48 protein-coding genes (1 of these 48 running past the window's edge) are annotated in these 57671 nt (G+C 45.8%); 28 read left to right on the top strand and 20 right to left on the bottom strand.

Going from position 1 to position 57671, the window contains the following annotated elements; genetic code table 11:
* The first annotated feature begins 495 nt into the window (after positions 1 to 495).
* Positions 496 to 684: a hypothetical protein gene (locus AAE250_RS17610; protein ID WP_294599677.1), complete on the top strand. Its 189-nt coding sequence runs from the start codon at positions 496 to 498 to the stop codon at positions 682 to 684.
* The gene (locus tag AAE250_RS17615; protein ID WP_294599674.1) at positions 668 to 1270 is read left to right on the top strand and encodes a GNAT family N-acetyltransferase; all 603 of its coding nucleotides are present in this window, start codon (positions 668 to 670) and stop codon (positions 1268 to 1270) included. The genes AAE250_RS17610 and AAE250_RS17615 overlap by 17 nt, the downstream gene beginning before the upstream one ends.
* Positions 1271 to 1304: 34 nt before the next feature.
* On the opposite strand, the gene AAE250_RS17620 is transcribed toward AAE250_RS17615, so the two are convergent.
* Positions 1305 to 3896, bottom strand: a complete 2592-nt coding sequence (locus AAE250_RS17620) for a carboxypeptidase-like regulatory domain-containing protein (protein WP_294599671.1) — start codon at positions 3894 to 3896, stop codon at positions 1305 to 1307.
* 7 nt (positions 3897 to 3903) lie between these two features.
* A complete protein-coding gene (locus AAE250_RS17625; RefSeq protein ID WP_294599668.1) occupies positions 3904 to 4773 on the bottom strand; it encodes a GLPGLI family protein in 870 nt (289 codons plus the stop codon).
* A 174-nt stretch (positions 4774 to 4947) separates the two neighbouring features.
* On the opposite strand from AAE250_RS17625, the gene AAE250_RS17630 reads away from it, so the two are divergent.
* Together AAE250_RS17630 and AAE250_RS17635 are read left to right on the top strand one after the other, a co-directional pair.
* A complete protein-coding gene (locus tag AAE250_RS17630; protein WP_294599665.1) occupies positions 4948 to 6438 on the top strand; it encodes a sensor histidine kinase in 1491 nt (496 codons plus the stop codon).
* Positions 6439 to 6469: 31 nt separating this feature from the next.
* Complete coding sequence (locus AAE250_RS17635; RefSeq protein WP_294599662.1) at positions 6470 to 7150, top strand: response regulator transcription factor; 681 nt, start codon at positions 6470 to 6472, stop codon at positions 7148 to 7150.
* 7 nt (positions 7151 to 7157) lie between these two features.
* Here AAE250_RS17635 and AAE250_RS17640 read toward each other — a convergent pair whose 3' ends face one another.
* Entirely contained in the window at positions 7158 to 8672 is a 1515-nt protein-coding gene (locus tag AAE250_RS17640; protein WP_294599659.1) for a S41 family peptidase, read from the bottom strand.
* A gap of 184 nt (positions 8673 to 8856) precedes the next feature.
* Between AAE250_RS17640 and AAE250_RS17645 the strand changes: the two genes are divergently transcribed.
* Positions 8857 to 10026: a mechanosensitive ion channel family protein gene (locus AAE250_RS17645; protein ID WP_294599656.1), complete on the top strand. Its 1170-nt coding sequence runs from the start codon at positions 8857 to 8859 to the stop codon at positions 10024 to 10026.
* 15 nt (positions 10027 to 10041) lie between these two features.
* On the opposite strand, the gene AAE250_RS17650 is transcribed toward AAE250_RS17645, so the two are convergent.
* Complete coding sequence (locus tag AAE250_RS17650) at positions 10042 to 11112, bottom strand: endonuclease/exonuclease/phosphatase family protein (protein ID WP_294599654.1); 1071 nt, start codon at positions 11110 to 11112, stop codon at positions 10042 to 10044.
* Between the two features lie 24 nt (positions 11113 to 11136).
* A complete protein-coding gene (locus AAE250_RS17655) occupies positions 11137 to 12603 on the bottom strand; it encodes an aminoacyl-histidine dipeptidase (protein WP_294599651.1) in 1467 nt (488 codons plus the stop codon).
* 184 nt (positions 12604 to 12787) lie between these two features.
* On the opposite strand from AAE250_RS17655, the gene AAE250_RS17660 reads away from it, so the two are divergent.
* Both AAE250_RS17660 and AAE250_RS17665 read left to right on the top strand, forming a co-directional pair.
* Complete coding sequence (locus AAE250_RS17660) at positions 12788 to 13021, top strand: hypothetical protein (protein WP_294599649.1); 234 nt, start codon at positions 12788 to 12790, stop codon at positions 13019 to 13021.
* 25 nt (positions 13022 to 13046) lie between these two features.
* A complete protein-coding gene (locus AAE250_RS17665) occupies positions 13047 to 13649 on the top strand; it encodes an OmpH family outer membrane protein (RefSeq protein ID WP_294599647.1) in 603 nt (200 codons plus the stop codon).
* A gap of 105 nt (positions 13650 to 13754) precedes the next feature.
* Here AAE250_RS17665 and AAE250_RS17670 read toward each other — a convergent pair whose 3' ends face one another.
* From AAE250_RS17670 to AAE250_RS17685, 4 genes are all read right to left on the bottom strand, one after another.
* On the bottom strand, positions 13755 to 14237 hold the full coding sequence (locus tag AAE250_RS17670; RefSeq protein WP_294599644.1) for a copper resistance protein NlpE N-terminal domain-containing protein: 483 nt from the start codon (positions 14235 to 14237) through the stop codon (positions 13755 to 13757).
* A gap of 39 nt (positions 14238 to 14276) precedes the next feature.
* Entirely contained in the window at positions 14277 to 15572 is a 1296-nt protein-coding gene (locus tag AAE250_RS17675) for a hemolysin family protein (protein WP_294599641.1), read from the bottom strand.
* 110 nt (positions 15573 to 15682) lie between these two features.
* On the bottom strand, positions 15683 to 16564 hold the full coding sequence (locus AAE250_RS17680) for a DUF4595 domain-containing protein (protein ID WP_294599639.1): 882 nt from the start codon (positions 16562 to 16564) through the stop codon (positions 15683 to 15685).
* A gap of 19 nt (positions 16565 to 16583) precedes the next feature.
* Positions 16584 to 17957, bottom strand: a complete 1374-nt coding sequence (locus AAE250_RS17685) for a S41 family peptidase (RefSeq protein ID WP_294599636.1) — start codon at positions 17955 to 17957, stop codon at positions 16584 to 16586.
* Positions 17958 to 18278: 321 nt separating this feature from the next.
* Between AAE250_RS17685 and mnmA the strand changes: the two genes are divergently transcribed.
* Positions 18279 to 19343: a tRNA 2-thiouridine(34) synthase MnmA gene (mnmA, locus tag AAE250_RS17690; RefSeq protein ID WP_294599871.1), complete on the top strand. Its 1065-nt coding sequence runs from the start codon at positions 18279 to 18281 to the stop codon at positions 19341 to 19343.
* Here the strand turns inward: mnmA and AAE250_RS17695 are convergent.
* From AAE250_RS17695 to AAE250_RS17705, 3 genes are all read right to left on the bottom strand, one after another.
* On the bottom strand, positions 19334 to 19996 hold the full coding sequence (locus AAE250_RS17695) for a response regulator transcription factor (protein WP_294599633.1): 663 nt from the start codon (positions 19994 to 19996) through the stop codon (positions 19334 to 19336). The genes mnmA and AAE250_RS17695 overlap by 10 nt on opposite strands.
* A gap of 87 nt (positions 19997 to 20083) precedes the next feature.
* Positions 20084 to 20674, bottom strand: a complete 591-nt coding sequence (locus AAE250_RS17700) for a DUF4251 domain-containing protein (RefSeq protein ID WP_294599632.1) — start codon at positions 20672 to 20674, stop codon at positions 20084 to 20086.
* Positions 20675 to 20741: 67 nt separating this feature from the next.
* Positions 20742 to 20945, bottom strand: coding sequence for a hypothetical protein (locus AAE250_RS17705; protein ID WP_294599884.1), 204 nt, complete (start codon positions 20943 to 20945; stop codon positions 20742 to 20744).
* A gap of 115 nt (positions 20946 to 21060) precedes the next feature.
* Here AAE250_RS17705 and AAE250_RS17710 point away from each other — a divergent pair, with 115 nt between their 5' ends.
* Complete coding sequence (locus AAE250_RS17710; RefSeq protein ID WP_294599629.1) at positions 21061 to 22107, top strand: sugar kinase; 1047 nt, start codon at positions 21061 to 21063, stop codon at positions 22105 to 22107.
* Between the two features lie 16 nt (positions 22108 to 22123).
* Here AAE250_RS17710 and AAE250_RS17715 read toward each other — a convergent pair whose 3' ends face one another.
* Positions 22124 to 23299: an MFS transporter gene (locus AAE250_RS17715; protein WP_294599626.1), complete on the bottom strand. Its 1176-nt coding sequence runs from the start codon at positions 23297 to 23299 to the stop codon at positions 22124 to 22126.
* Positions 23300 to 23715: 416 nt separating this feature from the next.
* On the opposite strand from AAE250_RS17715, the gene AAE250_RS17720 reads away from it, so the two are divergent.
* Entirely contained in the window at positions 23716 to 25245 is a 1530-nt protein-coding gene (locus AAE250_RS17720) for a response regulator transcription factor (RefSeq protein WP_294599624.1), read from the top strand.
* A 243-nt stretch (positions 25246 to 25488) separates the two neighbouring features.
* Positions 25489 to 28212 (top strand): hybrid sensor histidine kinase/response regulator, encoded by a 2724-nt coding sequence (locus AAE250_RS17725; RefSeq protein WP_294599622.1) that lies wholly within the window; start codon positions 25489 to 25491, stop codon positions 28210 to 28212.
* Positions 28213 to 28286: 74 nt separating this feature from the next.
* Here the strand turns inward: AAE250_RS17725 and AAE250_RS17730 are convergent, their stop codons facing one another.
* From AAE250_RS17730 to AAE250_RS17740, 3 genes are all read right to left on the bottom strand, one after another.
* Positions 28287 to 29297: a GGGtGRT protein gene (locus AAE250_RS17730; RefSeq protein WP_342289190.1), complete on the bottom strand. Its 1011-nt coding sequence runs from the start codon at positions 29295 to 29297 to the stop codon at positions 28287 to 28289.
* Positions 29298 to 29315: 18 nt separating this feature from the next.
* Positions 29316 to 30017 (bottom strand): iron-sulfur cluster assembly scaffold protein, encoded by a 702-nt coding sequence (locus AAE250_RS17735; RefSeq protein WP_101545204.1) that lies wholly within the window; start codon positions 30015 to 30017, stop codon positions 29316 to 29318.
* A gap of 168 nt (positions 30018 to 30185) precedes the next feature.
* Complete coding sequence (locus AAE250_RS17740; RefSeq protein ID WP_294602743.1) at positions 30186 to 31244, bottom strand: pectate lyase family protein; 1059 nt, start codon at positions 31242 to 31244, stop codon at positions 30186 to 30188.
* Between the two features lie 133 nt (positions 31245 to 31377).
* Here AAE250_RS17740 and AAE250_RS17745 point away from each other — a divergent pair, with 133 nt between their 5' ends.
* From AAE250_RS17745 to metH, 5 genes are all read left to right on the top strand, one after another.
* Positions 31378 to 31875 (top strand): DMP19 family protein, encoded by a 498-nt coding sequence (locus AAE250_RS17745; protein ID WP_294602745.1) that lies wholly within the window; start codon positions 31378 to 31380, stop codon positions 31873 to 31875.
* A 550-nt stretch (positions 31876 to 32425) separates the two neighbouring features.
* On the top strand, positions 32426 to 33271 hold the full coding sequence (locus AAE250_RS17750) for a hypothetical protein (RefSeq protein WP_294602747.1): 846 nt from the start codon (positions 32426 to 32428) through the stop codon (positions 33269 to 33271).
* Positions 33272 to 33276: 5 nt separating this feature from the next.
* Entirely contained in the window at positions 33277 to 33849 is a 573-nt protein-coding gene (locus AAE250_RS17755; protein ID WP_294602749.1) for a Yip1 family protein, read from the top strand.
* Positions 33850 to 33857: 8 nt separating this feature from the next.
* Positions 33858 to 34310, top strand: a complete 453-nt coding sequence (gene smpB, locus AAE250_RS17760) for an SsrA-binding protein (protein ID WP_294602751.1) — start codon at positions 33858 to 33860, stop codon at positions 34308 to 34310.
* A gap of 7 nt (positions 34311 to 34317) precedes the next feature.
* Positions 34318 to 37086: a methionine synthase gene (metH, locus tag AAE250_RS17765; protein WP_294602754.1), complete on the top strand. Its 2769-nt coding sequence runs from the start codon at positions 34318 to 34320 to the stop codon at positions 37084 to 37086.
* A 25-nt stretch (positions 37087 to 37111) separates the two neighbouring features.
* Here the strand turns inward: metH and AAE250_RS17770 are convergent, their stop codons facing one another.
* Positions 37112 to 38500, bottom strand: a complete 1389-nt coding sequence (locus tag AAE250_RS17770; RefSeq protein WP_294602757.1) for a transglycosylase SLT domain-containing protein — start codon at positions 38498 to 38500, stop codon at positions 37112 to 37114.
* Between the two features lie 13 nt (positions 38501 to 38513).
* Entirely contained in the window at positions 38514 to 39125 is a 612-nt protein-coding gene (gene udk / locus AAE250_RS17775; RefSeq protein ID WP_294602760.1) for a uridine kinase, read from the bottom strand.
* A gap of 103 nt (positions 39126 to 39228) precedes the next feature.
* Between udk and AAE250_RS17780 the strand changes: the two genes are divergently transcribed.
* The 4 genes from AAE250_RS17780 to AAE250_RS17795 are packed head-to-tail and all read left to right on the top strand — an operon-like array spanning position 39229 to position 43587.
* A complete protein-coding gene (locus AAE250_RS17780) occupies positions 39229 to 39528 on the top strand; it encodes a Dabb family protein (protein ID WP_294602762.1) in 300 nt (99 codons plus the stop codon).
* A gap of 30 nt (positions 39529 to 39558) precedes the next feature.
* Complete coding sequence (locus AAE250_RS17785) at positions 39559 to 41580, top strand: protein-disulfide reductase DsbD family protein (RefSeq protein ID WP_294602764.1); 2022 nt, start codon at positions 39559 to 39561, stop codon at positions 41578 to 41580.
* Positions 41581 to 41635: 55 nt separating this feature from the next.
* Positions 41636 to 42295, top strand: coding sequence for a CatA-like O-acetyltransferase (locus AAE250_RS17790; RefSeq protein ID WP_294602767.1), 660 nt, complete (start codon positions 41636 to 41638; stop codon positions 42293 to 42295).
* A gap of 20 nt (positions 42296 to 42315) precedes the next feature.
* Positions 42316 to 43587, top strand: a complete 1272-nt coding sequence (locus AAE250_RS17795) for a histidine phosphatase family protein (RefSeq protein ID WP_294602770.1) — start codon at positions 42316 to 42318, stop codon at positions 43585 to 43587.
* Positions 43588 to 43712: 125 nt separating this feature from the next.
* On the opposite strand, the gene AAE250_RS17800 is transcribed toward AAE250_RS17795, so the two are convergent.
* Positions 43713 to 45683: an LruC domain-containing protein gene (locus tag AAE250_RS17800; protein WP_294602773.1), complete on the bottom strand. Its 1971-nt coding sequence runs from the start codon at positions 45681 to 45683 to the stop codon at positions 43713 to 43715.
* Positions 45684 to 45926: 243 nt separating this feature from the next.
* Between AAE250_RS17800 and AAE250_RS17805 the strand changes: the two genes are divergently transcribed.
* From AAE250_RS17805 to AAE250_RS17840, 8 genes are all read left to right on the top strand, one after another.
* Complete coding sequence (locus AAE250_RS17805; protein ID WP_294602776.1) at positions 45927 to 46529, top strand: RNA polymerase sigma-70 factor; 603 nt, start codon at positions 45927 to 45929, stop codon at positions 46527 to 46529.
* A 241-nt stretch (positions 46530 to 46770) separates the two neighbouring features.
* A complete protein-coding gene (locus AAE250_RS17810) occupies positions 46771 to 47751 on the top strand; it encodes a FecR family protein (protein WP_294602779.1) in 981 nt (326 codons plus the stop codon).
* A gap of 575 nt (positions 47752 to 48326) precedes the next feature.
* Positions 48327 to 51374, top strand: coding sequence for a SusC/RagA family TonB-linked outer membrane protein (locus AAE250_RS17815; RefSeq protein ID WP_294602782.1), 3048 nt, complete (start codon positions 48327 to 48329; stop codon positions 51372 to 51374).
* Between the two features lie 17 nt (positions 51375 to 51391).
* Positions 51392 to 52933 (top strand): SusD/RagB family nutrient-binding outer membrane lipoprotein, encoded by a 1542-nt coding sequence (locus AAE250_RS17820; protein WP_294602785.1) that lies wholly within the window; start codon positions 51392 to 51394, stop codon positions 52931 to 52933.
* Positions 52934 to 52984: 51 nt separating this feature from the next.
* Complete coding sequence (locus tag AAE250_RS17825) at positions 52985 to 53848, top strand: glycerophosphodiester phosphodiesterase family protein (RefSeq protein WP_294602788.1); 864 nt, start codon at positions 52985 to 52987, stop codon at positions 53846 to 53848.
* A gap of 11 nt (positions 53849 to 53859) precedes the next feature.
* On the top strand, positions 53860 to 54756 hold the full coding sequence (locus AAE250_RS17830) for a glycerophosphodiester phosphodiesterase family protein (RefSeq protein ID WP_294602790.1): 897 nt from the start codon (positions 53860 to 53862) through the stop codon (positions 54754 to 54756).
* A 78-nt stretch (positions 54757 to 54834) separates the two neighbouring features.
* Positions 54835 to 56340, top strand: a complete 1506-nt coding sequence (locus AAE250_RS17835; protein WP_294602793.1) for a sulfatase — start codon at positions 54835 to 54837, stop codon at positions 56338 to 56340.
* A 112-nt stretch (positions 56341 to 56452) separates the two neighbouring features.
* Positions 56453 to 57115: a DUF2490 domain-containing protein gene (locus AAE250_RS17840; RefSeq protein WP_294602803.1), complete on the top strand. Its 663-nt coding sequence runs from the start codon at positions 56453 to 56455 to the stop codon at positions 57113 to 57115.
* Between the two features lie 7 nt (positions 57116 to 57122).
* On the opposite strand, the gene AAE250_RS17845 is transcribed toward AAE250_RS17840, so the two are convergent.
* A protein-coding gene (locus tag AAE250_RS17845) for a DUF4421 domain-containing protein (RefSeq protein WP_294602805.1) crosses the window boundary here: on the bottom strand, positions 57123 to 57671 show its 3' portion. 558 nt of this gene lie beyond the right edge of the window; only the last 549 of its 1107 coding nucleotides appear in the window; its start codon lies off the right edge, out of view — the gene reads right to left on this strand; its stop codon occupies positions 57123 to 57125.

A 57671-nucleotide genomic window follows, 5' to 3' on the forward strand; every position in this document is an offset into this window, starting at 1 on the left:
TTTCATCGCCTATTAAAGTTAGTTTATAAAAAATAGGGATTGACTATATATTTAAATAATTAGTACTTCGTATTATTTTATATGAATGTAAAATGTTGATCTTTAAAATATTGAATCCTTGTTGCAAACAATTTTATTAAATTTTTCCTTGCTTATATTTGCTAATGTCTGCACTAATTAATACCTTTGTCAGTGCTTTGTGCTGTCTCTTATATAGAGACGTTACTAATTCTTTTGCAGAATCTGCTGCAATTACTTCAATTATAAAAGGGAAAAAGGACAATATTTTTCTTACCTTGCCTAGGATTAGAAATACTGAAAGTAAAAGAAATAGGCACGTAACAGTCAACACTCATAGTAGACCTTTAAAAAAGGTTAAGGATATAGGCTAATCAACCACCAATTAGAGATTTGACTTGTATATTCGTTATCTTTGTGCCATGATAATGCTGTTGATGTGTAAGTATTAAGTATATAGTATAAAAAAAGATAGATATGGCTCGACCGATTCAAAATACCCCTACTCTTAAAGGCGAAGATGCAAAGAGATTCAGAAAGAATCTTGTGGAATCTTTGACTAAGAAACTTACACCTGAAGAAGAGGAAGATAAGAAAAGAGAAATTAAGGAAATGGAGGAAAGCTACAATCTATTAGCATCAATATCAGGTGGAACATTCTATTAATTTTTGGGAGTTGCTTGAATTAGGAAAAATAAAAGTGACTCTACTAAATAAGGATTATACTTTTAAGTCGTTTGATTGTGGCAATGCTGATTTGAACGACTTTTTGATTAGTGATTCAAAAGTTTATCTAAAATATCTCCGATATACTACTACTCTGATAGAAACAGACAGTCAAATCATAGCATATTATAGTCTTGCAAATGATTTATTAAGTATTTCAGATCGTCAAGATTTTGCAGATGAAATGGAAGATAGCAAAAGCAAAATAGATTTTGAGTTTTGGGAGAAATTCCTAAATCAAAAAATGTATCCTGCTGCTAAGATAGGAAGGTTAGCAGTTGATAAGAATTTCCAAGATCAGGGAATTGGCACATTCCTTATAAGATCATTGGTTCAAAGTTTTATAAAAAGAAATAAGACTGGATGTCAATTCATCACAGTGGATGCTATCAATGACAATTCTCAAAGAACTATAAGATTCTATGAGAAGAATGGATTTAAGCTGCTAACAATGAATGATGTATGTAAAGAATCAAGGCAAATGTATAAGTCACTGCTAGAATATATAGATCTTGAAAACGTTTAAAAACCTACTTTATTTAATTATCATATCCCTATTCTCAAAACTGATATCCTACCTTTACCATTCCCTCCCTCGGACGTATATTCAACCATGAAGTGCTGCTTTGTGTGGCAGAGTAGAGTGTGTAGGCATACTCCTTCTTGTTGAACAGATTGTTGAAGCTGGCTTCCAGCCGCCACTTCTTTGTTTTATAGACGAGCGATGCATCTGCAAATAAGGTGTTGAGGTGTGTATCGTTACTCAGGTCGTTCCGGTAATGCTCTCCGGAGAGGCGGATGTCGACGTGTCCGATGCTGAAGGTGAGGTGCAGGCGCTGAACGATGTCCAGCAACGGAGTGAGGTGCGTGTCGGTACCTATCTTACTGCCGCCATAACCGATGGTAGCGTGATATTCGGCTTCAAAGCTGCCGGCGGGTGACCAGATAAGTTTCGGTTCTGCTTTCAGATAATCGTAGCGGTACTTTTGCAGCAGGCTTGTACCGGAAATCTGCGTTAGCTGTTGCCCCGTACTGCGGCTCAATTGCAGGTTGAGCGATGTTTTCAGGTTCCAGTCGTAGAAACCTTTGGAAATGGTGCTGAGCAACGACCAGTTTTCGGTATGGTTGGCGTGTTCACGACGGGTGTAGATGATGGTGTTTTCCGATATGCTTTGCTCGTTCAGCGTATTGTAGTGCGTGCGCTGATAGGCCAGTGTGGCGGTGACGAAGAATTCTTGTACGGTATTCTTGTATTCGCCGTAAAGATTGTAGAGCTGGCGGGTGCTGACGGGGAAGAGACCACTCGCATTCCTCCACGTACGGTAATCCGTCTGATAACTGAAAGGGCACAGATCGGTGACGTCTCCTGCGGAGCGGTTCAGGCTGCCGTAAAGGGAGAAGCGCCAATGATAATCGAGTTGGTAGCGCAGGTAGAGCGATGGGTTGAAGAATAAGAAAGAGCGTTGCTGTGCAAAATATCGTTTGAAGTTGAGGGGCAGGGTGATGCTTCCCAGCCATTTATCCCGTTCCAGTTGAAAGTAAGGGGAGAGGTAGAAGGATAGGTTGGAGGCATTGAATGTCTCCTCCGATAGGGGATGATGCTCTTCGTTCGCAGGAGAATGGTATTTCACTGTAGCCCACTCGCCTTGCATGCCGGCAGTGTATTGGCGGGTAAAACCGTTGCGCTTTTTCAGGTAACTGGCTTTGTTGTCGCTGTAGAGGTTCTGTTGCCGGAACTTGCTTTTCCCGTCGGACAAGGACAGTGAAGAAGGTACATACGCGTATTGTGTTGCAGAGTTGAATTCCCAGGTTGCCTTTTCTTCGTTGCGAATGAGATTGAAGAAGTTCTTTGCTGTCAGTTGTGAGGTGCGGACGGTTTGTTGCAACTCGCGGGAGGTGCCCCGGTTTATTTCACTCTCCACGAGGAAGCGGTTGGCCAGGTAGTGGCGGGTGTTGTTGTCTTCGTAGTGTGCCTCTGCATGACCGGCGTCGCTCAGCAGACGATAGTGGTAGGATTCTTCCATGCTTATGGTGTCGTCCGGCTGATAATAGGTCAGTGTGTTTCCGCGTTGCTGGCTGATTTGATCGTGGGTATATCCGGCTTGCAGGCGCAGCGAGCGTTCATCGTTCCATTTGTACATGCGGTTGGCGTTCAGTGTATGCGTCTTGTTGAAAAGCAGACGTTCTTTGTCGAGCGGAGCGGTGATGCCCGGCTGCGTCAGGAATTTGTGAAGGGGGATATCCTGTGAGGCATTGTTTATCAGTACGCTTTGTTCGCGGCTGAGGTCTTTGCCGTTGTTGTTTGTCTTGTAGTTGTAGACGCTTTGGTTACCTTTTCCCAGTTGCAGGGCATTGGCAGCGCCCTCCCAAAGGAACTCGCCTGTGCTGTTGTTGTCGCTGCCCTGTCCGTTGTGCGTTTCCGGTGTTCCGTCGCTCCAACCGACTCCCAGTGTACTGTTTACTATCCATTGGTCGTGGGCTTTTGGGTCGAGCTTCAGGTTCAGTGCCACTTCATCGGAACTGATTTTACCTTTCAGTGCCTTTACCGACTGGTAGTTCTCCATGATCTCTGCCGACTTCACTGCCTTGGCACTGAGGTTGTTGTTGATTTGATTGTATCGTCCGCCCGTAACATCCATGCCTTCTACAAAATAATGGTCGATGGCTTTACCTTTGTACTTTACTTGCCCGTTTTCTTCTACATCCACTCCCGGCAGTCGCTTCAGCACGTCCTTGATATGTACGTCCTTGGACGATGCAAACTGTGCCAGGTCGTATCTGACGGTATCTTTTCGTGTACTGATGCGCCCCGGACGTATCACGACCTCCTTCAGTGCGATGGCTTCGGGTTGCAACGCGAAGTCCAACCGACGGCCCTGGCGGACGTCGCACGCCTCCCGCCGATAGCCCAACAGGGAGGCGGAGACTTGCAACGTGCCGCTGTACTTCCAAGATAGCGAGTACTGGCCTTTGGAGTCGGTTAACGTATAATCTATTGTTATGTTTCCGCGTGTCACGCTGATCATAACCCCCTCCAGCGGTTGATGACTTTCAGAATCGGTCACTGTTCCACTCAGGGTTTGTGCTTGCAACTGGATGGTGATTGCTGCCAGTAAGCCTATCAGGTGTAATGCAATCATTCTCTTTTCCATAAAATATTTATTTCTCCCGTTCCAATGGGTTATAAGGCATATTCTTAGGATTCTTTGTCTTATTTCCCTGGTCGTCGCTGACCGTCACACTGACATTGGGCATACTTCCCGTGATGAATCCTATGGGATCAGCATAGTACCGTTCGTGGATTTTATTGTATGCCTTGCGGTTTACCGGTTCGTAATCCTTGCCGTTGAAGAGTAGGGGGCGATAGGAGTGGCATTGCTCTATGCCGGTGCAGGTAAAAGAATAATGTCCTTCACTGTCTTCCGCCTTCAATATCAATCCGGGCAGTCCGAACAGCTTCCACGGTCCTTCACTGGACGGAACGTCGGGAGTGAACCAAGCCGTCCAGTTTCTTCCTTTGAACCGGCATTCTGCTTTGGTGCAGAGATACGAAAGAATGGTTGCAGTGTCTGTGGTCAGCGTCCACACCGGGCGTTCTTCCGTTTCTTCGCAGCGCAGGCGGTTGATGTCTCCTGCTATCTCGTCGAGGGTGGTTACCCGGCCTGCCGGATATCTTTTGTAGGTCTGCTCGCTCAGCCTGCTTTGTCCGAACTGCTTGCTATGCTCTATCATTACCTCGCGCGAAACGTTGTTGGCAATGTCGGCAGCCAGTACCGAGTCGCCTACATACTTGGTGTAGCTGTAGAATCGGGAACATTTCTTGCCTACTTCCAGCATCATTGTTTCCTGGAAGCGTTCCTTTTTCAGCGTGTCCGTGCAGCCGTCCACTTCGTACTGCATTCTGTATACCACCTGGTCGATGGTATCTTTCCTGAAGACCTTCCCGGTGCCGATGCTGATGTTCATTTGTGCTTGCATTGCCAGCGCTGTGAATGCCAGCAATGCGGTGAGTGCGGTTCTTTTTTTCATCTTCTTTTCGTTTTAGGGTTTATGTTTCTCTGCTGCAAATCTATGCGGAAACCCGGTTTGACGGGTACGAAAGTTATTACTGAAATATTACTCTGTCTGAAATATCCGCCTCGCGCGTACTGCTGATTCCCGGAAAGGGCTACCTTTGTGCTGTACAAAACGAATGCGAGGAAAATGGAACGAAGAATTAAGATAGTATGGGCGTTGTCGCTGATATCCATGCTGCTGATAATAGCGGGGCAGGGGTATTGGCTGTGGAACCAGTATCAGTATAAGAACGAAGAATATGCCGGAGAGATACGTCAGCGGGTGATGGAAGCTGTTGCACTGAATGATTCTATCCGGCAGGAACAGCCCAAGAAGGTATTCGGAAAGTCGAATAATCCCTTTTTCAGATCCAGTGTCAATATAGAGATGAGTAAGCAGGACTCGGTGTCCCAGCCTGAGGAACACTGTACGCGCGTTTATATCGTCGGTTCCGTGACTGACGATGCCACCGACAAACTGCAGGAAGCCGTCAAGGCCGGCATTTCCCTTCCTGGGGTGGGAAAGGACAGCGTTGCCTATCTGGATACAATCGTGATACGTGATGAAAGTGGTTTTCTGTTGGATATGAGTTTCAGTCATGCAATGGCTGCCTACCTGTTGCAGGTCGACGTTCCTTTCACCTTGCAGCGCTTCGACTCCGTGCTTGCCACAAGGCTCGACGGCATGACCTTCCGTACCGAACTGATTTTGCCGAAGGACACGCTCTATCAATGGGTAGAAACGGTAGAAAAGATTGGCAGCCGCCTGTATCCTACCGTCCGCGTAGTTTATCCTTATAACCCCATGAAGCGCCAGTTGGTACAGATAGATGTGCAGGTAATGCCCCATACCCTTCTGCTGCGCATGGGTTGGCAGCTCCTTGGCAGTTTGTTTATGATACTCTTGCTGGCAGTCTGCCTTTGGTTCCAGATTAAGACCATCTTGAAACAACGCCGCATTGACGAACTGCGCAAAAGTTTTGTAAACACCATGATACACGAACTGAAACGCCCCGTGCAAGCCTTGAAGATGTGCGTCTCTTTCCTTAACGATAAGGCCATGCGCATCGACGAACAGGCGATGGACGAAGTGGTGCGTGACTCCATTTCCGAACTCGATAACCTCTCGGCCTATCTGCAGAAGTTGCGCGACATGACCCGCGCCGATGATGAACAGACTCAACTTTCCCTGAGCACCTTCGATCTGAAACCGGTAGTAGAGAAACTGATACGTCTGCAACATGCTCCCGAAGGTAAACAAGTGACTTTTGAAACGCAACTTGCAGATCCTCTCCTCGTCACCGCCGACCCGGTGCACATTGCCAATATTATCAGCAATCTGATAGAGAATGCCGTAAAATACTCCGGCTCTTCTGTCCATATCCTGATAAGTTGTGTCCTGCACGACCATCAGCTGACCCTTAAAGTTGCGGACAATGGTATCGGCATCCCCGCCTCCGAGCAAGCCCGCGTATTCGATAAGTTCTATCGTAGCAGCAACCTGCCCGACCGATCGCTACCCGGTATCGGCCTGGGCCTGAGCTACGTCAAACTGCTTGTAGAAGCCCATCGCGGCACAATCTCCTTGACGAGCCAGGTTGATAAAGGTACCACCCTCGAAATCCATATCCCCCAATAACCCCCAACTTTTCACTTTTAATTTTTAATTAATGAAAATTCTTTTTGCCGACGATGACCTGAAGTACTCCATGCTTCTGAAGCGCTTTCTCGAAAAAGAAGGCTATGAGGTGGTTTATGCCGGTAACGGTACGATCGCTCTCGAACAATTCCCCCTCGTCAAGCCCGACCTTGTTCTGCTTGATATCAATATGCCCGGCCTTAACGGCTTCGAAGTAGCCGAACGAATCCGTGAAGCGGACCGACACGTACTCATCTTCTTCCTTTCCGACCGCAGCGACAAAGCCGATCGCCTTCAAGGCTTTCAGCTTCGCGCCAACGACTACCTTGCCAAGCCTTTCTATCCCGAGGAACTGATTGCCCGCATCCGCGAACGCTTCGCCTCGCAACTGTCCGAGGTGGTGGAAGAGGAGACCTATTCCTTCGGCAATTCCGTATTCAACTACAGCACCAATGAAATCCGTACCGGAAACAGTAAAGTTCTGATAACCTCCCGCCAGGCGGATATTCTTCGTCTGCTTGCGTTGAACAAGAATGTCTCCGTTGCCCGCGACCGCTTGCTGGAAACTGTGTGGGGAAGTAGCTCTTATTCCAATTCGCTTGCTCTGAATGTTCAGATTACTTATCTGAGGAAGGCATTAAAAAACGACCCAACCGTAAAGATTGAGTCGTTGATGAAAAAAGGATATGTGCTTATGGCCGATGCAGATTGAGCTACGGCTATTTCCTGATTTTCTCCAAGATACTGTTGTCAATACGTTTGCCGAACAGTGGACTGGTAGGAATAAACTTCGTATCATATCTGAGGCCGCTGATACTACGAGTTGTCGGCGGGATGTCTGTCTTTCCGGCTCTGAGGAGAGCTTCTCTCAGCATTGTTTCCTGCTCATCTCCCAATTGATATCCATCCATCGGATCATCTTGTATCTCATTGCCCAGGGGAGGAGTCAGGCCGTCGGGCATGCACGGGTTCTCCCCATTCTTGTCCGCATAGCGGTTGATCATGACGTAAATTCCCCAATTCTTGATTTCCTTGGGAGATACATCCTTCCCGTTTTTGTCTACATATACATCTTTGGGAGCGAGCGTCATCCCTGTACAATATTTGCCATGTGAATTCGTTCCGATGAGTTCTATGTCCATATAAGGCATTAAACCTATCAGAATCGATTCGGAGGCTGATGCCGTGCCGCTGCTTATCAAGGCATAGATCTTCTTTAATCCGATATTATACCCTTTTGTATCGATACTTATGAGATTGCCACCGGTGTCACGAATTGCAAAGGCAGTGCCAAAATAAGTATTTAAGTCCTCCCCCTGCGATTTGAAATAAGCCATATAGTCATCATTCCAGATCTCGGTTTCGTAAATGTCTTTGTTGTCCACATTTGCCTGGGGTGCCAGCATAGATGCCAACGCCAGTTCTGTAAAGACGTAGCCACCTCCATTATAGCGGAGGTCAAGGATTAGTTCGGTAACTCCTGCTTCTTTGAACTCACCGCATATTTCTTTTAATTTGAATACGGATTCTATGTCAAAGCCACTGTATGCAAGATAACCTACCTTTTTGCCGGCACAATCAAAGATTTTAGTGGCAAGTATCGGGTTTTCGTACATCCTGATGGAGGTAAGGGACATGTTTTCGCCCTTAGCAATGCCTTTGTCTGTTTGAACTCCCATGCCGAGTGTGATACTGGAACTGTATAAGGCGTCCAGATAGTTAGCTTCCGTGATATCTTGTCCGTTCAGGGAAATAATAATATCGCCACGCTTCATACCTGCTTTTGCTGCCGGACTGTTTTCATAAACATAGCTCACAATGAAAAAGTATGTACCGGTGTTTGAAAACTTTCCGAGCATTAAATCATAGCCATAGGTAGTTGCAACACCTTGCATACCGCTTGTCAGGCCCTCATAGTCATTCGTCAGCATTGTCCACCTGTCTACCTCCTTCCCATTTTCTTTGTAGCGGATATCATTGACGGTTTTGATAGGATCTTCATTCGTATCCGGATCCAGCAGCTTAATGCCTGCACTGATCTCCCGTTTCCATAAATATACATCCGATAATATATCGTCGGCAAACTGGTTGGCATAGTAGATTTCGTCCGTAGTGACACGTTCGTCCGGAGTTTCTTTTCCTCCGCCTCCATTGTTCTCATCATTATCTTTGGAACAGCTGCTCATAAGGCTGAGCAAGAACAGAGCTGTGAAAATAAAGTGGTTCCTTTTCATGCAAATGTGTTTTTAGAAGTTTTTATGATTGCGAAGTAAGTCAATTTAAAATAAATTCTATTATGTTTTGATAAAAAACACGCTGCTCTCTTGTATTTTTATTGATAAGTGCTTCTGGAAGGGTTACTAAAACATCTTTATCTCTGATTTGTTATATAAATAAAGAACTGCAAAAAGAAACTTTATGATGAGCTTAGGAGGATGGATGAACAAGATCCTGATAGGGTGGGGAGTAGACCCGAAGTTTGCTGACATGTTTGATGAAACGATTATTGCATTGTTGATGGTAGGACTGTCGATAGGCTTGGACTATCTGTGCCAGGCAATATTCGTAGGAGGCATGAAGCATTATACCAAACGGTCTCCTCACCGCTGGAATACCTTACTTATGCAACGGAAAGTGGTGCATCACCTGATCCATATCCTGCCGGGAATCCTGATTTACTTTCTGCTTCCTTTTGCCTTTGTGCGGGGAAAGGAGATGCTGGACTTCTCGCAGAAGGTATGCATCGTTTATATCATTGCGGCAGTGCTGTTTACTATCAACGGCCTGTTGCTGGTGATATTCGATGTGTATAATTCGAAGGGGAAGCAGAAGAACCGGCCGATGAAGGGATTTGTCCAGGTGCTTCAGGTGATACTGTTTTTTGTAGGCGGTATTGTTATTATTTCCGTGCTGATGAATAAGTCTCCTATGACTCTGTTTGCCGGACTGGGTGCTTCGGCGGCGGTGCTGATGTTGGTTTTTAAGGATAGTATTCTGGGATTTGTGGCAGGCGTACAGCTTTCTGCCAATGACATGCTGCGTATCGGAGACTGGATAGCGTTGCCCAACGGCGTCGCTAACGGTACGGTGGAGGAAATAACGCTGAATACGGTGAAAATACGTAACTGGGATGAAACTATCTCTACCGTACCACCTTATACACTTGTGAACAACTCTTTCCAGAACTGGCGCGGCATGCAGGAGAGCGGTGGGCGCCGGGTGAATAAGAATATCTACCTGGATATGACAACACTGAAGTTCTGCACGCCGGAGATGCTGGACACAATCCGCAAAGAGGTTCCTCTAATGGCCGATTATCAGCCGGCAGAGGGAGAGGTACCCACCAATGCACAACTCTATCGTATCTATATCGAACGCTACTTATGCAGCCTCCCGGTGGTGAACCAAGATATGGATTTGATTATCAGTCAGAAGGAACCGACGACTTACGGTGTACCTATTCAGGTCTACTTCTTTTCACGCAATAAAGTTTGGAAGGAGTACGAACGCATTCAGTCTGATATATTCGACCACTTGCTGGTGATGGTGCAGAAGTTTGATTTGAAGCTGTATCAGTATTCCAATTAATCTACCCGACCTGCGTTAATAGAGCAATCGGAACTCTGCATATACAGGCAGATGATCGCTATATCCGGCCTGGTACTTCATTCCGTAGTAAGTGCGGAAGGGTTGCTTTCCGCCATACTTCGCATCTTTGGTCAGGAGGAAAGGCGGGCGGAATACCTCTGCTTGTGTTTCATCGGTATAGAGTGGAGAGGTTTCTTGCAGCAGATTGCCCGATACGATAATATGGTCCAGCAGTCCCCATTCTCCCTGGTATTTATAGCTGCCGAAATGCTTGCGGGTAGCTGCTTTTCCTGCCAGGAGGTGGTAGAGTTTTTGTGTGTGGAGGGATTCCGGTGAAGCGGGAGGTGCTTCAGCCGCCAGGACTTGCCGTACGGATTTGTTGTCTGGATAGTCGTTGAAGTCTCCTAAAAGTATGATTTGTGGATGCTGACGCACTGTGAAGAGGCTGTCTGCTGCACTCTTCATCTTCTTTGCCGCCAGCAGCCGATAGGGTTCGGATTCTTTGGCACCTCCCGAACGGGAAGGGAAATGAGCCACGAATACATCCAGTGTGTCCCCGTTCATCATCAACCCGCTGACGTGAAGAATATCGCGTGTAGGGCGACTGCTCTTATGGGGCTTATCCACCGGGAGACTCTGGTAAGAAAGCAGTTTGAAGACACTCCGCTGATAGAGCAATGCCACATCGATGCCGCGTTCGTCGGGCGATTGGGTCATGACATAGCGATAGCCGGCTTCCCGCAGGGCGGAGTAGCGGGTGAGGTCGCGCATTACGCTGTCATTCTCCACTTCGCACAGGGCAACAAGTGCGGGAGGCATCCAGCCACCAACGGCAGTAATGACACGGGCAATGTTATCCAGTTTCTTCTTGTACTTGGAGTAGTTCCAGTGCCGCACTGCATCGGGCAGGAATTCATAATCATTTTTTAGTGTATCGTGCCGGGAGTCAAAGAGATTCTCTACATTGTAGCTTACCACCCGGAAAGTAAGCGTATCTTTCTTCTCTTGCCCGTACAGATGGAAGTACGGGCAGAGAAAAAAGAATAATAGGACGCAAATGCTATTGCGTATCAGTAGTTTATACATGCTGAGGGGAAACTGTACCCGGCATTATGCCTGTTTCTTCTCCGGAATATGTTTCAGGATATCCAGCAAGTGTTTCCAGAATTTATCGACGGTAGGAATCAGCATCCGTTCGTCGGGAGAGTGTACGCCTTGCAGGGTAGGACCGAAGGAAATCATATCCAGCGTAGGATACTTGTCGAGGAACAGACCGCATTCCAAACCCGCATGAATGGCTTTTACCTTGGCATCCACGCCAAACAGACGCTTGTATGATTCGGTAGCTACTTCCAGAATCTCTGAATGCGGATTGGGCTTCCATCCGGGATAGCCGTCACTGAAGGTTACTTTAGCTCCACCCATCTCGAATACGGTACGTACCATATTGGCAATATCCCGTTTGGACGATTCGGTAGAACTGCGTTGGCTGGTTTCGATGCGGATGATATGGTTGGGTTTCATCTTTATGGAAGCCAGGTTAGTGGAGGTCTCCACCAGGCCGGGAATGTCCTGGCTCATGGCATATACACCGTGTGGAGTGGCATAAATGCTTTGCAACAAGCGCTTGGTGGTATCTTTATCAATGGCTTTCGTACGGGCAGGCTCCGATTCGAGTACGAACTGCAAGTCCGGCTCTACTACGGCATATTCAGCCTCTGCTTCGGCGGCAAATACATTGAGGTCGGTACGCAAGGCATGTTTGTCGGCATCGGGGATGGCGATTACGGCGTGGGCTTCGCGTGCAATGGCGTTGCGCAGGTTGCCGCCGTCTATCTCGCAGAGATACATATCATATTTCTTGAATGTCTGGCTGAGGAAACGGTTTAACAATTTGTTGGCATTACCGCGTCCCAGGTGTATGTCACCGCCGGAGTGTCCGCCTTTCAAACCTTTTACCAGAACATTGCAGCAGAAGTAGCCGGCAGGTACATCTACCTCCCTATAGCTGAATTCAGCCACAGAGTCTACACCGCCTGCACAACCGATGAAAAGTTCGCCTTCATCTTCGGAGTCGAGGTTCAGCAGAATGTCTCCGTTCATAAAGCCTTCTTTCAAGGCAAAGGCGCCGGTCAGTCCCGTCTCTTCGTCTACGGTGAACAAGCATTCGATGGGACCGTGCTCAATGCTGTCGTCGGTAAGGATAGCCAGTTCGGTGGCAACGCCGATACCATTGTCTGCTCCCAGCGTAGTTCCTTTGGCTTTCAGCCATTCGCCGTCTATCTCTGTTTCGATGGGGTCGGTGAGGAAGTCGTGCTTCACATCGTTGTTCTTCTCGCACACCATATCGACGTGCGATTGCAACACTACTGTTTTACGGTTTTCCATGCCCGGGGTGGCAGGTTTCTTTATCAGAACGTTTCCGGCTTCATCCACCTTTGTTTCCAACTTATGCTTTTCTCCGAATGCTTTTAAGTAAGCGATAATCTTTTCTTCCTTTTTGGAAGGGCGTGGCACTTGGCAGATTTCTTCAAAATAATGAAATACACCGGCCGGTTTTAAGTCTTTCTTTTCCATATTAAATTCTTTATGAATGTTCGTATTTAACCTCTTACTGCTAAATATGGTTAAATTGATTGGCTATTTTATTTCCCTTTCTCTTTTTTTAGAGTAAAAAAGGTGAGTTAGTCCAACCAAAGCCCTATATTTGCACCCACAAAAATAGTGAGAACACTGTTTTCGCGTAACAAAATTAATGGAAATGCTCGATACAATATTGATAACTTTGTTAATAGTTGCTATTTGCATTGTTTTATTAGGTGTAAAGGTCTTTTTTGTGAAAGGCGGCAAGTTTCCTAATGGACACGTCAGCGGTAGCAAAGCAATGCGGGATAGAGGTATCGGCTGCGTACAGTCGCAAGACCGGGAAGCACAACGCAAATCCCGTTTCTCCATTGATGAACTGGAAAAAGCCTTAAACGATAGTATGAACTAATTTTAAAAACAATATTTATCAAATTATGAAGAGATTAAACTACCTCATGAACGGTTTGGCAGCTCTTGCACTGATCGTTTTATTTGCTCAATGTGCCGGCAATACTGATAAACAGACAACAAACGCTCCTGCACAAGCCGGCGGATTATCTGAAATGAAAATAGCTTATGTTGAGATAGATACGCTTCTGGCAAAATATAACTATTGCATCGATTTGAATGAAGCTATGGTGAAGAAGAGTGAGAATGTTCGCCTGACGCTGAACCAGAAAGCCAACGAGTTGGACAAGCAGAAGCAGGAATTCCAGACCAAGTATCAGAACAACGCCTATCTTTCTCAGGAAAGAGCACAGCAGGAGTATAACCGCATCGCCAAGCTGGAACAAGACTTGCAGAACCTGAGTAACAAATTGCAGTCTGAGTTGATGAGCGAAAACGAAAAGAACAGCCTGCAGTTGCGCGATTCTATCAATGCTTTCCTGAAAGAGTATAATAAGACGAAGGGTTACAGTATGATTATCAGCAATACCGGTTTCGACAACCTGCTGTATGCTGACAGTGTTTACAACATCACCCGTGAGATTCTGGAAGGCTTGAATGCAAGATATTCTTCTCCGGTAAAGAAATAAAAGATACTGATTTCGTTAACATAGAATTAATATTGATATGAAACAGCCGGAATCGTTCTGTAGAGAATGATTCCGGCTGATTTGTTTTTATAGGTAAGGTGGTGGTTATTTCACTTGAATGATGTCATAGTTCAAGTCGCTTACTGCCTCCTGCAGGCTGTCGTTGACCAGGCGCAGGGTGGTGTCGTTGACAACTACAAAGTAGACAGGAGTGTCTCCGTCGTTCGGAGTCAGCTTGATGGCTGTCTTTTTCTTGTTATTGACGTCTTTCTGGATAACCTGTTTCTTCCCTTTGGAAGTAAAGCTCTTGTTCTTTCCGGGACCGTCGGCATCCAGGTAAGTGGTTACCAGGGTGTAGCCGCTTTCTCCGTCGGGACCTACACTGTCTACGCTCAATACATACTGGATGCCCGGACCGTCGGCTGCAGGAAGGATACCTTCGTATACGGCTACGGCAGACGAGTCATTGCCGGCAACGGTCATTACACCTTCGTCCATGTCTGCGGCGGTGTTGTTGTTCTGAGTTCCTTTTGATTGGCAGGATACCAATGCAGCGGCGATAGCTGCAATCATCATTACTTTTTTCATTGCTTTAATGGTTTAAGTTAATATAAAGACGCAATAGCGTTATTTATCATCTTCTTCTCTTTTGATGACGAGCAGTTTGTCCACTCTTCCACGGTCCATATCCACCACCTCGAAGTCCAGATTCTTGTAGCTGAACAAGTCTCCGGCTTTCGGCACGCGGCCGATGAGGAACATGGCAAGACCGCTCAGGGTGGTAAAGTCCTCTTCCTTCAGGTCATCATAGTTCAAAATGCCCATCGTCTCCATAAAGTCGTCCAGATTCATGGAGGCTTCTACCAGCATGGAGCCGTCCTGACGTACTACAATCTCTTCTTCTTCCATTTCGTTCTCTTCGAGGATGTCTCCGAAGATGCTTTCCGTCAGGTCGTGCAGGGTGATGATACCCTCTGTATTTCCATACTCGTCTACAACAACTCCGAACTTGTTTTTGTTCTTCTTAAAGAGCTCTAAAACCTTTTTTGCATACAAACTTTCGGGAATGAACAGGGCGGGACGGGCAATATTGCGCAGATCGAACGGCTGCTCGCCGCCCATCATCAGAATGATATCTTTCACGGAAACTACGCCTATAATCTCATCTTTCCCTCTTTCTACCAGCAGGTATTTGCTGAAATGCTGTTCGTGAATGGTGCGCAGCACCTCTTCCCGCGTATCTGTGGGATGAAGCACTACGATGTCGCGGCGGTAAGTCATCAGGTCGTTGGCGCGCTTGTCCGAGAAGCGGAATACGTCACGCAGCATTTCTGTTTCTTCCTTGTCGATGACGCCTTGTTCCGAACTTTGGTGCAGAATCATTTTCAGCTCGTCTTGTGTCATGGGACGTTCTTCGTCGCTGTTCAGTCCGATGAACTTGTTCACCAGTTTGGTGGAAGCGCTCAGCAGGCAGACAAAAGGATAAGAAACTTTGGTAAGTACAATCATGAAGGGGCTGAGCATCGTTGCCCATCTTTCGGGATTGCTCAAGGCGATGGATTTGGGTACCAGCTCGCCTATGATGAGCGACAGATAGGTGATGATGGCTACCACTGTAATCATGGCGAGGGTTTTGGCATAGGCTGCCGCTCCCGGAATCAGGAGGAACAGTGGTTCTACGTCATCGGAAATGGTGGCACCACCATAGGCACCGGACACGATACCGATCAGAGTGATACCGATTTGAATGGTAGAAAGGAATTTCTCCGGTTCTTCCAACTGTTTCAGTACTCCTTTGGCTCTTTTGTTTCCTTTTCCAACAAGGGTTTCAAGACGTGCTTTACTCGACGATACCAGAGCGATTTCATACATGGCAAAGATACCGTTCAAAATAAGTAACAATAGAATAATAATGAATTCCATAAATAGGATTGCGAATAGTTATGCCGCAAAGATAATATTTTCTGAGAATCTACTGTTAATATTGGCTTTTGTTAGAAATAATAAACAATAAAAAGATAAAACAGGGGGAATTACTCGATGGTATAGTTCACTGTACGTCTGTAGTCTACGCCATAACTGTTAGTAACTTCCCGGCAGGAGGTAACAATCCCCCGGTCGTCGAGCGTGTACGTATAGGTCGTAATTTCTTTGCTTTCTTCGTTATTGTCCGGGCTGAGTTGAGTAATCAGGTAGTCGAAGGGTTCGCCCAGCAGCTTTCCATATATGGCAACGGTATGCATCGAAAGCGGGTGCTGGTCTGCAAGGTAGGGGTAAGGAATTTCGGAGACGTTTGCTATTTCATCGCCCGGCGAAGTGATGGCGGTGCCGGCATGCTCAAAATCTCCTACTTTCTGCTTGATGTGTATGCTTCGGAAGCCGCTGAATTCAATATCGACAGAGGAGTAAACTGCTCCGTCGCCCAGTTTCTCCGTAATGTTCGTCAGGTAATGTTTGTCTTCGGTGTTGACGAGGTACGAGAAAGTATAGGTACGGAGATTTGCTCCGGGTTCCTGACGGGTGCAATTTACGGCGTAGCCTTTATCATTCAGCGTATAGGTAGACACAGTGCCGGTATCATCAGTAACTACGGCTTGATGGTCGCTGTATTCTACGCTGCTGCCTCCTTCTATTTCAAAGGTTTCTCCTCCGGCATTGAAATTTTGCAGGTAAGTGTAGCTGTACAGCCTTCCCGACTTGTCGTAAAGATAGGTTTGGGTAACGATGACCGGTTCTGCGTCACTCTCTACGACCTCTTTCAACTGGATTTTGGAGAAAGAGGTGACAGGGTGTACAGCCGGTTCCGGTTCCTCTTTGCCATTGTTATCATCATCACTACAGGCTGCCAGTCCGCCGATGAGTAGCAGGCTGAATAGTATTCTTGAAAATGCGGTAGTTAACTTGTTTAGTTTCATCTTGCCTATGTTTTATTTATTATTTTATGCGGACGGAGTTGCTTGCTCTGCGGTCGATGGAACTGGCAATGGTAGTAACTTTTAAAGAACCGGTTTCCTCTTCCGTAGGTGGCTTTATGCTTCCATTGATGGCGCCGAGTGCAGTGGCCAGCAATGCCTCATCCGGGTTGCCGAAGGGCAGGAAGCGTGCCATATCACTGGTCTCGCTGACTGTATATTCCGAATATTCGGGGCTGAATCCTGCTTCGTAGTCCGATTCTCCTTTTGAATTATAAATCTTGCAGACGATGGGATTCATTGTGATCATCAGTTCCGGGCTGGCAAAGTTTCTGGAACCTACATTCTTTCCTACGGTAGTTCCACCGATGACAACCACATCCATATAAGGCTTGAGGCAGTTGATAACCATCTCCGAAGCAGAGGCAGTCTGGCTACTGGTAAGTACGTAGAGTCTTTGTAAATTCAGGTTTGCCCCGTTCCCGATAAGCGCTGCATTGAAAGTAAACGGAACTTCCTGCGGATTGAAACGATTGTTGAATTCCAGGTGTCCCATGCTTTGCCCCAGAGCGGAAGAGGGAGCCAGCATGACGCACATCAGTTCGGCACAACTCAGAAGTCCTCCGTTGTTATAGCGTAAATCAAGAATAAACTCATTCACCTGTTGGGAAGAGAAGTACTGGAATGCACTGCGCAGGTCATTGTCGTACTCGTTGCTGTTATCCGTAGGGCCGGAACTGAAATGGTTGTAGACCAGGTAGCCGATGCGTTTGTTTCCTTCCGTATATACATTCTTATAATACACGGGATTATCGTTGACCTTGCGTGCCGAAGCTATTTTTCTTGGCTCGTCGTAGGCAACGACGGTGGCGGTTTCGGCATCATAGTAACCTACTGTGAGTTCCATGGCGGCGCTTCCGTACAACAGTTTTGCATTGTCCTTGGTGATGGGCTCTCCGTTCATTTCCATAATCCAGTCGCCGCGTTTCAGTCCGATGGCGGATGCCGGGCTGTCATCGGCAACGTAGAGCACGTGTGCATAGAGACCTTCGTCGCTGCCTAACTGGTCGGTGGTAAACTGAAAACCATAGCTATAGTCCGTATACGGGATGCTGCGGGTAGCAGAGATACTGACCAGGCTGTCGATGGAAGAGAACTTGTCTTCCTTTAAAAGGAGCGATGCATAGAACTTGAACGGCGCTTCGAAGTAATTCAACTTGTCGGTATGGGGAATCGCATCCACCCAATAATACCACACCCGCATGGTGTCGTCAATCCAGCGGTCGGTCTGCGTTTGGCCGGCATATTCTTTCCAGCGGTCCACTCCGCAGGAACTGAAATAGAGGGGGAGAATCAGTGCTCCCAATATGAGTATCAGTGTATTTCTTGCTTTCATAGCCGCAAAATTAGGAAATAGTTTGCTTATCCTACCACAAATATGGTATAAAATTCCCTATTGTATGTCATTGTCCCCTCCGGCTTACCCTCTTATCTTTGCAACATCTATTGCCGGAGACCTGAACCTAAGGCTCTTTTCAACTGTTACATTACTTGCTGTCGTATGAAACACTATTGCCCTTCATGCACAAGATGGCATCTTATGTAGCACAAGATGGCATCTTATACAACACAAGATGGCATCTTGTGCATGAAAGGAATAAGGGATGAAGATGAAAGGCAGTAATGATGTATCTGATAAGAATATATGTTTATGCCGATGAATACTGCTGTACTATTATCGGGAGGCGTGGATAGCTCTGTGGTTGTGCACCTTCTCTGCGAACAAGGCCACCGTCCTTCCCTGTTTTACATTAAGATAGGTAGGGACGATGCCGAGTATATGGACTGTTCTGCCGAGGAAGATTTGGAAATAGCCTCCGCCATTGCCCGCCGCTATGGTCTGCCCCTGGAAGTGGTGGACCTGCACCGTGAATATTGGGACAACGTTGCCGCCTATGCCATCGATAAGATTCGTCGCGGGCTGACTCCCAATCCGGACGTGATGTGCAACAAGCTCATCAAGTTCGGCTGTTTTGAGCAACGCGTAGGAAAGGAGTTCGATTTTACGGCAACGGGGCATTATGCCACCACCGTGCTGCAAGAGGGCAAGACCTGGCTGGGCACTGCCGTCGATCCCGTGAAAGACCAAACCGATTTCCTTGCCCAGATAGACGCCCTGCAAGTCTCCAAACTGATGTTCCCCCTGGGCGGACTGATGAAGCATGAAGTACGCGAGATAGCCCGGCGTGCCTCCCTGCCCAGTGCCCGCCGGCGCGACAGTCAGGGCATCTGCTTCTTGGGGAAGATTAATTATAACGACTTTGTCCGCCGCTTCCTGGGCGAGCAGGAGGGGGACATCGTGGAACTGGAAACGGGAAAGAAGTTGGGAAAACATCGCGGCTATTGGTTTCATACCATCGGCCAGCGCAAGGGGCTGGGGCTGAGTGGCGGACCGTGGTTCGTTGTCCGTAAGGACATTGCGGAGAATGTGGTTTACGTCTCGCGCGGTTATGATACGGAGCGGCAGTATGGAAATGAATTCCGTATGCACGACTTCCATTTCATTACGGACAATCCCTGGAAAGAACAACAGAAAGAGGTGGATATTACTTTCAAGATACGGCATACGCCCGAATTCATCCGGGGGAGGTTGTTGCACGAGGACGGAGGTTATCGCGTCATCTCGGAAGAGAAGTTGCAAGGCATTGCTCCGGGGCAGTTCGGGGTGGTTTACGATGAGGCTTCCCGGCTGTGCATCGGCAGCGGGGAGATTTATATATAATACTCCACTAAGTCTACGATGCCTGCTTTCATGGCATACTTGGTGGCTTCGTGCACATTGTTTACGCCCAGTTTCCGGAAGATGTTCTTCCGGTGACTGTTCACGGTATGAAAACTCAGGTTCCGCTCGGCGGCTATTTCCTTGGTTGTTTTTCCAAGGGCTATTTCTTTCAGAATACTCCGCTCGGCGGTAGTCAGCAAGTCGTCTTTGATGGCGGGATGGGCGGGAGAGGATGCGCCGCCGCCCGAAAGCAGCAGGTTGCTGACGTGGTTGCAGATGAAGCGCTCCTTGCGCGATGTACATTGCAGGGCGGTCCATATCTCTTCTTTGGAACTGTCTTTCAGCACAACTCCGAATGCCATGCTGCTGAACAATACTTGCCGCAGGAAGGGCATGCTCAACTCGTCCGAGAACAACAGCCAGTCGCATTCCTTGAAACGCTCGTGCAGTACAATCAGTTCGTCGGCACCGGAAAAGTCGAAAAGCGTGTAGTCCAGAATGACGACTGCCGCAGGATGCAGGCGCAACTGCTGTATCAGTTCTGCCTTGTTGCCGGCTTCCAGCAGGAGGGAGGTTTCTTTCTGCTTGCTTAGCAGAAACATCATTCCGGCTTTGGTGATGTCCTGGTTGTCTGCGATGATAAATTCTCTCATGACGTTCGTAAATAAAAAACTCCGCTGCAAATGTACACTTTTTATGTGATTTGCAGCGGAGTGAGATTATATATATTTAAAAGGGTTTTACCAGGAACGTCCCTTGAAGATATTGGATTGTTCCAGCGGAACGAGGTTTCCACTCAGGGTCATGGTGTTGGAATTGAAGTTCGGGCTGATGGTTACAGTGGCATTGTTGCCTCCATTGGTCAGCGTAAGGAATATTTGGGCAGAGATGCCGATACCCTGGATGCTGAAGTTGCAGTTTACGTTGCCTCTCTTGTCGGTAGTCATCTGGATGTCCGAAACGGTTCCGTCCACGGTTACACCGCCGATGCCGTTAGGACCGGGATAGACGGTATTGAAGGCCACCTGCACGGTGCCGCGTCCCTGGTTTACCAATACAAAGTTGGTGTTGGAGTTTACAAATGCAGTCTGTCCGCTGCGGAACATTACCTGGTCGGCTTCCATTACAAACTGATGTGCCTGCAAGGCGGCTACGGCGTCGTCATAGGATATGACGTCCTGTACTTGTTGTTCTGCTTTCAGCCGGGCACGCTCTGCGTCTCTCTGGGCTTTGCGGTCTGCGCGCTTTTCGGCTCTACTCTCTTGTGCATACATGGTGGTTGTGGCCATGCTTACCAATACTAATGCTGCTAATGCAATAAACTTTTTCATAATCGAATCTTTTTTGTTTAGGTTTAATAAATTGTTCGTTATAAGTTTATTGCAAGAACAATGCCTATCAGAGATTGTTCACCGGCTTTTTGATTATTTTATATCCGATAGCAGCAATAAAGATACTCATCAGCGGACTGACCAGGTTGAAAAAGCAGTAGGGGAGGTACGTCAGCGTGGGTACGCTCAAGATGGTGGCCATACCTACAAGAAAGGCGATGGGGAGGAGAGATACAAGAGGAGAGGGGATTTTATTATTGGTAGAGCTCATTGTAGTGTATTGGTTTATGAACGGTGCGAAGATAAGATAAATCAGGAGAAAGTTTCTGTTTATAGAGACATTTAGTATCTTTGTATCGCTCAATAATAAATAATAGTAAGGGCTAATGAAAGTAGTAACTTTTGGCGAAGTAATGCTTCGCCTCACCACTCCGGGTTTTCGCCGTTTCTCGCAAACCAATGAATTTATAGCAACTTATGGCGGTAGTGAAGCCAATGTCGCCGTGTCACTGGCACACTTTGGCATACCGACCGAGTTTGTCACCCGCTTGCCGGATAATGCCGTGGCTCGTGCCTGTATTGCATCTCTTCGCGCCAGCGGCTTGGGTACGGAGGGCATTGTTTGGGGAGGCAAGCGCTTGGGACTTTATTATCTGGAATGCGGTGCCGCTTTCCGTAATTCGAATGTAGTGTACGATCGCGAAGGCTCCTCCTTCGCCACACTCCGTCCCGGCATGATAGATTGGGAAAAGATATTTGCCGATGCCGGCTGGTTCCACTGGTCGGGTATTGCGGCTGCCCTTTCGCAAGACGGCGCCGATGCCTGCCGGGAAGCGCTCGAAGTAGCCCATCGCATGGGACTGACTATCTCCTGCGACCTTAACTTCCGTAAGAAACTTTGGAACTATGGCCGTACGGCTGCCGAAGTGATGCAGCCTTTAGTGCAATACAGCGATGTCATCTTCGGTGCAGAACCTGAATATCAGGAAATTCTTGGCGTACAGCCTGTCGGATTCAAAGCCGTTACTGCCGCCGATACCTCTTTCGAGTCCAATCTTCCGGCTTTTGAAGCCTTTGGGCAGAAAGTCTCTGCACTTGTGCCCCGTTGCCGGAAGGTGTTCCTTGAACTGCGCAATTCCATTACTTCGAATCACAATCTGCTTGCCGCTGTCCTTTACTCCGACGGCATCTTAAAGCATACCGGCATCTACGACATTGAGCATGAAGTGGACCGTGTCGGTGCAGGCGATGCTTTCGTCGGTGGCATGATATACGGTTTGATAACTTATCCGCATGATGACCAAAAGGCATTGGAGTATGCCCTTGCAGCTTCTGCACTGAAGAATACCGTTTTTGGCGATTTCAATCTTGTGACGGTAGAAGAGGTGGAGAGCCTGATGAACGGAAATACTTCGGGACGTGTATCGAGATAAGTGTATTTCTTTTTCTTCATTTCTTGGTACAAAGTGTGATGGTAAGTGATATTATTGTCAGCATTGCACCTATACCGGCTACACCGGCCCATCCCCATGCTTGCCAGCAACTGCCGGCAAGGAAGGTTCCCAGTGAACCGCCGATGAAATAGGTCGTCATAAAGATGGTATTTACCCGGTTGGAGGCCGAAGGGCAGATGTCGAAGATGCTTGTCTGGTTACTGAGTTGAATGCACTGCATACCTATATCAATGATTATGATACCGGCAATAATGCCTGCATAGCTGTTGCCGCAGAAATAAAGTAATGCCCACGCTAATATATTCAGTGTACAGCCTATGAAATTGAAGTTACGTATTCCTACAGTTTTTACATACTTACCCACAAAAGAGGCGGTAAGAGCCCCCGCTATGCCACATAAACCCAGTATCCCGATGACGTCGCTGCTTGCATAAAAAGGAGCTTCTCCCATTTTGAAGGCAAGGCACGACCACATGGCAAGAAATGAACCGAACACCAACCCGGAACGTACCGAATAAATACGTAGCGCCGGATAATCTCTCACCAACAAGAAGAGAGATTTCATTAAATCGGCATACTTTCCCTGAAATGTGGGGCGTATATCCGGCAGTACTTTCAGTACCACAATGGCGCAAACCAGCATCATGCCTGCTGCAATGAAGTACATTTCGCGCCATCCCAAAACCTCGCCTACAAACCCGCTGACAACACGCGATGCCAGTATTCCCGTCAACAATCCGGAGATGACGACACCTACATTCCGACCCTTGTTTTCGGGACGGGAGAACTGCGATGCTATCGGGACAAAGATTTGCGGTATCATGGAACAGATGCCCGTGATGAGCGATGCCGCCCAGATAATATAAATATTGGGCGCTACGGCAATACCCAGTAAGGAGAATATGAGCAAGAAGAAATTTATCAATATTATCTTTTTGCGCTGATAGAGGTCGCCCAACGGAACAATGAACAGCAATCCCAGGGCATAGCCCACTTGTGTAATCATGGCAATCAAGTTGGTTTTGAACTCAGAGACTCCAAGCTCATGGCGCATTATGTTCAGTAATGGCTGGTTATAGTACAGGTTTGCCACGGATATGCCTGCTACGATGGCAAGCGTCCAAAGTATATGTGGCGGCAATCCGCCGTTTTCTTTCAATTCTGGTTTCATACTGCAAAGATAGCTTCTTTCGATTGTATGAACAAGAGCCACATCTTTTTGCAGTTCTGGTTGTTATACTATTATTTTTTTTCTTTAGAAAACATCTGTAAGAGAACGAGATATGAATATGAAGGACAAATACAACAAAGTACCTCGCATAAGATCGCCTTCTGGTGATACTTTGGGTAATCTTACAGTTGTTTTGTCTGAGCTTCAGGTTAGAGAGTGAATTAAAAGAATGTGACTTAAATGTATATAGTATGAAGCATGTATTAATAATAGTAGTGTCGTTATTTATTTTTTTTGTATCGGTGGGATTATATCGATGTTTTCCGGGTTCTGTTTTGCCGGTTATGTTTGGTGGAATGTGTTTGCTGTGCTGGCTTTTGTTTCATTTGGCTTATGTCAGTGAAGAAAGGGATCTGTTGAAGGAAGGAAATCAATATTTCATTGATACGTTCCGGGATATCCGTAATCCTATCTCGTTGATAAAAACTCCGTTGGGCGTTGCATGCGACGGGGCCTGTCCGGAGTCGATTAAGAAAGAACTGACCGTTGCAATTCACAATATAGATGGTCTTGAACAACATCTGGTGAGGCTGATGGAATTGAAGCATCTTTTCATCCATTCCAGAAACCTGACTGTGGCAGAGCATGAGATCGGGGCATTCATGAAGAAGAAAGTATATCCTTTGCAAAGTTATGCTGCCGGATTGCGGATGAATCTGGAACTTGTGCCCGATTTTGATTATGCCAGTGCCTGGTTTGACCAGGGCAAAATATCTCCGGTCATTGATAAGTTTATATTGAGTGCCATCGAGTGCTCCCTTCCCAAGGCACACCTTGTGATGACGATTTCTTTGAAGGGTGATTTCTGGGCCATTAAGATAAAGACTGCCGAAAACGAGCAGTTTTTGAGACGTTGCAAGTGCTACGCCTCGCGACTGCCTATCTCCAGAGTCTGGTATCACGGTCAGCATGCCATAGGTGGAGCCTTATTTGATAAATTGCTGGAGTTATGTAACGGAAAAATATTGATTCAGGAAAGTGAAGTCTTACTTCGGTTTCCTATCAAATGTCCCTGCATGCATGGAGTGGAATATGGAACTAAGAAGGTATTGGAAACTCTTATTGAAGATGAGACAGGAGCGCTTTTTCGTAATTCCTGTAGAAAAAAGGATATAGACAGACCCTTGGTTATTCTTGCAGATAATGATGAGAAATTCAGGTGCTATTTAGAGGACCGTTTAGCGGAGTATTTCATCGTGAAAAGTTTCAGTGACGGTGAGGAAGCTTTGAAGGCCATACGTGAGGAATATCCTGATCTGGTGATTTGCGATATCATGTTGCACCGTATGGGTGGTGAGGAACTTTCTTCGAAATTGAAGACATCCAGAGAAACTTCTTTTATTCCGGTGATATTGCTAGGCTCGCATATTGACTTGGAACGACGTGAAAAGAGGCACTTGTCTTTGGCGGATGTCTTTATTTGTAAACCGTTTAATTTAGAAGATTTAAAAATAGAAATATTCGTATTGATAAACAACAGCCGTGTACTCAGGAAGTCATTCTTGGAGAAGGTATTTGGCGATGGTTTCCTGGCAAAGAAACTGGATGGGGCTTCGCGGGATATTAACCTGGACTTTCTGAAAGAAGTGAGGGGGTATATTCTGGAAAATCTGGATAAGGAAGATCTGACGATTGATGATATTGCTTCGAGGATGTGCATGAGCCGTACTACCTTCTATAACAAATGGAAGGCCCTGACGGGCGAAGCTCCCAAATATCTGATTTCGCGGATACGTATGGAAAAAGCGCGTGAGTTGTTGGAAAGCGGAAAATATTCTGTAACCATCGTTGCGGAAATGGTAGGCTTGAGAAATCTGAAGAATTTCAGAGGCAGGTATAAGGAATATTTTGGAAGGACACCTAAAGAATTTATCAAAAGGACTTAATGCCCTGAACGAGGGACTGATCTTGTGTCAGTCTCTCGTTTTCTGCTTTCTGTGCTTCTGTAAGTATGCTTTTTCTGCTTTTCTACTTGTTTTATCTGGTTGTGGATGTGTTTTATTCTTTTAAATTTCAGATTGTGATTTTTTAATTATACATTTGCAACGCAAGCCCTATGTCAAAGCTGTAATAATTTGGCGTAGAACCTCTTAAAACAACAAACATGTCTGTAAAAAACTGAGAGATAAATGGAACAAAATGAAACCGTTTCCCACGACAATGAGGTGATGTCTTCCGGGGAGAAGCCGGAATTAGTTCAAGAAGAGCTTTTATTAGCAGAGAGCTTGTATGCCCGTTTGCCGATAAGTATTGAAATCTATGATGTGGATGGAGTCTTGCGTAGTATAAACGACCATGCCTTGCTTATGTATGGTGTTGAAGACCGGACAAAGGTGGTGAATACGGTCAATCTCTTCAATAGCCCGTATATGGACGATGAACTTAAAAAGAAAATACGGGTAGGCGACGACGTCTCTTTAGAATTTGAGTTCGATTTTGATCGGATCAATGATGATGCTTATTTCGTAAGCAATAACCAGAAATCCATAATTTACGAAGCCAAGATCGTTCCTTTGCGTAATGATGCGGGGACGATTATCGGTCATATATTGCTGTCCAATGATGTGACTGCCGCAAAGGAAGCCGATTTCCGCACGGAAGAAAGCAAGAAGAATCTGGAAATGGCGATGGACGCCGCTAAAATGTCTTCATGGGTATACGATGTACATAAAAAGACTTTTAGCCCTTTGTATGGTGAACCTATTATAAAGACTACAGTAGGATGGGAGAATATGCTGAGCAGGTTGCATCCTCAAGACCGTATGCCTTTGCAGCAGATTTTTTCGCAATTGGTGGACAGGAAAATCCAGCACGGACATATCACGTTGCGTTGTTATGATGAAGAAAAAAAGCAGTATCGGTTCTATGAAAGTCGGATGCGCCTGTCTTCCGAACACCGGGGAAAGTTGCTGATTATCGGTACGCAACTGGAGGTGACGGAAAAAGTGCTGATGACCAAGAAGACCGAAGAGCTGATTGCGAAGCGGGAATTGGCTATGCAGGTCAGCAATATTGTTCATTGGGATTTTGATGTGCGGACCCAAAAGATGGAATCTTATAACGATCCCATTAATGACTATGCCAGTGACAAGCAAATCACAATTCCGGAACTTCGGGAGGTGACGCATCCGGAGGATTATTCTGTATTCAATGATGCCATACAGTCCATGATTTCAGGTAAGAATATGACTCTTGATCTGACTTGCAGAATTAAGACAAAATATGATGATGCCTGGCAATATTGCAACGTGATAGGTGTTCCTTTCGAGCAAGATGAAAACGGGAATATTATGAGATATACCGGATTCCGGCAGAATATCTCCAAACTGCACCAGTTGGATGAGGAGCTCAAGGAAAGAAATTATAAAATGGAGCTTACTTTCAAGACGGTCGGTATGTCTTATTGGGACTTCGATGTGCGGAGCAGGCTATTCAAAGCATTCAATGACCCGGTGAACGATTATGATCCGGAGCGACCTATCGCTCCGGAAGATTATCAGAATTTTGCACATCCCGATGATGTGGAACGCTTTCTTGAAACGATGAACCTCATGTTGCAGGGAACGGATACCGATTTTACCTTAAAGTACCGTTCCAAAACCAAGTGGGATCAGGAATGGCAGAGTCTGGTGGTTACCGGTATTCAGTCAGAGAAGAATAAAGCGGGAAAAGTAATCCGGTACACCGGTATCTGCTTTAATAATACGGAATGGGAAAAGGTGACCCAGGAACTGAAGGAATTGAAAGAAAAGGCTGAACTGTCCGACAAACTCAAATCGGCATTCCTGGCCAATATGAGTCATGAAATACGTACGCCTCTTAATGCCATTGTAGGCTTTTCCGAGCTTATGGCATATTGTGAAGACCCTGCCGAGAAAGAAGAATATGTAGAAATTATACATTCCAACAATGAACTGTTGTTGCGCCTGATTGATGATATTCTTGATCTTTCCAAGATCGAGTCGGGCATTCTCGAACGCAAAAGGGAAACATTCAATCTGGCAAAACTGCGTAGTGAGTTGTATACAATGATTCTGCCGAAGGTGACGAATCCTGATGTTGAATTCCTCCTGGATAGTTCGGGTGCGGAGTGTAATATCTTCCTGGACAGAAACCGCTTGAAACAAGTATGGTTGAACTTCCTTTCCAATGCTGTGAAGTGTACCCATTCGGGACATATCAAGATGGGATATTCTATCGAACGGGGAGGTATCCGGATTTATGTTGAAGATACAGGGGTCGGTATTCCTCTGGATTTGCAGGACCGGGTATTCGGACGGTTTCAGAAACTCAATGAGTTTGCACAGGGAACGGGACTCGGACTGGCCATTTCACGGGCTATCATTGAAGGAGCGGGAGGTGAAATAGGATTTGTCTCTACTCCGGATGTCGGAACAACCTTTTGGGCATGGACGCCTTGTGAAATCACTTATCTGGAGGAGGAAGAGGATAATATCTTGCAACCGGTAGAGCAAAAACTGCATCTGAAAAGGGCAAACAAGCAAGATCTGAGGATTTTGATTGCCGAGGATAATGACAGTAATTATTCGCTGGTACAGCATATTCTTAAAGATTACAATACGACCCGTGCCGTAAATGGTGCCGATGCTGTTCAGAAGGTTCGTGAAGAGCATTTTGATTTTGTTCTGATGGATATGAAGATGCCTATCATGGGAGGTCTGGAAGCGGTTCGGAGAATTAGGGAATTCAATCAGGATATTCTGATTATTGCACTTACTGCCAATGCTTTCGAGTCTGACAGAATTGCTGCCTTGGAGGCCGGATGTAATGTCTTCATAGCCAAACCGCTGAAACAGCAAGAATTGTTTTCACTCTTCTCTACGGAAGAATAAGAAGAGTGACATTTAATAAAAAACTCCTGCAACCGTTGAGATTGCAGGAGTTTATTTATATAAAGTAATTGGAATTACTTACCCAAAGCCTGAGCAACGTCAACCGCACAAGCCACTGTACAACCTACCATCGGGTTGTTACCAATACCCAGGAATCCCATCATTTCTACGTGAGCAGGAACTGATGAAGAACCGGCGAACTGAGCGTCTGAGTGCATACGGCCCATAGTATCTGTCATTCCGTAAGAAGCCGGGCCGGCTGCCATGTTGTCCGGGTGAAGAGTACGGCCAGTACCACCACCGGAAGCTACTGAGAAGTAGGGCTTACCGGCAAGAACGCGTTCTTTCTTGTAAGTACCTGCAACCGGGTGTTGGAAACGAGTCGGGTTTGTAGAGTTACCAGTGATGGATACATCTACGCCCTCTTTCCACATGATGGCTACGCCTTCGCGAACGTCATCGGCACCGTAGCATTTCACTTTGGCACGAGGACCGTCGCTGTAAGCGATTTCCTGAACAACTTTCAACTCACCGGTATAATAATCGAACTGAGTCTGAACGTATGTAAAGCCATTGATACGTGAGATGATCTGTGCAGCGTCCTTACCCAAACCGTTCAGGATGCAACGCAGCGGTTCTTTACGTACTTTGTCGGCCTTAGCAGCAATCTTGATGGCGCCTTCGGCAGCAGCAAATGACTCGTGACCAGCCAGGAAAGCAAAGCACTTAGTCTCTTCGCGCAGCAACATAGCTGCCAGGTTACCATGACCGATACCAACCTTACGGTCGTCGGCTACAGAACCCGGGATGCAGAATGCCTGCAGACCGATACCGATAGCTTCGGCAGCTTCGGCAGCGTTTTTGCAGCCCTTCTTGATAGCGATGGCACAACCTACAACATAAGCCCATTTTGCATTTTCAAAGCAGATAGGCTGAGTTTCTTCGCACGTCATATAAGGATCAAGTCCATGAGCTTCGCAGATAGCGTTAGCTTCTTCGATGTCTTTGATGCCGTTTTCGTTCAAGGCAGCGATGATCTGCTTGATACGACGGTCTTGACTTTCAAATTTCACTTCTCTAATCATATTCTTTTCCTCCTTATATTATTCGTGACGTGGGTCAATGTGTTTAACTGCTCCTTGTTCTGCTGTTACGCGTCCGTAAGTACCGGTTACTTTCTTCAAAGCTTCGTTTGCGTCAGTTCCCTTCTTGATCTCATCCATGAACTTGCCCAGGTGAACAAATTCGTATCCGCAGATTTGGTCGTCTTTGTCCAAGAAGATGTTCTTGATGTAACCTTCTGCCATCTCGAGGTAACGGGGACCTTTGGCCAATGTACCGTACAGAGTACCTACCTGGCTGCGCAGACCTTTACCCAAGTCTTCCAGTCCGGCACCGATAATCAAACCGCCTTCTGAGAAAGCAGACTGAGTACGACCGTAAACGATTTGCAGGAAGAGTTCGCGCATAGCTGTATTGATAGCGTCGCAAACGAGGTCAGTGTTCAATGCTTCGAGAATAGTCTTTCCCGGGAGGATTTCTGATGCCATGGCAGCAGAGTGAGTCATACCGGAGCAACCGATAGTCTCAACCAGAGCTTCCTGGATGACGCCTTCCTTTACATTGAGGGTTAATTTACATGCACCTTGCTGAGGAGCACACCAGCCAATACCGTGTGTCAGACCAGAGATGTCAACAATTTCTTTAGCTTTTACCCATTTACCTTCTTCGGGAATAGGAGCCGGTCCGTGGTTAGGACCTTTCTTCACAACACACATGTGTTCCACTTCGTGTGAATAAGTCATAATTAGCTCTTTTTTAAGTGATATAATTAAAAAACGTAGTCTACTTTTATTAGTCGAGCGCAAAGTTACTCCTTTTCTTGGTTTATGCAAACCGTTCAATTTGACTTTTTTATTAAAAATAAGTAATAGTAAGTTAGATTTCTGTGGAATGTAAAGTGGAGTTTGCAGTTAGTTGGCTTCTTTAATATCGAGGGTTGCTCCGGCTTGGTTCCTGACCAGACTTTCCACTTCATTCACCGGAACGGTCTTCAGAATGTATTCGGGGGTGAAGGAGGTTTTGGTGCCTTCGTCCACGGTGGAATTGCGGAATTCGCAGCCGTCAAAGCGTAATTGACCGCTTTCATCGTATACCTTATGGGCTTTCTTTATACCTATGAAAACAGACTTCTCTACGTACACATCTGCTTCACGGCCTACACCGATGCAACCGCTGGTGACGCTGCTGCTGTAGAGGCAGTTGGCAATGTGTATCTTGCCGAAACGTACTCGCGGCATACGGTCTCGGCATCCTTCATCCCACCAGCAGTATTGGAAGGTGGTGTTCAGACGACCGCGGTCTTCGGTATGGCTGTCGCTGTTTCCCCATAAGTTGGAGAAACGGTGGTCGTTGCTGCCGCCTGAACCTCCGGCCAGGGGTTCTATCAGATAACGAAAGCGGCACCAGGTGACGGCGATGTGGTCCGATGCGCTTTTGCAGTCGAAGTTTCCGTCTACCCCGTCTTGGAAGTCGCAATGATCCACCCAAATATTGGTGGTGCCGTCGATGCAGAGGTTGTCCCGCCCGTCCGTATCATAGGCTCCGGCACTTTTGAAGGTGAGGTTGCGCAGTATCAGGTTGTCGGAGCCGGACTTGAAGTAGAGGATGCCCGAAGTGTCTTGAGTGCGGTTAGGATTAGTAAGCACTGAACCGGGAAGTCCCAACAGGGTTTTGTTTGTGGCTTTCACGGAGATTACATTATCAACGCTGACTATACCTTTTATATATATAACGAGTTTTTCCGTTCTCTTCAGTGCGCCGGTCAGTTCGGTGGCATTGGTCACTGTTACGGATTTGCCGCCTTCTCCTCCGGTGGGGGTGATGCCGGTAGTGGCAAAGCCTACGGGCTGTCCGGGCAGGGTTTGTGTTTGTTCGGGAGTTTCTTCTTCGTCGGGGAGTTGTGCCTGGAGATTTTCGGATGAGCAGCTGCATAGCAGGAGGGCAAACAAATAGATGAATTTTCTTTTCATGGCTTTATCTTTTATATTATGCTTGCAAAAGTAGCCGATTTCGAGGACGTTTTTGTAGATATTCTGTCTTTCTGTGTGTAACTATTGATGCAAAGTCCTAACTTTGTGGCATAATTAAATTAAGATACGAGCTATGATAGAAGTGACAGATGCTGCTTTGCGCCAAGCTTCCGGCGAAGGGATGGATGCATTTATCCAAGTATTTACTGATGCTTATAAGAAAGTGACAGGCGGGGAACTGACTGCCGAAACGATGCCCCTGCTCACCGGTGAGCAGCATTCATTGCTGGCTTATCAGATATTCCGTGACGAAGTGATGGAAGGAGGCTTTTGCCAACTGATACAGAACGGTTATGGCGGCTATATCTTTGCCAACCCGTTTGCCAAGGTGATGCGTTTGTGGGGTGTGGGCGATTTAAGCAAGTTGGTTTATGCTGCCAAGAAGATATACGATGCTCACCGCGAGGATTTGGAATGCGAGCGCACGGATGATGAATTCATGGCGATGTACGAGCAGTACGAGGCTTTCGATGAACTGGAAGATGAGTTTCTGGAGAAGGAGGAAGGGTATACAGCTTTGGTTGCCGGCTATGTGGACGAGCATTTGGAGCAGTTTGCTAAGATTGTATAGTGCAAATTCAGGCTCTCTCAAATAAAAGTTGCAAAGCATTTTACCCTCATACCCTCATAAAAGCTCTGTATCCCTTTATTCATGGGCGTTTGAGCTATGAGAGTAACCCTGGTGGTAACTATGAGGGTAAGCGTTTGCTCTCATAGTTGTTTTTTGTACCATATTTCTATTGTTATATTATTGATATATAGTTGTTTGTAGTTTCCTATGGGTAGGGAACTGCCGTTCCCTTACGTGGAAACGATCGTTCCCTATGGTAAGAAACTGCAGTTTCTGCAGATGGGAACGCTCGTTCCCTATAATGGAAACTGCCGTTTCCTCTTATGGGAACTGTCGTTTCTGCTTATGGAAACGGTGCTCGCTCCTCATGTGACTGTCTTTGAAATAATATAGCATCGCCCGATAGTGAATAATCGTTAAATGCGGATTGGCAAATGCAGTATTTAGATTAATCTTTCATTTAATCTTAAAAACAATGAAAAAACGATGAGAGTACTCTATTACTCGATTCTTTTATCTAAATTTGCACACTCTAATATTTATAAGAAAAATGAAACAATTAAAATTCTTAGCAGTTGCCTTTACGTTATTGATGGGCATTTCTTTAACTTCGTGTCTGAACTCGGATAGTGATCCTTATAGCTACGGCGGGGGGATGGTGAAGGTTAATAATTATATGGGTATGTATACCTTTACTGGTGCCAATGGCGTGACAATAACTCCGACTTCAGCTTCTATTAATGCTTTAGAAACAAACGGCTTTAAGATGTCTGAAATGAGTGGTAAGGTTGCCCAGATTTATTATCGTTGGGATTCCTCTCTGTTAAATATAGCAGCTGATGAGAAAGATATTAAAGGTGTTGAACTGTATTCTATTGAGTCATTAGATAATACAGTGGCAATTGTATCAGAAAAGGGAGCTGCAAATGACTCTCTGAGCAAGAGTAATAATGCTGCCATTATTTCTATGGAAAGCACTAACAGCGGTCTGGAGTATAAGCCGCAATTCTATGATGAGACAACAATTTTGCTCCCGATTAACTATTATATCAGCCAAAAGAGACATTTCTTGACGCTGGTATATTATCCGAATGAAGATAATAATGGTACTTTGAGACTGTATCTGAGTCATAATTCAAATGGTGATGCAGACTCGAATGGTAGTACATCTTATTCTCTCACTGCTAATTCCGGTGGATATTATGGCCTTGGTTTGTTCTATAAAACATATAACTTGACAGGTGTATTTAACCGTTATGGGCTTGATCATGGAACTTCCGCCAGACCGACGACTGTTGAAATTGTAACAAGAGAAAATCAATACAACAGCAAGTTGAATGATGATGCTAAAGAGAAAGTATATACTGTTACCTATAAAGCACCAACAGATAAATAAAGATATTGAACTACAAAGAATTATTTCATATAGCCATACAATTGATTTCCTCTCCGGCTCGTGCCTGGGAGGAAATTAGTTTAGAGGATAAGCGAAAGGTATTCACATCTTTTGTTTATCCTATGATTGGTTTATGCGGGTTGTCCGTTTTCATCGGTTCGTTATGGACGATGGGGTGGGGCGGTCCGCAAAGTTTTCAATATGCCATGACGCAGTGTTGCGCGGTGGCTGTATCCTTGTTTGGAGGATATTTTTTGGCAGCCTATCTTATCAATGGGTTGCGTGTCCGCATGTTTATGATGGACAGTGATATTCCTTTGACGCAACAGTTTGCAGGCTATGCACTGGTGGTGCTGTTCCTGCTCAGAATCGTTATCGGCATTCTGCCCGATTTCTGGATTATAGCGCTGTTGCTTCAGTTCTACATCATCTATGTAGTGTGGGAAGGAAGTGATAAATTGATGCAGATTACAGAAAAAGACCGCTTGCGGTTCACCATTCTGTCTTCTGTTTTGTTAATAGCTTGTCCGTTGGTGATAGAATGGGTATTCAATAAGCTGACGGTAGTGCTAAACTGATAAATGTTATGAAACAAGCTCCTGTAAATATAAAGAATAAGCGTGCAACGTTCGATTACGAACTGACGGACACCTATACAGCCGGCATCGTGCTTACGGGTACCGAGATTAAGTCCATCCGTCTGGGGAAAGCAAGCTTGGTCGATACGTTCTGTTACTTTGCCAATGGTGAATTGTGGGTGAAGAACATGCACATAGCCGAATACTTCTACGGTTCCTACAACAACCACTCGGCACGCAGGGAGCGCAAACTTCTGTTGACTAAAAAGGAACTGGATAAGTTGATGCGCGGCTCGAAAGATCCCGGCTTCACTATTGTCCCCGTGCGTATGTTTATCAACGAGAAGGGGTTGGCCAAAGTGGTGGTAGCCCTTGCCAAGGGTAAAAAGCAATACGACAAACGCGAATCTCTGAAAGAAAAAGATGACAAACGCGATATGGCGCGTATGTTTAAAAGATAGTTTTTAGATGAAAACAATAAAAGAGCTGGTGCGTGAGCGCATCCTCATCCTGGATGGTGCTATGGGCACCATGATACAGCAATACAACTTGGCGGAAGAAGATTTCCGGGGCGAACGTTTTGCGCAGATCCCCGGACAGTTGAAAGGCAACAATGACTTGCTTTGCCTGACGCGTCCCGACGTGATACAGGATATCCACCGCAAATATCTTACGGCAGGTGCCGACATCATCGAAACCAATACATTCAGTTCTACCCGTGTCAGCATGGCGGACTATCACGTGCAGGAGTATGTACGCGAGATGAACCTTGCTGCCGTGAAGCTGGCGCGCGAAGTGGCCGATGAATTCACTTTGCGAACTCCCGACAAACCTCGTTTCGTTGCCGGTTCCGTGGGCCCCACGAACAAGACCTGCTCCATGAGTCCCGATGTGAACAACCCAGCCTTCCGGGCTCTGACTTACGACGAACTGGCCGATGCCTATCGCGAACAGATGGAAGCATTGCTCGAAGGCGGCGTAGATGCCTTGCTGATAGAAACAATCTTTGATACACTGAATGCCAAGGCGGCCATCTTTGCTGCCGAACAAGCAATGGAGGCTACCGGAATCCGTGTGCCGTTGATGCTCTCCGTGACGGTTTCCGATACCGGAGGACGTACATTGTCCGGCCAGACGCTGGAGGCGTTTCTTGCTTCCGTGCAGCATGCCGACATCTTCTCCGTAGGACTGAACTGCTCGTTCGGAGCCCGCCAGTTGAAGCCTTTCCTGGAACAACTTGCCGCGCGCGCATCTTATTATATAAGCGCTTATCCCAATGCCGGATTGCCCAACAGTCTGGGAAAATACGACCAGACTCCCGCCGACATGGCACATGAAGTGAAGGAGTATATCCACGAAGGGCTGGTGAACATCATCGGCGGTTGTTGCGGTACGACGGATGCTTATATTGCAGAATATTCTGCTTTGATAGCGGGTGCCGCTCCTCATACTCCTGCTCCGAAGCCCGGTAATCTCTGGCTGTCGGGGCTCGAACTGTTGGAAGTGAAGCCCGAGAACAATTTCGTGAACGTGGGCGAACGTTGCAACGTTGCCGGTTCGCGTAAGTTTCTGCGCCTGATTAACGAGAAAAAGTACGATGAAGCGCTTAGCATTGCCCGCCAGCAAGTGGAAGACGGGGCGCAAGTCATCGACATCAATATGGACGACGGATTGCTGGATGCGAAAGCCGAAATGACTACCTTCCTCAACCTGATAGCTTCCGAACCGGAGATTGCCCGCGTGCCGGTGATGATCGACTCTTCCAAGTGGGAGGTTATTGTTGCCGGACTGAAGTGTCTGCAAGGCAAATCCATTGTCAACTCCATCTCTTTGAAGGAAGGGGAGGAGAAATTCCTGGAACATGCCCGCACCATCAAGCAATACGGCGCTGCTGCCGTGGTGATGGCTTTCGATGAGAAAGGTCAGGCAGATACCGCCGAACGCAAGATTGAAGTCTGCGAACGGGCCTATCGTCTCTTGGTAGATAAAGTCAATTTCAATCCTCACGATATCATCTTCGACCCCAATGTACTTGCCGTAGCTACGGGTATGGACGAACATAATAACTATGCGGTGGACTTTATCTGTGCCACCGGCTGGATACGGAAGAATTTGCCCGGCGCGCATGTCAGTGGTGGGGTCAGCAATCTTTCGTTCTCGTTCCGCGGCAATAATTATATCCGCGAGGCGATGCATGCCGTGTTCCTTTATTATGCCATCCGCGAAGGCATGGATATGGGCATTGTGAATCCGGCTACTTCCGTGCTTTATACGGATATTCCCGCCGATATTCTGGAACGTATCGAGGATGTGGTTCTCAATCGTCGTCCCGATGCTGCCGAGCGGCTGATAGAGACGGCCGAGCATCTGAAAGCGGAAGCGGATGCCGCAAAAGCTGTTGCCGGAGGAGCACCGCAAGCCGCTGTGCATTCCCAGCTTGCCTGGCGGGAGGGTGCTTCGGTGGAAGAGCGTTTGAAGTATGCATTGACAAAGGGCATCGGCGACTATCTGGAAGAAGACCTTGCCGAAGCCTTGAAGCTATACCCCAAGGCTGTAGATATCATTGAAGGTCCGTTGATGGCAGGCATGAATCATGTCGGTGATTTGTTCGGTGCCGGAAAAATGTTCCTTCCGCAAGTGGTGAAGACGGCGCGTACCATGAAGAAAGCGGTTGCCATCCTTCAGCCGGTGATAGAATCGGAGAAAGAAGAGGGGACTGCCTCTGCCGGAAAAGTGTTGCTTGCCACAGTGAAGGGAGATGTGCACGACATCGGTAAGAACATTGTGTCTGTGGTAATGGCCTGCAACGGATACGACATCATTGACCTTGGTGTGATGGTACCTGCCGAGACGATTGTGCAGCGTGCCATCGAAGAAAAGGTGGACATGATAGGACTGAGCGGCCTGATTACTCCATCTCTTGACGAAATGGTGCATGTGGCCATCGAACTGGAAAAGGCAGGCTTGGATATTCCTTTGTTAATAGGTGGTGCTACAACTTCGCCGCTGCATACGGCATTGAAGATTGCTCCCGTTTATCATGCTCCGGTCATTCATCTGAAAGATGCTTCGCAGAATGCTACCGTAGCCGCAAAGTTGATGAATCCCAAAACGAAGGAGGAGCTGGAAGAAGAATTGAATGAGAAGTATCAAGAGCTTCGCGCGAAGAACCAAGAGCGACAAGTAAAAACAGTATCACTGGAAGAAGCGCAGAAGAACAAATTGAACCTATTTTAATTTACATTGTACATTGTACATGAAATTATGCCTTAATCTTCTTCTTGTACTGTTCATACCGTGACGTAATATCCCTCACGAAGTTATACGTCTCTATACCGCGGAAATAACCATTCTTGCAGACGGGATCGGTGAAATATTCTTCGTTGCTTTTCAGCAGGATGAAGTTCTCTACGTTATCCCGCCAGACGTATTTGTTTTTGCCATATTTCTCTGCCAGTGCCATGGCATCCTGCACATGCCCTATCCCTGAATTATAAGACGCCAGTACAAAGTTGATGCGTTCTTCTTCGGGTACTTTGGCAAAGCTTCGGGCGGTGGCGCCGATATATTTTACGGCAGCTTTGATACTCTCTTCCGGGTTCTGCTCTTTTCCTTCGGGCACTCCCATGGCCCGGGCGGTGGCAGGCATCAGTTGCATTAACCCTCTTGCACCCGCCCACGACACGGCTGTCGAATCAAAGTTGGATTCCGTATAAGCTAAAGATGCCAGCAGGCGCCAGTCCCAATCTATCTCCGGAGCATATTTTTTGAATAATTGGTCGTAGTGGGAGATTTTCCCTTCCCTTAAAGAAAGAATAGGAGAGTGGACGATTGCCTTGCTTATCTCGAAATACCGCTTCATACTTGCCGTGTAAGCAGGCGAAGTCATGTTCTCCTCATGCCACTTGTCGGCGGCAGCTGCCAGTTGGGGGCAGTCTTTCCGTACGGCCCATGAGGCGCGCTGGTCGAAACTGATGGAAAGCCCGATGTTCAGATTGGGATAATAGGTGGTGTTGAGTTGTGCCACGTCATTGTCGGCCACGGTATAAGGGATTTTTCCTTGCGATACCTGGGTGATAAGATCTTCTACGCTGATGCTGTCGTTGGTCACTTCATGGATATGAATACCTCCTCCGAGCTCCTGGTCCAGATTGACCAACCGGTCGTAATACTTTCCCGGTTTCACATATACATCCTTCCCGATGAGCTCGGTTACGTCTTTCAGTGGTTTGTTCCGTCCGCCGGCGCGCTGTACGATGACCTGGTGGGTGATGACGTCTTCACCGCAATAAATCAGGCTGTCCTTCCACTCCTTGGTGATGGGCAGGTTATAGGCTATAAGATCACCTTTGCCTGCCAGTAGCTTCTCAATAAGTTCATCTACGTTTCGTGCCACCTCTACCCGTAGCTTTACACCCAGGCTTTTGGCAAACTGTTCGCTCAACTCGTATTGGAACCCCATGTCCTGGCCGCGATAGATAAAGTAGGAAGTCGAGCTGTATAATGTCAGCACTACCAGTTCTCCGCTATCTTTGATTTGTTGCAGGTCATCTGTCGCTACTTTTTCTGCATGTTGCTTTCCGCCGCATCCTGCGATGCAGCACAGTAGCAGGATTGCCAGTAGTGTATATAATCCGCTTCCTTTTTTCATAACCGGTCATTCATCACTCTTTCAAGTGCTTCTTTATATACATCGTCAATATATCAATCGCTACCTTATTGTTCCCGCCTTCCGGCACAATGAGGTCGGCATATCGTTTGCACGGCTCGATGAATTGCAGGTGCATCGGTTTCAAGATGCGCGTATAGCGCTCCATGACGGCTTCGGCTGTACGCCCGCGTTCTATGACGTCTCGCTGGATGACGCGAATCAGCCGTTCATCCGGGTCGGCATCCACAAATATCTTGAGGTCCATCATGCTGCGCAGTTTTTTATCACACAAGGCCAGGATGCCTTCGATGATGATAACTTCGCGCGGCTCGATGTGGATGGTTTCGGGCTGGCGGGTACACGTCAGATACGAATAGGTGGGCTGTTCGATGCTTCGGCCTTCGCGCAGCATGGCAACATGTTTGGAGAGAAGGCTCCACTCGAATGCATCCGGGTGGTCGAAGTTGATATTCTGCCGCTCTTCTACGGGCACGTGGCTACTGTCCTTATAATAAGAGTCTTGTGGCAACAAAACGACTTCACCTGCCGGCAGGCTTTCGATGATTTTACGTACGACGGTGGTCTTTCCCGACCCTGTTCCGCCTGCAATTCCTATTATTAACATCCGTTTATATGTATATTTAAAACAAAACCAGTATTTTTGCAATCGTTGAATACAACTGCTTCCGCTGACAAATATAGACATAAATCATTTAAATATCAAAGTTATGGTAAAACACATTGTATTATTTAAGCTAAAAAACGAGGCTGCGCCTGACGAAAAGTTAGCTGCAATGAATAATTTCAAGAAGGCTATTGAAGCACTTCCGGCAAAGATATCTGTTATTCGCAAGATTGAAGTCGGGCTGAATATCAATCCCGACGAGACTTGGAGCATCGCTCTTTATAGCGAATTCGATACACTGGATGATGTGAAGTTCTATGCTACGCATCCCGACCATGTTGCTGCCGGTAAATTCCTTGCTGACGTAAAAGAAAGCCGTGCTTGTGTAGATTATGAAGTTTAATCGAATATAAATTTTAGTAATAATAAATAGATGAAGAAAGTATTTTTCTCCTTTTTCCTGTTGCTTCTTGCCGTAGTGTCGCAAGCGCAGATACAAGAACCCGTTAAGTTTAAGTCGGAACTGAAAGTTCTGTCGGCAGATGAAGCGGAAGTTCTGTTTACCGGTGCCATTGATAAAGGCTGGCATGTTTACTCTACCGACTTGGGTGATGGTGGCCCTATTTCGGCCACTTTCAATGTTGAGAATATCTCGGGTGCTGAGGTCGTAGGTAAACTGAAACCCGTAGGCAAAGAAATTTCCTCATTCGACAAACTGTTCGAAATGCAGGTGCGCTATTTTGAGAATACGGCGCAGTTTGCACAGAAACTGAAGCTGACCGGTGGGGCTTATCAGGTAGAAGGTTATCTGGAATATGGTGCATGCAACGATGAAAACTGTTTGCCGCCCACCCAGGTTCCGTTTAAATTTTCCGGTAAGACAGAAGGGGCTGCTGCTCCTGTAGCCGAAGTGAAACAGGATGCTCAGGCCGTGCAGCAGGACGTTGCCGCTGATACAACTGCTGATGCCGTTATCGGCGGTGCGGATGGTCCTACTGAAATCGATGTAGCGGGCAATGTTGACCTGTGGAAACCGGTTATCAGTGAGCTGAAGTCTTTGGGAGAAACTACTTCTCAGGAGAATATGTCATGGCTCTACATCTTTGTTACCGGATTTATCGGAGGACTTCTGGCACTGTTCACCCCTTGCGTATGGCCCATCATCCCGATGACTGTAAGTTTCTTCCTGAAACGCAGCAAGGACAAGAAGAAAGGTATTCGCGATGCGTGGACGTATGGTGCCTCTATCGTGGTGATTTACGTGGTGCTCGGACTGGCCATTACGCTTATCTTTGGTGCCAGCGCACTGAATGCACTTTCTACGAATGCGATATTCAACATCCTCTTCTGTTTGATGTTGGTGGTATTTGCCGCCTCCTTCTTCGGGGCTTTCGAGATAACGCTGCCTTCCAAGTGGAGCAATGCTGTTGACAGTAAGGCTGAGGCAACAAGCGGTTTGCTGAGTATTTTCCTGATGGCATTTACTTTGTCGTTGGTATCTTTCTCTTGCACGGGTCCTATTATCGGGTTCCTGCTGGTACAGGTTTCTACAACGGGTAGTGTAGTGGCTCCGGCCATTGGTATGCTGGGCTTTGCCATTGCTTTGGCGTTGCCTTTTACCTTGTTTGCACTGTTCCCGTCGTGGTTGAAGTCTATGCCTAAGTCGGGTGGCTGGATGAACATTATCAAGGTGACGCTCGGTTTCCTGGAACTGGCATTTGCGTTGAAGTTCCTTTCCGTGGCCGATTTGGCTTACGGCTGGCGCATACTCGACCGTGAAACATTCCTTGCTTTGTGGATTGTGCTGTTTGCTTTGCTTGGTTTCTACCTGCTGGGAAAAATCAAATTCCCGCACGATGACGATGATTCTAAGGTCAGCGTACCTCGTTTCTTTATGGCTTTGGCTTCGCTGGCATTTGCAGTTTATATGGTTCCCGGTTTGTGGGGTGCACCGTTGAAGGCAGTCAGTGCTTTTGCACCGCCCATGCAGACGCAGGACTTCAACCTTTATAATAATGAAGTACATGCCAAGTTCGACGATTACGACCTCGGCATGGAGTATGCCCGTCAGCACGGCAAGCCCGTGATGCTGGACTTCACCGGTTACGGTTGTGTAAACTGCCGTAAGATGGAGCTTTCCGTATGGACAGACCCGAAGGTGAGCGACATCATCAATAACGACTATGTACTGATCACACTTTATGTGGACAATAAGACTCCGCTTCCTTCTCCCGTGAAGATTACGGAGAACGGTACAGAACGTACACTGCGTACGGTAGGTGATAAGTGGAGTTACTTGCAGCGCGTCAAGTTCGGTGCCAACGCACAGCCTTTCTATGTGCTGATAGACAATGAAGGCAGGCCGCTCAACAAGTCCTACTCTTACGACGAAGACATCTCCAAGTATATCCAATTCCTGCAGACCGGACTGGAAAATTATAAGAAAGAAAAATAATTGTTTAACAGAAAGTTGAGGGCTGAAACTCTCAACTTTCTACTTTTATAAGTATATGACACATATTATCGACATTGATGCCTGGGAGCGCCGGGACAATTACAACTTCTTCCGTACTTTCGTCAACTCCTGGTATTCCGTTACTACTGAAATAGACTGTACGGAAGCGCGTGCTGCCGCCAAGGCTTCGGGACGCTCTTTCTTTCTCTGTTACCTCTATGCCGTACTCCGTTCGGCCAATGAGGTGGATGCACTCCGCTACCGCACGGATAAGAATGGGCAAGTCATCTTTCACGACCAGGTGGATATTATCTCGCCTATAGCTGTTCCCGGAAAGACTTTCTATACGGTACGCATTCCTTATCATGAGGGTTTTGCAAGTTTCCATGCCGAGGCCCAGAATCTGATCACCAATATTCCCGAAGATGGTAATCCCTACGGGGCAGAGGAAGTGCTGGCACAGCAGGGCATTTACGATGTGGTGCATTTGAGTGCAGTGCCTAAGATGTATTTCACGTCTACCACCTACACATTGGCCGAGGCCGGTAATGCTTGCAGCTATCCTTTGATGACTGCCGGTAAAGCTGTGACCCGTGAAGGTCGCCTGGTATTTCCTCTCTCTATCTATGTGAATCATGCCTTTGTGGATGGCTCGCATCTGGCCACGTTCTTTGAAAAGATAGAGAAGTATCTGAAAGAAATCTCACACGAATAAATCACTAAAACCCAAAGATCATGAAACGTTTTATTTTGCTTACCGTTCTCTGTTGCCTGGTGCTCGGAATGAGTGCACAGACGGCAAAAGAAGAAATCTTTGCAGACATTCATCGTTCGGCTGCCAACTACTACGCTTATCCCGAACCGAATGCAGTGCAGACTGCCCCGCCTGCCGGTTATAAACCTTTTTATCTGAGCCATTATGCCCGTCACGGTTCGCGCTTTCTTATCAATCCCGATGATTATGAAAAACCGCTGGAAGTGATGCGTGAAGCCGAAAAGAACGGAGTGCTTACCGACTTGGGCAAGAAGACGCTCTGCGTGCTGGACAGCGTTTCGCGCATGGCTGAGAGCAGATATGGCGAACTTACTCCGCTGGGTGCGCGTCAGCATCGGGGCATTGCCGAGAGAATGTATAAGAACTTCCCGGAAGTATTTAAGGGAGAAGCTGAAATAGATGCACGTTCCACGGTCGTAATCCGTTGCATTCTTTCGATGGCGGCAGAATGCCTGAAGCTTCAGGCTCTGAATCCGAAGTTGCAGTTCAAGAATGATGCCAGTTATCACGATATGTATTATATGAATCATGATGATCCTGCTATAAAAGAATTACGCAAGGCTGATGAGGTAATTGCTGCAAGAGAAGCTATCCGGAAGGAACATGTTCATCCGGACCGCTTGATGAAGGCTTTGTTCAACAATGCCGACTATGTGAAGTGGAAAGTGGATGCCGGCAAGCTGATGACTATGCTGTTTGATGTAGCTGCCAATATGCAGAGTATCGACACGGATTTGGAACTTTATTCGCTTTTCACCAAAGATGAGTGCTACGATTTGTGGCAGATCAGCAATAAGAATTGGTACATCAACTACGCTTCGTCTCCGCTGACTAAGGGCAAGATACCTTATCTGGAAGCCAATCTGCTGGAGAATTTCCTGAATACGGCGGATACTTGTATCGTGAAGTCGGAGAATAGTGCGACTTTACGTTTCGGACATGAGTCTTGTCTGCTTCCTTTTGCTTGCCTGCTGGAGTTGGGAGACTGTGCTTACCAGACAACAGATTTGAGTAAGCTGGATGCTGTATGGCGTAACTACAAAATCTTCCCGATGGCCAGCAATATCCAGTTTGTCTTCTTCCGCAAGAAGGGGAGTGACGATGTCCTGGTGAAGGTTTTACTCAACGAGCATGAAATGAAACTTCCGGTTGAGAGCGAAATAGCCCCTTATTATCATTGGAAGGATGTGGAGGCTTATTATAGGAATAAATTGGCGGCTTATAAGAAGTAATCTTTTGAGGAAAGGCTCATTAAACTCATAAAAAAGTAAAGAGACTGAAATCTATATTCCCTAAAAGGAACGGATTTCAGCCTCTTTTTTTATGCATCTGTTGATGCACAGCAAACAAACAATTATTATCGTTTATACCAATCTTGATTTGTACGCCCCTCGCTCTTTACCCATTCATCATATCCGCTGTAAAGCTGACCGATCGGAGTACTTTCGTTTGCGATATCCAAAATCTTGCTTAGATCGTTTTCGGTTGCTCCGGCCAGATAGATGGCAAACGGATAATTACCATCGCGTACATAATATGTACCACTATTAGAAGCATCTTGCCCTTGCCCGAAATAGCTTTTATCAGCTTTGGAGGTCGGTGCTGCCTTAGGAAGATGCACTTCCCAACGCAGGCCGTTATCTTGGTTTTTGAAGATGAACGGATCTATTTCAGACTCTTTCGTAATAGGTGACTTGTATTTTACGGTTACTTTATATTCGCCGTTCATATTCTCTTTAACATTGTCTGTCAATACAAAAACATTCTCTCCGGTTTCAAGTGATGTCGATACATCTGTGAACACGCTTTCTCCTGCTTTGCGAACGGCGAGGGAATATGATTCTATATTACCATTGCTATTCAACTTGAATGCCAGTCCGTTATTATTATTGGCAACATTTTCGAATACTTTAAATATGAAAGTCTCAGCCTGTATATTGCTTTTGGTATCGATACTCTTTCCGTAATTATAGCGTACTACCACATCATTCATATCATAATCTCCCTGATTGGGCCACAAATCTTCGAAAGCATAGACTCCTTTTAAAGTAATGGGGACTGTCGGATCATCGGGATCTACAACAGGTACATCTGTAATGGCATCAACAGGATTGGATTTAAGTGTTATTACGACATCACTGAAGTTTTGATCGGTATTAAAGTCTTCAAACGATGTCATTATCCAATCACCGTATCTGTAGACAGCTGTACGTGGTTCATTATAGGGGGCTCCGCCATCTTTTACACTTAAATTTTTCGATGTAGCGGCACGGTATCGGGTTGCGGTGTAACGATTTCCTACAGGATTGCTCCAGGCATTGGTGGCAAGGACAAAACCTATTTTATATCCGGCAGGGAATACGGTTGTTTCTCCCTCCATACTTCCACTGGCGATATTAGGATAGTATTTCAGTTGTACGGCTGTTGAACGATCTATACCGGCACTTTTTGTTGCATTTTTCGTGTCATTCACCCACTGACCATCTTGTGTATTGGGAAATAGCATAATGACGTGGACATCATCCAGACTTGAAGGCTCGTGTCCTATTTCATAATAGTAATATCCCAAGGAAGAGTTCCAACAAGTATTCTGGCCGAGATAAGTAACCACTATTTCGGCTGTTTTATCAATAGTCATATCATAATAGTTGCGGTATATATCGGGACATCTGTTATTAATATTAATAACCTTTGTCTGGGCCTCATAGAGGCCATCAGCATTTGTGGCAGCAAGATTTCCGCTATATGGATATCCTATTTCACCATTTCTATAGTGATCATATGTTCCCAGCCAGATTTTCCAGTTTTTGGGGTATTCTTTGAGGCCTTTAGTTATCGTTTCGTCCATATAACTGTAGTGGTAGGCTCCGGGAGTTGGAGTTACTACACGTGTTGTCGGCATATCATCCGTAGCCTTAATGCTTCCATTAGTAACTTCCGCCTCAATCAGCGTTCTTGCAAAGAATGCCGGCGTATAGATATATACCTTCTTTACATATCCGGGCAAATCCACAGTACCTTTGAAAACGCTATTTTTGTCAGTGTAGGCAGCGAAGAGAGGTTGGACGTCGTCACGTTTTACGTAAGTATACTCAGTTTCTGTAACGGGCATTTCGTCATACAGCTCAAAATAAACATTTGCCTTTACGCCGTTGTTCAGATAGCTGACTTCCAGACTTACGTTACTTTGAGTAGTAGAGTAATCGAAATCGTTGAACTCCTTTTCTTCTTCTTGAGAGCCTTGATATACGTCCTTGTCAAGGCAGCTGCTCAAGCAGAAAACGCATGAGGCAGCCAATACTATTACTTCTAATCTTTTTCTTCTCATAACTTTTGTTTGCTTGTAATTATTCGCAAAAATACAAATAATGACCAGTATCTACAAAATATAAATACATGCTTAGAGACAGTTATTCAAGAAATACTAAAATTAGAATATAAATATCTTTGAAAGGACGAATAAAAACATTTTATGATGAAAAATAGGCCATCTCTTTTTTCTTTCCCGGATTTTACATACGTTTGTAATAACTTATAAGTACCTTTGTGTCCGGAACCTAAAGAAAATGATATGCACGCAGCAGAGATTCTTAGTGATGAACGTTTGCTTGTTCTCCGTTTGATAGATGGGGATGAGGATGCATTTTGCGAACTTTATGCAGCCTATAAGAACCGCTTGATATACTTTGCGATGCGTTTTCTGAAGTCACGCGAATATGCTGAGGATGTTTTTCAGGATGCTTTTACCGTTATCTGGCAAAGCCGTCGTTTCATCAATCCCGATGCCTCTTTCTCTTCCTATTTATATACCATTGTCCGTAACCGCATTCTGAACCAGTTGCGCGATCTTGCCAATGAAGATCGGTTGAAAGAACAAATCCTGTCTCATGCAGTGGATTATAGCAATGACACGAAGAACGAAATTCTTGCGAATGATTTGCAGCAACTCATATCCCGTGCACTGCAACGGCTGACGCCCCGTCAGCGGGAAATCTTTGGGATGAGCCGTGAACAGCAGATGTCCCATAAAGAGATAGCAGAAGCTTTGGGAATCTCAGTCAATACCGTGCAAGAGTCCATTTCCACTTCGTTAAGGTCACTCCGCACTTACTTGGAGAAGAATTCGGTGATGGGTGCCGACCTTATCTTACTGCTTATTTGCTTGAATCTATAGATAAAACTCTCTCTTTTCAGTAATAATTCTCTGTTCAAGCCCTGCGAATACATATCCAAGCCTTGCGAATATGTGTTCGCACAGCTTGAACAAGCGTTCATAGTGCGAAGATGAAGAATTGACTAAAAACTGCTTGATGATTAAAAAACGTTAAGCCCACCCCAGCTACTTCTCTTTTGCGGGTATTACTTTATGTAAAAGGCATATTTTTGGTGACCTTATATCCTTAAAATAATGAATTATGAAAGATAAAGAAAAAGATAAATCCTGGCTTCGTCGCTATCTGGACGACTTATATACGACGGAGGATGCCTGTAAATTATTGAATGAATGTAGCAGTTCGGAGTATGATGATGCGTTGGGTGAGTTTGCTGCCGATGTTTGGGAAGAATCTGCTTCGCAGCAATCGCATACCGATCTTGAGCGTGAGCAATATAAGAAGGAAGCCCGGCAGTTGTTGAAGCGTATTGAGCATAGGAAGCGTACTTGGTTCCATCGTGCAGCCATATCTGTGGCGGGTGTTGCTGCTGTTCTTTGCTTGATTTTTGGTAGCATCAGGTACTGGAACTATGCAAATGAACAGCAAATATCTTATCTGGAAGCTTCTACTTCGTATGGAGAGAAAAAGCAAGTCTTGCTGCCCGATGGTACACAGCTCACTTTAAATTCCTGTTCCCGTGTCCGCTATCCCAATCGTTTTGCAGGTGAAGAACGCAGGATAGAGTTGGAGGGTGAAGGATTTTTTCGCGTGCAGCGTAATGAGAAACAACCTTTTATAGTCAATACCCATCGCTTCGATGTGCGTGTTCTGGGTACTCGTTTCGATGTAAAATCCTATTCTTCGGACGAAGTCGTTTCTGTAAATGTGGAGAGTGGCAAGGTTCAAGTCGACTTACCAGAAGCAATGATGCGCTTGCAAGCCCAGGAACAGATACTTATCAATACCATTTCCGGTGAATATAGCAAACGGCGTGATGAGCGTTCGGTAGCTGTATGGCGAGAAGGAGGATTGCGTTTCAGCAGTACTCCGGTACGCGATGTGGCTAAGGAACTGGAACGTATGTACAATTGCCGGATTACTTTTGCCGAAGGGCAGGAGTTCAATAACTTGATTTCGGGTGAACACGATAACAAAAGCCTGGAGGCTGTACTTCAATCCATTGAATATACCAGTGGCATCCGGTATAAGAGAGAGGGCAACGAAGTGTTGCTGTACAAATAATAAAAACCTTTAATTCAAAAGAAAATATACCATGAAAGCACCTCCTTGATTCTCTTCAAAAAAAATAGGAGCCATCTCTCAGAGCAGCCCCTATTCCGTAATCCGGACGGATATTCATTCGTTTCGACCCGTGTGAATAACGTATCGCGTATTACAACCTTTGTTTTTAATAATTTATTTCAATTACTAAAACGCACAAATTTATGAATAATCTTCTTACACCGAAAGGAAAATGTAGAAATAGCGTTCTGTTTTTAGCTTTTTTACTATTGTCTTGTTTGGGAGTATCATCACTGTCTGCTCAGAATCTGAAGGAGAGCGGGATTACTCTAAAAGTACAGAATGAGAATGTTGAAAAAGTTTTTAATCAAATTACTAATCTCACTAACTTTAAATTTTTCTATGACCAGGAAATCGTCAATAGCGCTCCCCGTGTCTCATTAGATATAAATAAAGGTACATTAAAAGAAATTCTGAGTGAGATAACTGCTCAAACAAAATTGTTTTTCAATAGGACTAATAATACGATAGCTGTAAGTGCCAACCCTAAGGGGAATGCAGGAGAAACAAAGAAAATGAAAACACTTTCGGGGGTTGTCGTGGATGAGAACGGAGAACCGGTGATTGGTGCCACCATTATGGAGCAAGGTACCTCTAACGGTGCCATAACTAATGTGAATGGCGAGTACACTCTAATGAATGTATCGAATGATGCAACTATCCTTGTTTCATACATCGGATATAAGGCTATGAGCTTTCGTGCCATGGATAAAGACTTGGCGAAGGTTGTTTTGAAGGAAGACAGTCAGGCTTTAGATGAAGTGGTAGTTACGGCGCTTGGTATCTCCCGTAAAGAGAAGAACTTGTCTTATGCCACGCAATCCGTTTCAGGAGGTGAATTACAGCAAGTACGGGATTTGAATGTTGTCAACTCCTTATCGGGTAAAGTGGCAGGTCTGGAAATCAGCAAGGTTTCCTCCGGTCTGGGCGGATCATCCAAGATCTCTTTGCGCGGTAACCGGTCTATCAGTGGTAATAATCAGGCATTGATCGTAGTAGATGGTGTACCTATTGACAATACTTCTTCCACTACCCGTTCGCAAGGGTCGGATGGTAAGGCTTTGACAGGTGGTTTTGACTCGGGCGATGGTATTTCGTCTATAAATCCGTCGGATATAGAATCTGTCAACGTTTTGAAGGGAGCCTCGGCAGCTGCTCTTTATGGTTCTCGTGCAAGTAATGGTGTCATTATTATTACGACTAAAAAGGGAAGCACCGGGCAGGGATTAGGCGTTACTTATTCTTCTTCTTTTTCTGTAGATGCTCCCAACATCATGCTGGACTTGCAGAATGAGTATGCCCAAGGATCCGGCGGGCAATACAATAAGAATACATTGTATAATTTTGGACCGAGAATGCAGGGACAAATGGTAGAACATTGGTCTAATAATCCTAACTATGCAGGAAATAAAGAATACGCTTTGACTGCCCAGCCCGACAATGTAAAAGACTTTTTTAATACAGGCATGAACTGGTCCAATTCTGTCGGGGTTTCTACCGGTAATGAAAAAACGCAAACCCGTTTCTCTCTGAACCATGATTATGCAACCGGCATTGTTCCTAATAACCGTTTGAACCGTGCTTCTGCTTCATTACGTCTCAATTCAAAATTGAGTAACAGAGTAGAAGTCGATGCTAAGATCAACTATATGAATCAGAAGATAAAGGGTAAACCCTGGACGGGTGAGAATATCTTCAATCCGGTGCGGCAGATTTATTCCATGCCTCGGAATATCGTTCTGAATGATGCAAAGACGTTTGAATACACCGACCCGAGTTCGTTGAAGAACCTTCAGCATTTCTGGTTGCCGGGTGGCGCCGACCTTTCACAAAATCCATATTGGGTGGTCAACCGCAATGCAAGGACGGATGAAAGAAACAAAATATTGGCTATGGGATCCATGAAATGGACTATCATTGATGGTTTGAGCCTGATGTTGCGTTCCAGTGTGGATTATTACCATGATTCGGGAGAGTTTAAACTCTATAATGACACTTATCAACGGGCCCCCAACGGTGACTATATTCTGGATTCCTATGATTCGTTTGAATGGAACAACGATTTCTTGCTGACCTATGCAAAAGCTGTCAATGATGATTGGAACTTTGATGTGAATTTCGGTGGAAGTACTTTCTACCAGAACCGTAAGGGTAGCAGCTACTCTAACACAGAGCTGCTTGCAGAAAACTTGTTCTCTCAGTCCAATGCTAAGAACCTTACCGGAAGTAATTCATTATACCGCCGTAAGTTGAACTCTTTGTATGCCTTTGCACAAATCACATATAAGGGATTCCTCACTTTGGATGTAACCGGACGTAACGACTGGTCGTCCACGCTTCCGAAGTCAAGTTTCTCTTATTTCTATCCATCGGTTGGCTTGTCGGCTGTTTTGAGCGATATTATTCAGATGCCTTCCTGGTTTAACTTTGCCAAGGTGCGTGCTTCTTATGCACAGGTAGGTAATGACACCGATCCTTTTATTATCAATCAGACCTATACTTATACTTCGGGTGGTAATAATGGATATGTGTATCAATCCAATCAGTTGCCTGCCGTAGATTTGAAGCCCGAAAAGACAGGCTCTTTGGAAGTAGGAGTAGACGTCCGTTTCTTCGGCGACCGTTTAGGCTTGGACTTTGCATATTATAACTCCAATACTACCAACCAGCTGATATCTATTCCGATGCCTTTGCCGTCCGGTTACGCAACCCGTTTTATTAATGCAGGTAAAGTGCAGAATAAGGGTGTAGAAATAAAACTGTATGGAACTCCGGTTGAGATAAAGGACTTTTCCTGGACCACTCAATTCAACTTTAGCAAGAATGACAATAAAATTAAAGAATTGACCGATGATGTAAAGGTCATCACTTTAGGCTCTGAAGACTTCATTGCCAATGTGGTGGCAGAAGAAGGAGGCTCTTTTGGTGATATTTATGTACGTGGATTTGAACGTAATGAAAACGGAGACATCTTGATCGGTTCTAACGGACTGCCGAAACTGACTTCAAAGAAAACGGTGAAAGTGGGCAATTCCACTCCCGATTGGAGTGGGGGATGGTCTAACACATTCAGATATAAAAATCTGTCTTTGAATGTGCTGATTGATACCAAGCAGGGAGGAAAGATCGTATCGTTTACCGATGCTGTGCTGACCGGTTACGGACTGACGGCCAAAACACTGGCAGGACGTGAAGGTGGCATCGTTGTTCCCGGTGTGCTGGATAATGGAGAAAGAAATACAAAGGAAATTAACTCAGAAGCTCTCTGGACTGCTTTGGGCGGACGTAACAATCCGGTAGGTGAAGTCTTTGTCTATGATGCTTCTTTCATCCGGTTAAAAGAGATTTCCTTGTCCTACTCTTTCCCGAAGTCCGTATTGGGAAAATTGCCTATCAGTGGATTGTCGGTTGGAGTTTATGGCAAGAACCTCTGTTTCTTACAGAACAAAGCAGGTATTTTTGATCCTGAAATGACAGTCGGTACGGGTAACAATCAGGCACTCGAAGCTTTTTCTTTACCGTCTACACGTACATTCGGGCTTAATTTGAATGTTTCATTTTAATGACTAAATAGAAGATTATGAAGAATATTAAATATTTATTCCTTGCGTTGTTTTTATCAATAACCTTGGGTGGATGTTCTGATTTTGAAGACATCAATAAGAATGATACCAAATTGCCGGAACTCAGCATGTCTCATGTAGGTGCAGCTTTTGCTTATTCGCAGTATTGGGGAATGTTTGTAGACCGTTATGAGTTTGAATTGGTGAGTTCGGTCATGTCCAATCTGTATGTGCAGTACTTTGCAAATGTAACCCCGTCGTTTCAATCCGACAGGTTTGCGGCGCCGGATAAGTTTTCAAGGCGTGCGTGGGCGACTTATTATCAAAAGGCTTTGCCCCAATTGTGCATTGTGCTTGATATGACGAAAGATGAAATGCCGGTAGCTCATGCGGTAGCCTCTGTCTGGAAGGTGCAGATTTCGCATCGTATAGCCGATCTTTATGGCGCGATGCCTTATTCCGAGGCAAACAATGCACAAGTAAGTGTGAAATACGATTCTCAGGAAGATGTTTACAATCAGATGTTTGCCGAATTGGATGAGGCAATAGCGGTTTTGTCGGAGCATAAGTCGGAGAACGCTTTTGGTTCGGACGATCAGATATTTGCGGGTAACGTATCGAAATGGTATAAGTTTGCAAACTCTTTGAAGCTGCGTATGGCAATGAGAATTTCGGATGTCGATCCTGCCAGTGCCAAGAGATATGCCGAGGAGGCGGTTGCCGCCGGAGTGATGGAAGATGCTGCCGATGATGCTTTTATTATCGCCACACCTTCTTCTACTACCCCTTATGGATGGTTGTCGGCCTGGGGAGAAACTTACATGAGTGCATCGATGGAGAGTATATTGGTGGGCTATGATGACCCCCGTTTGCCGGTTTTCTTTGAAAAGCCCCAGGATGCTGCTTATGCAGGCCAATACAGAGGTGCCCGTAATGGAATGAACCCTACGGAGATGGGAATGGCGGAGCACGCTAAAAATACATTGTCTTTGCTTGGAGTCCGGTTCTCTGATTCCGATTCTAAAAATACAGAACCTTTAATGGTTATGAATGCGGCTGAAAGTTACTTTTTGAGAGCCGAGGGAACTATTAAAGGCTGGAACATGAATGGTACTGCCGAATCATTATACAATAAAGGCATTGAGTGTGCCATGGCAACTTGGGGAATTTCCGGTAGCGTGGTTGCCGAGTATATCGGTTCTGACAAACTTCCGATGGCTCCCGGAGGATATTTTAATTCTCCGGCGGTGAATCAGTTGCCGGTAAAACTTTCTTCTGTAGAGTCGGAACAGTTGGAACAGATTGCAATACAGAAATGGCTGGCATTATTCCCTTATAATTCGGTTGAGATGTATGCTGATATGCGCCGTACGAATCGTCCTCACCTTTATGACCGTATTCATACGGATGATGAAGAAGTGGCGGTAAACGAAATTCCTGCACGTTACTTGTATCCGGAAGATGAGAATACAAAGAATAAGGCGGAATATGAGAAGGGATTGAAATTATTAGGTGGCGAAGATAAAATAACGACCCATGTTTGGTGGGATGTAAAATAAGCGGTTATGAATAGAAAAAGTATTTTAAGTATATTAGTCTTGATAATGGCTATGAGCGGAGTTATATCCGCTCAGGCACAAGACCGTTTGAGCTTCCTTTTGGATAAATTGAATGACGGCGGCAAGTCCGATTATGTGATGATTTTTGCTCATCGTGGCGATTGGCGTAATGCGCCCGAGAACTCGCTTCAAGCCTATCAAAGTTGCATTGATGCCGGCTTTGACGGAATTGAGATTGACGTACAAATGACGAAAGATAGTGTAATCGTGATGATGCACGACCAGACGATAGACAGAACGACTACCGGAACTGGTAAAGTGTCGGATCATACTTTGGCCGAACTGAAAGAGCTGTATTTAAAAAGTCCCATCGGAGTAGTGACACGTCAGCGAATACCGACATTGGATGAAGTGCTGGAACTTGCAAAAGGTAAAGTCTTGATTCAGGTTGATAAGTGGCAGTCCATAAAAGAGGAAGTTGTAAAGGTTGCCAAGCGGCATGGATGCCTCAATCAGATTATTTTGCGTGGTACTTTGGACAGCAAGTTTGTGGCAGAGAATTATGGCCATTTGCTGGAAGGACTTATTTATATTCCGGTATTGGTTTGTAAAGGAGAAGGAGATGACAAGAAGCTGGATGATTTTATGGATAACATAAAGACACCGGTAATCAGCCTTTCCTTCACACGCGATGATTTTCCGGTGATAGACCGTGCAAAGGAGATAAAAGATAGAGGTTTCCGGATATGGTATAATTCTTTGTGGGCTGAATTCAATGGCGGGCATGATGATGAATTGGCAATGGATGACCCCGAAAACAGTTATGGCTGGCTTTTGAAGAAAGGAGCAAATATTATATTCAGCGACCATCCATTCCTTTTGGATGCGTATTTGAAAAAAATTGGTAGAAGATAAATTGAAAGAATATGAGAAGGAACTTATTTATACTGGTTGCCTTATTGGTTACCGTACAGCTCTGTGCACAAGACAGAGTCAGTCAAATTCGTGAGAAGTTATTAAGTCGGGATCAGAGCTCAGTTATCGTTGCTTCACACCGTGGTGACTGGCGCAATTTCCCGGAGAACTCTCTGGAAGCAATTGATAACGCCATCAAGATGGGAGTGGATATTGTAGAGTTGGACGTACAGCGCACCAAGGACGGACAACTCATATTGATGCATGACCCTGCACTGGATCGAACTACCACGGGAAAAGGCAAGATAGTAGAAGTGACTTTGGACTCTATTCGGAAGTTGAAACTGAAGAATGGTTGTGCCATCCGCACTATACATAACGTCCCGACTTTAGAGGAAGCTTTGATGCATGCTAAGGGGAAAATCATGCTGAATCTTGACAAAGCCGACCGGTATTTCGAACAAGTATATGCTTTGATGAAGAAAACCGGAACGACGAAGCAGATTATCATGAAAGGCAATAGATCTGCCGAAGAAGTGAAAAAACAATTTGGTGCTTACTTGAATGATGTGATTTATATGCCTATAGTAAACCTTGATAATGCAGATGCCGAACAGCAGATAGAAACATTTATCAAAGATATGAATCCGGTGGCTTTTGAGTTGCTATTTGTGAAAGATTCCAATCCGCTACCCATAAAATTGAAATCATCTCTTGACGGACGCGCTTTGATTTGGTATAACACCCTTTGGGATACAATGGCCGGAGGGCATGACGATGACATGTCTTTAAAGAATCCGGATGAAGGATATGGTTATTTAATTGATAAGCTTGGTGCGAGAATTATTCAGACCGACCGTCCGCAATATCTGCTCGACTATCTGAGAAGCAGAAACTTACACGATTGATATTTGAAATGAATAAAGGAGATGTATTCCGGACTTTTTAGTTCGGGATACCCTTCTATTGCCTTAAATATAACCATTATGAACAGAAAGATATTTATTTCAGAACTGGCTTTGCTGTCCATAGGGATAGCTTCTGCCCATGCACAATCTGCAACAGAGGCAGTGAAGCCGAATGTCCTTTTTATTCTTGCCGATGATTTAGGATGGATGGACTTAGGATGTTACGGCAGTTCGTTTTATGAGACTCCTAACATCGACCAATTATCTAAAGAAGGGGTACGTTTTACGAATGCTTATGCGGCATGTCCCGTAAGCTCTCCTACGCGCGCCAGTTTTCAGACCGGGAAGTATCCGGCACGGCTTCATTTGACGGATTATATCCCTGGTGGATATTCCGTACCTTCACGTAAAGAGATAATAGACGCTACTTGTCCGGTACTGCCGGTGGACTTTGTGCAAAATATGCCGTTAAGTGAATTTACAATTGCGGAGGCTTTGAGACTCGAAGGGTACCGGACGGCTCATGTCGGAAAATGGAACTGCTCGGTCGATTCGCTTACTTATCCGCAATATCAGGGTTACGATATAAATATTGCCGGATGCAATAAGGGAGGGCCCGGTAAAGACGGGTATTTCTCTCCTTATCATAATCCTTATCTGACCGATGGACCGAAGGGGGAATACCTGACTGACAGGTTGGGGGATGAGTGCATAAAGATACTCCGGAACTTTAAAGACAAGCCTTTCTTCATTAATCTACCTTTCTATCAGGTGCATACTCCATTGTTGGCGAAACCGGAAAAGGTTAAATATTTCGAGGAGAAGGCTCGGAAGATGGGTTTGCTGTCATTGGAAACGTTTGATACAAATCCGGAATGGAAGCGTAAACAGCCCTATCAGGATTCTACGCGTATGGAAAGAATTCTTCAGAGTAATGCAATTTATGCAGCTATGATTGCCAGTATGGACGAAAATGTTGGCAGAATTATAGATGAGTTGAAGCGCCTGGGATTATATGAAAATACAATCATTATATTTACTTCCGATAATGGAGGCCTGGCAACTTCCGAGGGTTCGCCCACTTCCAATCGTCCGTTGAGAGGTGGGAAAGGCTTTACCTATGAGGGTGGAATAAGGGAGCCGCTGATAGTGCGTATGTCGGATATGAAAGGTGCCGGAAGTTCATGCGACAGTATTGTGACTTCTACCGATTATTATCCTACTATCTTGGAAATGACCGGAAGTAAACTGCGTCCGGAGCAGCATCTCGATGGTATCAGCCTCTTGCCATTGCTGGAGGGTAAACAGCGTGTTCACCGTGATGCTGTATATTGGCATTACCCTCATTACTCCAATCAAGGAGGAAGACCGTCGGGAGCAGTGCGTATGGGGAACTATAAATTAATCCAGTTTTACGATACCGGAGAAATTGAACTGTACGACTTGCCGGCAGACTTGTCCGAACAGAATAATCTGAAGATGGAGAAACCGGAGATAGCACAAAAGTTATTGCAGATGTTGGATGACTGGCGTAAAAGCGTGGATGCGGATATGCCTGTAAAGAATGCAAGAGTAAATGATTAATTCGGTCAATAAATGCCTCTTGTTCGAGTCTTTTACGAGTTTATTCCAGATTTGTTACAGAATTTATCTTTAGCTTTGTACCTTAATTTATGTAATACGTACTAAGGATATGATGCTAAAGAACACTGTAAATGGAGGCAGAGCTTATTTTCTGTTTATTGTTTTGATAGGTATGTCCCAATTTTCATTGCAGGCACAGGATAAGGATTTTGCAACTTGGGCAAATGTCGGTTTCGAATATAAAGTGAAGCCGGCATTTGCTATATCTGGTGGCTTGGAATGGCGGACGAAAGATAATTTAGGGAAAACCGACCGCTTGGGACTGGAGGTAGGTGGCGTCTATACGGTGCTTCCTTTCCTGAAGTTGGGTGGCGGATATGAGATGCATTACCGGAACCGGAGGGATGCAGGTTGGAAGCTTCGGCATCGATATCACATTGACGGAACGGTTTCTACCCGTTTGCAGCGGATAAAACTTTCTTTGCGCGAACGATTTCAGGCCAATGCAGCCGGAGACAAGAGTAATCCGCGGCTTCGCTCGCGCCTTAGGCTTGCTTATGAACTTCAAAACTCTAAAATAGAGCCGTATGTATCGGTAGAGTTCTATAATAGTTTGGCACGTGCTGAGCACTTCGAACTGAAGCGGATGCGCTACCGGGGCGGGATTACTTTGCCTCTTTCTTCTCGTTGGGAGGCGGACGTGTTCTATTGCAGGCAGTGGGAGGAGAATGAGCGAAAGAATATAGTAGGGGTAGAATGCAGTTATCGTTTTTAAACTCTAATCATTGATTTTGTTTAGCTTTGCGGTATTCCTTCTTCAAATAGAAGTTGAATCCTGCATATACCTGCAGTGTGCCGAAGCCATTGTTCAGGGAGAAGTTGTGCCGGTAATAATCGTAAGTGCGACCTACGAAAGAAGTGCCTACGAAGTATTTGCTGTTATTGTATACCACCCCGGCTCTCAGGATGAAGTCAATATTGAGATTCTTGTACCAATCGTCCTTTTGTTCTTCTGCTTTCTTGATGCGCGAGGTCTTGTAGGCTACAGCCGGACAGAGTGACAAGCATGCCAGACAGTTGCGTGCAAATACCCAGTTGTAGGCATAGCCGAAGTTGAGGCTGATATTGGTGTATTTGATGTGCTTCACTTTCATGTCCGGATCCATTGTCTCCTGGATTATTTCGGGAAGCTTGGTATAGTCGAAGTTCAGATTGTGTGCAGAGACAGAGAAACCCGCAATGAACGATCCGGCGTTGCGTCGCTGATTGGTGGACTGGCTGAAAGCTGCCGGATAGGAAAAACGTCGGTTATTGAATATATAGTATAGATT

Origin of the sequence: Bacteroides sp. GD17, from assembly GCF_038448625.1 — a bacterium.
Classification (GTDB): Bacteria; Bacteroidota; Bacteroidia; order Bacteroidales; family Bacteroidaceae; genus Bacteroides.

Excerpts from the sequence above, each read along its gene's own strand:
- AAE250_RS17675 (WP_294599641.1), bottom strand. The coding sequence starts at position 15,572 with ATGGAATTCATTATTATTCTATTGTTACTTATTTTGAACGGTATCTTT.
- AAE250_RS17635 (WP_294599662.1), top strand. The coding sequence starts at position 6,470 with ATGAAAATTCTTTTTGCCGACGATGACCTGAAGTACTCCATGCTTCTG.
- AAE250_RS17710 (WP_294599629.1), top strand. The coding sequence starts at position 21,061 with ATGAAAGTAGTAACTTTTGGCGAAGTAATGCTTCGCCTCACCACTCCG.
- AAE250_RS17800 (WP_294602773.1), bottom strand. The coding sequence starts at position 45,683 with ATGAGAAGAAAAAGATTAGAAGTAATAGTATTGGCTGCCTCATGCGTT.
- AAE250_RS17750 (WP_294602747.1), top strand. The coding sequence starts at position 32,426 with ATGAAACAATTAAAATTCTTAGCAGTTGCCTTTACGTTATTGATGGGC.
- AAE250_RS17695 (WP_294599633.1), bottom strand. The coding sequence starts at position 19,996 with ATGAGAGAATTTATCATCGCAGACAACCAGGACATCACCAAAGCCGGA.
- AAE250_RS17785 (WP_294602764.1), top strand. The coding sequence starts at position 39,559 with ATGAAGAAAGTATTTTTCTCCTTTTTCCTGTTGCTTCTTGCCGTAGTG.
- AAE250_RS17815 (WP_294602782.1), top strand. The coding sequence starts at position 48,327 with ATGAAAACACTTTCGGGGGTTGTCGTGGATGAGAACGGAGAACCGGTG.
- AAE250_RS17665 (WP_294599647.1), top strand. The coding sequence starts at position 13,047 with ATGAAGAGATTAAACTACCTCATGAACGGTTTGGCAGCTCTTGCACTG.
- metH (WP_294602754.1), top strand. The coding sequence starts at position 34,318 with ATGAAAACAATAAAAGAGCTGGTGCGTGAGCGCATCCTCATCCTGGAT.
- AAE250_RS17835 (WP_294602793.1), top strand. The coding sequence starts at position 54,835 with ATGAACAGAAAGATATTTATTTCAGAACTGGCTTTGCTGTCCATAGGG.
- AAE250_RS17725 (WP_294599622.1), top strand. The coding sequence starts at position 25,489 with ATGGAACAAAATGAAACCGTTTCCCACGACAATGAGGTGATGTCTTCC.
- AAE250_RS17715 (WP_294599626.1), bottom strand. The coding sequence starts at position 23,299 with ATGAAACCAGAATTGAAAGAAAACGGCGGATTGCCGCCACATATACTT.
- udk (WP_294602760.1), bottom strand. The coding sequence starts at position 39,125 with ATGTTAATAATAGGAATTGCAGGCGGAACAGGGTCGGGAAAGACCACC.
- AAE250_RS17685 (WP_294599636.1), bottom strand. The coding sequence starts at position 17,957 with ATGAAAGCAAGAAATACACTGATACTCATATTGGGAGCACTGATTCTC.
- smpB (WP_294602751.1), top strand. The coding sequence starts at position 33,858 with ATGAAACAAGCTCCTGTAAATATAAAGAATAAGCGTGCAACGTTCGAT.
- AAE250_RS17830 (WP_294602790.1), top strand. The coding sequence starts at position 53,860 with ATGAGAAGGAACTTATTTATACTGGTTGCCTTATTGGTTACCGTACAG.
- AAE250_RS17745 (WP_294602745.1), top strand. The coding sequence starts at position 31,378 with ATGATAGAAGTGACAGATGCTGCTTTGCGCCAAGCTTCCGGCGAAGGG.
- mnmA (WP_294599871.1), top strand. The coding sequence starts at position 18,279 with ATGAATACTGCTGTACTATTATCGGGAGGCGTGGATAGCTCTGTGGTT.
- AAE250_RS17620 (WP_294599671.1), bottom strand. The coding sequence starts at position 3,896 with ATGGAAAAGAGAATGATTGCATTACACCTGATAGGCTTACTGGCAGCA.
- AAE250_RS17630 (WP_294599665.1), top strand. The coding sequence starts at position 4,948 with ATGGAACGAAGAATTAAGATAGTATGGGCGTTGTCGCTGATATCCATG.
- AAE250_RS17820 (WP_294602785.1), top strand. The coding sequence starts at position 51,392 with ATGAAGAATATTAAATATTTATTCCTTGCGTTGTTTTTATCAATAACC.
- AAE250_RS17790 (WP_294602767.1), top strand. The coding sequence starts at position 41,636 with ATGACACATATTATCGACATTGATGCCTGGGAGCGCCGGGACAATTAC.
- AAE250_RS17610 (WP_294599677.1), top strand. The coding sequence starts at position 496 with ATGGCTCGACCGATTCAAAATACCCCTACTCTTAAAGGCGAAGATGCA.
- AAE250_RS17670 (WP_294599644.1), bottom strand. The coding sequence starts at position 14,237 with ATGAAAAAAGTAATGATGATTGCAGCTATCGCCGCTGCATTGGTATCC.
- AAE250_RS17640 (WP_294599659.1), bottom strand. The coding sequence starts at position 8,672 with ATGAAAAGGAACCACTTTATTTTCACAGCTCTGTTCTTGCTCAGCCTT.
- AAE250_RS17770 (WP_294602757.1), bottom strand. The coding sequence starts at position 38,500 with ATGAAAAAAGGAAGCGGATTATATACACTACTGGCAATCCTGCTACTG.
- AAE250_RS17700 (WP_294599632.1), bottom strand. The coding sequence starts at position 20,674 with ATGAAAAAGTTTATTGCATTAGCAGCATTAGTATTGGTAAGCATGGCC.
- AAE250_RS17840 (WP_294602803.1), top strand. The coding sequence starts at position 56,453 with ATGCTAAAGAACACTGTAAATGGAGGCAGAGCTTATTTTCTGTTTATT.
- AAE250_RS17780 (WP_294602762.1), top strand. The coding sequence starts at position 39,229 with ATGGTAAAACACATTGTATTATTTAAGCTAAAAAACGAGGCTGCGCCT.
- AAE250_RS17825 (WP_294602788.1), top strand. The coding sequence starts at position 52,985 with ATGAGCGGAGTTATATCCGCTCAGGCACAAGACCGTTTGAGCTTCCTT.
- AAE250_RS17740 (WP_294602743.1), bottom strand. The coding sequence starts at position 31,244 with ATGAAAAGAAAATTCATCTATTTGTTTGCCCTCCTGCTATGCAGCTGC.
- AAE250_RS17655 (WP_294599651.1), bottom strand. The coding sequence starts at position 12,603 with ATGGAAAAGAAAGACTTAAAACCGGCCGGTGTATTTCATTATTTTGAA.
- AAE250_RS17680 (WP_294599639.1), bottom strand. The coding sequence starts at position 16,564 with ATGAAACTAAACAAGTTAACTACCGCATTTTCAAGAATACTATTCAGC.
- AAE250_RS17645 (WP_294599656.1), top strand. The coding sequence starts at position 8,857 with ATGATGAGCTTAGGAGGATGGATGAACAAGATCCTGATAGGGTGGGGA.
- AAE250_RS17730 (WP_342289190.1), bottom strand. The coding sequence starts at position 29,297 with ATGATTAGAGAAGTGAAATTTGAAAGTCAAGACCGTCGTATCAAGCAG.
- AAE250_RS17795 (WP_294602770.1), top strand. The coding sequence starts at position 42,316 with ATGAAACGTTTTATTTTGCTTACCGTTCTCTGTTGCCTGGTGCTCGGA.
- AAE250_RS17810 (WP_294602779.1), top strand. The coding sequence starts at position 46,771 with ATGAAAGATAAAGAAAAAGATAAATCCTGGCTTCGTCGCTATCTGGAC.
- AAE250_RS17660 (WP_294599649.1), top strand. The coding sequence starts at position 12,788 with ATGCTCGATACAATATTGATAACTTTGTTAATAGTTGCTATTTGCATT.
- AAE250_RS17805 (WP_294602776.1), top strand. The coding sequence starts at position 45,927 with ATGCACGCAGCAGAGATTCTTAGTGATGAACGTTTGCTTGTTCTCCGT.
- AAE250_RS17735 (WP_101545204.1), bottom strand. The coding sequence starts at position 30,017 with ATGACTTATTCACACGAAGTGGAACACATGTGTGTTGTGAAGAAAGGT.
- AAE250_RS17625 (WP_294599668.1), bottom strand. The coding sequence starts at position 4,773 with ATGAAAAAAAGAACCGCACTCACCGCATTGCTGGCATTCACAGCGCTG.
- AAE250_RS17650 (WP_294599654.1), bottom strand. The coding sequence starts at position 11,112 with ATGTATAAACTACTGATACGCAATAGCATTTGCGTCCTATTATTCTTT.
- AAE250_RS17705 (WP_294599884.1), bottom strand. The coding sequence starts at position 20,945 with ATGAGCTCTACCAATAATAAAATCCCCTCTCCTCTTGTATCTCTCCTC.